This window comes from Afifella sp. IM 167 (genome assembly GCF_020144925.1).
Lineage (GTDB): Bacteria > Pseudomonadota > Alphaproteobacteria > Rhizobiales > Afifellaceae > Afifella.
Window position 1 is genome coordinate 1 of sequence record NZ_NSLC01000004.1, and the last position, 54585, is coordinate 54585.

A 54585-nucleotide genomic window follows, 5' to 3' on the forward strand; every position below is an offset into this window, starting at 1 on the left:
CCGCCGACCACCCTCTCCCCTCCGAGGGAGAGGGTGGTCGGCGGAGCCGACCGGGTGAGGGGGACGCCGCAACAGGCTCGGAGCCGGCGAGCAGCTTCGCCATGGCTACGGAAACGGCTACAATCCAGGCGCGAGGTCCGATGCAAGACACACCGACAGCCCGGCCGAAGACCGACTTCGCCCGCCGCCGCCGCTCCGCCGCGACGCGCATCGAGCGCGACCTCTGGCACCAGCTTCGCGACCGCCGGCTCGCCGGCTTGAAGTTTCGCCGCGAAGCGCCGATCGGTCCCTATGTCGTCGACTTCATCTGCCCGTCGGCCCGCCTCGTCGTGGAGGCCGACGGCCCGCTCCACGCGGACGCCGAGCAGAAGCGCCGGGACGATCGGCGCGCAAGGTGGCTTGAGAGCGCCGGCTATCGCGTCCTGCGCTTCTCGGAGGACGAGATCTTGAGCGACCTCGCCCGCGTCCTGGAGCGGATCGAAACAGCGCTGTTGGAACGCTCCTCCAACATTGGACGCCATCCCGGCTGAGTCCCGATCACCCTCCGGTTCTTCTGCAAGACGAAAGCTCACTCTCACCCGGCGCCTTCTCCCCAGAGGCGATAAGAGGATCCCTGCCGCTCCCGACCTCCCGCTCGCAAGAGCCTTGGCGGGTGAGACCTCACCCTCACCCGGCATTCCCTCGCTTCGCTCGGGACTTGCCGACCTCTCCCTTCAAGGGAGAGGTTTGCGCCTTGCCGTACATCGCCGCCCTGAAAGCTCTCGGCCGCAGCCGACCCCTCAGGCGAGGCCCCAAGCTCCCACCCTCTCCCCTCCGAGGGAGAGGGTGGCTGCCGGAGGCAGCCGGGTGAGGGGGACGCCGCAACAAACACAGAGCCAGCGAGCAGGCAGAGCCGCGCAACAGCCACCCCCCCTCCATGAGAAAGATGGGCCAAAGCGCTGGAATGGAGTGAAAATCAGAAGCCGAAAACAAAAGGGTGGCCGAAGCCACCCTTGCCGAGAACCGGGCCGGAAGAGCGCATCCAGGAGCCTCAGAAGCCCCGGCACCGCCCGCAAATCTCCGACCGTGCCTGAACCCTAGCAAAGCACCGTACGGTCGTCAAGGAATTTTTTCCTATCGCGCGATCCATGGCTTCGTTTGCGCTTGGACGAATCCTGTTTACGGTCTGCCGGGTTGCCGCTGAGCAGATCATGAAAGCGATTTTTACCACCAAGATCGAACCGACCTACGACGATCTGCCGGAGAAGAGGTATCACTTCCCCCGGACCTATCTACGGCAGGCAGAGAATGCGGTCGGCGACTGGATCATCTACTATGAGCCACGGCGCGCCAGCGGGGATCTCGCCAGTCGCGGCGGACGCCAAGCGTATTTCGCCACGGCCCGCGTCACGAGCGTTGCCCCCGATCCCCTCCGACCCGACCACTTCTATGCTTTCGTCGAACACTATCTCGACTTTGCGCGTCCCGTGCCGTTTCGCGAAGGCGAGCACTACTATGAGCAGGCACTTCGCAAGGAAGACGGGTCGACCAACAAAGGCGCCTCGGGCCGCGCGGTCCGAAACCTGCCGGACAGCGAATATGCGCTTATCCTCGGCGCCGCCTTCGCGACCCTTCTGGAGGAACCGGGCGAGACCTTCCCCGCCGCCGATCTACCAGGCGAGCTTCCCCTGTCGCTCCTCGAATTCTCAGACCAACCTCAGGCCGCCTTCGAACCAGAGACGCAAGATCGCCCGTGGGTGCGAACCGTTCACGAGCGCAGATTCCGCGACCGGGCCTTTTCGGCGACCATCAAACGGACTTATCAGGACACCTGCGCCTTCACGGGAATCAAGATCATCAACGGCGGCGGGCGCTCCGAAGTGCAAGCAGCGCATATCCGCCCCGTAGCCGATGACGGGCCGGACAGCGTGCGCAATGGCATCGCCCTGTCGGGCACAGCGCACTGGATGTTCGACCGGGGCCTGATCTCCGTCGACGACGATTACAGCCTCCTCGTGGCCGAATCCTCCGTTCCGGAAAGTGTCGCACGTATGTTGACGCCGGATCGCAGGCTGCTCCTGCCCGAACGCCCGGACCTGCGACCTCACCCGCAGTTTTTGCGCTACCACCGTGAGACGGTCTTCAAGGGCTAAACCCTCTCGCTCGGCATCACCTTCTTGCCGTTCTTGCCCGCCTCGGCGAGCCAGGCCGTCAGCCACATGAAGAACACGCCGATCGCCGTCGTCGCCGTGTCGAGCGCGAAGGAGCCGCCGAGCGAGACGCGGAAGATGAGGCCGATGAGCGAGAGGATCGAGGCGACGCAGAAGACATAGAGCGAGTTGCGCCCGAGCCTGGAGAGGAACGCCACGAGGCGCGGCGCCGCCGGCTCGATGAAGCGGTAGGCGGCGGAGAAGACGGCGATCAGCGCCAGGAACTGGACGATGCGGATCGGCGTCGCATAGGAGCGCTCCAGCGCCAGAAGGAGCGGCAGGCGGTCCGTGCCCGGCCACAGATGAAACCAGGCCATGACGGCGAGGACGACGAGAAGCGGCAGCGCGAGGAGGCGGAGGCGGGCAAGATGGGCCCGGGCGAAGGCGCCTGCCGGATGCGACGGGCAGGCGAGCGTGAAGCCGAGGACGAAGATCAGCTGCCAGGCGAAGGGATTGAAGATCCACGGCACGTCGTGGCGCGGCCAGGTCGGCGGCTGCAGGCCGAAGAGGAGCGTGACGAGATAGAGCGCCAGCGAGGCCGGCAGGAGGAGGTTCGGGCGCGCCCGGTCGATGGCGACGAAGCCGACGGCCATCAGCGTCAGCACGACGTAGAGCGGCAGGATGTCGAAGAGGTTGAGGTGGTAGGTGAGGAGGACGAGGCCGATATGGGCGCGGGCCGGGTCCTCGAAGACGGGGCCGGCGCCGTTCCACTGATAGTAGTTGGCATCGCCCGTCGCCAGCGCGGCCGTCGCCAGGATGGCGATGGCGAGGAAGACGGTGACGAGCTGGGCGGCGTAGATCTTCCACACGCGCGCCAACAGGCGCAGCGCGATCGGGCGGAAGGGGCCGTGCTCGCCGCCGGTCTTCTCGATGACGATGCGCAGCGCCCAGCCGGCGAGGAAGACGAAGAGATCGGCCGAATCGGAGAAGGAGACGTTGCGATGCGTCAGCGCCGCGTAGACGTTGCCCGGGATGTGGTTGACGAAGATGGAGAGGAGCGCGAAGCCGCGCCAGAAATCGACTGCATTCGGCGCCCGCGCCACTTTCTGTCCGATCCGTGCCTGATGGTTGTCACCTCGCCCCCGAGCCACGTGTCATAGCGCCAGCGGGCGGCCTGCCGAAGTGCCGCAATGCCGCGCCAAAGGGGCGGAAAGTGGGCGGAGCAACGCCGCCGGGAAATCAGACGATCTTCAGGCGAGCGCGGTTTCGCGCGTGGCGCGCGGCGCTTCGCTGAGGCCGGCCGCCCCGGCGAGCAGCGTGAAGGAACGGATGCGCGCCTCCTGGCTCCACAGGTTGGTGGCCAACATGGCCTCGTCGGCCCCGGCTTCGCGCGCACGGTCCTCGATCTCGGCGAGAACGGCGGCGGGCGTGCCGGTGATCGACATGCGCCGGTAGGCTTCGACGACGGCGCGGTCCTGCGCCTCATAGGGATAGGAGGCGGCCTCCTCGGGCGAGGCGATCTTGCGCATCTCGCCGCGCCGCAGGCGCAGCCATGAAAGCTCCATGGAGCCGGCGAGGAATCTGGCCTCGTCCTCCTCCTCGGCGGTGATCGCGGCGAGGCAAAGCACCGTGCGCGGCTCGGGAAAATCGCGCGAGGGACGGAACGCGGCGCGATACGCCTCGAAGGCGGGCGCGGCCGGAGAATGGCTGAAATGGCCGGCAAAGCCGTAGCCATAGCCGTTCAGGCCGGCGAATTCGGCGCTCGCTCCACTCGAGCCGAGGATGAAGACCGGCGGCAGGCGAACCTCGTCCGGCACGACGCCGACCGCGGCGAAGGGATGGCCCTCGGGGAACTCGCCATATTCGAAGGCGCGCATTTCGGCGATCTGACGGGCAAACTCGTTGCCGTCGAGCGAGCGCAGCGCCATCAGAGTGCGCTGATCGGAGCCCCCTGCCCTGCCAATGCCGAGATCGATCCTTCCGTCATAGAGCGCGGCGAGCGTGCGGTAGGTCTCCACCACCCGAAGCGGCACATGGTTCGGCAGCATGACGCCGCCGGAGCCGACGCGGATGCGCGTTGTATGGCCAGCGGCGTCGCCGATGAGCACTTCCGGCGAAGCGGAAGCGATACTCGGCATGCCGTGGTGTTCGGCATACCAGAGCCTTGCATATCCAAGCCGATCGGCGGCTTGCGCGAGGCGCCGCGCATCACGCAGGGCGTCTGCGGCCGAGCGACCTTCGGGGACGGGAACAAGGTCGAGCACGGAGAGAGGAAGGGCGTGAGACATGATCCTCAGATGGATCGGCCGAGCGGGCCGTCAAGCGCTGCATGGCAGCGCCGCAAATCGTTCACGGCAAAGCAAATATCCCAGCACGCCGCAGCCGGATTTCTGGTAGAAAAGCCGCCACCCGAACCCTTGGCCCGCGCGCACCGAAATGTTCAATCTCGTCAACTCGGCGTCCTTCATGGCGCACGGATACTGCCTGCTGTGGAATCCATGGCTGGTCGGCCTGCATGCCCTGTCCGATCTTTTTATCTTCCTGTCTTATTCGGCCATTCCCGCGGCAATCGTCATCTTTCTCAGAAGACGGCCGGATATACGCCTCTCCTATATTCCGGTCCTGTTCGCAGCTTTCATTCTGTTGTGCGGCCTGACCCACCTGCTCGGGCTGATTACACTATGGCTGCCGATCTACGAGCTCCAAGGACTGATCAAAGCCCTGACGGCAATCGTCTCCGTCACCACGGCTCTCGTGATCTTCCCCTTAATACCGAAACTCGTCAGCCTGCCGAGCCCGCAGCAGTTGCAGGAGAGCAATGCGCGCCTCGAAGACGAAGTCACGGCGCACCGGCAAACACTTGAGGAACTGCGGCAGGCCCGGGACGAACTGGAAGCGCGCGTCGCCACGCGCACCGCCGAACTGGAAGACGCCAACCACCGCCTCAGCGTCCTGACGCGCGAGATCGTCCATCGCTCCAAGAACATGATGACGGTCGTGCAGAGCCTTGCCTCGCAGACAGCTGCCTCGACGGACGACAAGGGCGAGTTTCTGACCAAGCTCTCCGGCCGCCTTTCCTCGCTCGCCAATGCGCTCGACGCGGTCGTGCGCGGCGACCGCGAAGGGGCCGAGCTCGGCGCCCTCGTGCAAAGCCAGCTCGACCATTATCGCGCGACCTTCGACGAGCGGATCTCCGTAGAGGGTCCGAAGCTGCATATCCGCCCGGAGGCCGCCCAGCAGATCGGCCTTGCCGTGCACGAACTGGCCACCAACGCGGTCAAATATGGCGCCTTGTCCAGGGCCGACGGCAAGATCTCCGTCTCCTGGCAGATCGACGAGGCCGGGGAAGGCAAGCCAGCCGTCAGGCTCGAATGGCGGGAGGAGAGCCGGCCGCCTGCGGAAGGCATCCCGGAGAAAGGCGCACGGCCCTCCGGCACCGACGGCGGCTTCGGCACCAAGCTTCTCGAACGCGCCGTGCCCCAGGCTCTGAGGGCCGAGATGCGCCGGGCAATGACCGATGCGGGCTTTTGCTACTCGCTGACGATCCCCCTTGCCGAGCTGCGCCCGCGGCCGGCCCTTGAAGACGAAAGGGATGTGAGCCGCGCATTTCCGCTCGCAGCCGCAGGCTGAAGGTCGCGGTCAGTCTTTGCGATAGCCTGCCTTCGCAGCGTCGCGGTGAAGGCCTTCCGGGATGCTCCGCCCGGCGATCCGTTCTGCCTCGCGGCTCATCCGACCGGCTCTGCGGGCTCGTCCGTCGGCCAATCGACCAGAAAGTCCTCCCAGTCGTCGACGTCGATATCGCGTTCCGAAACCGTGCGGCCGCGGGTCGAGATGCCGGCGGTATGAACCGTCTCGCGCGAGCCGGAGACGAGGTGATGCCACCAGAAGAGATCGCGCCCCTCGGCGACCAGCCGGTAGGCGCAGGTCGGCGGCAGCCATGCGATCTCGCGCACGGTCTCCGGCGTCAGCGGCAGGCATTCGGGCACGATCTTTATCCGGTTCTCGTAATTGGAGCACCGGCAGGCGCCCTCGTCGTAGAGGCGACAGGCGACACTCGTCCAGGAGATCTCACCGGTATCGTAGTCTTCCAGCTTGTTGAGGCAGCAGCGGCCGCAGCCATCGCACAGCGCCTCCCATTCGCTTTCGCTCAGCTCTTCGAGCGTCTTGTCGCGCCAGAACGGCAGCTTCGTCTCCTTCATTGGTTCGTGCGGCCGGCGGAGCCGCATGGGTCGAGCGGCCCGCCCGGCCAGAGCACGCCACTTATCAAACACACAAATCGTGCTAGAACGGAAGCGAGCAAGGCCGCTGGCGCGGCAGCCCCACGACATTGTTGCTGATGCGCGATCCGTTCTCCACGAAGAAGAAGTCCTGGCGCCTGTTCCGCGCGCTCGAAGTCGATTCGGCGATCGATACGTTCTTCTTCGAGCTCGGCCAGGGCTCCGGCATGGTCTGGGAGCGGGTGACGCTGTTCTTCCGCCGCTTCCACGCGACGGGCTGGAAGCGGCCCCTTTTCGAACTCCTGTCGGAAGGCTTCACGCTCGGCGTTGCCGGCGCCATCGTCATGCTGGCATTCGCCGTGCCGGCCTTCGACGCCGTCACCAAGGACTGGCGCTCGCAGTCGGACTATTCCGTCACCTTCCTCGACCGCTACGGCAACGAGATCGGCAAGCGAGGCGTGCTGCAGGAGGTGCAGTTCGGGCTCGATCAGCTGCCCGACCACCTGATCCAGGCCGTCCTGGCAACCGAAGACCGGCGCTTTTTCGAGCATTTCGGCATCGACGTGATCGGCACGCTGCGCGCCATGGTGGAAAATGCGCGGGCCGGCGGCGTGGTTCAGGGCGGCTCCTCCATCACCCAGCAGCTCGCCAAGAACCTGTTTCTGTCCAACGAGCGGACGCTGGAGCGCAAGATCAAGGAGGCCTATCTGGCCCTGTGGCTGGAGGCGAACCTCACCAAGCGCGAGATCCTGAAGCTCTATCTCGACCGCGCCTATATGGGCGGCGGCGCCTTCGGCGTCGGCGCCGCTTCACAGTTCTATTTCGGCAAGCCCGTCACCGACCTCCGCCTGGAGGAATCGGCGATGCTGGCCGGTCTCTTCAAGGCGCCAACCCGCTACGCCCCGCACATCAACCTGCCGGCGGCCCGCGGCCGTGCCAACGAGGTTCTCACCAACATGGTGCAGGCCGGCTTCATGACGGAAGGCCAGGTCATCGGCGCGCGGCGGCATCCGGCAACGCCGATCTCGCGGGCGGCGACCGCCTCGCCAGACTATTTCCTCGACTGGGCCTTCCAGGAGGTGAAGCGGCTGATGCCCTCGGGCGAGCGCAACCTCGTGGCCCGCACGACCCTCGACATGCGCCTGCAGCGCGCGGCCGAGCTCGCCGTGGAATCCTCGCTGCGGGAATCGGGGGACGCCTACGGCGTCAAGCAGGCGGCGCTCGTCTCGGAGGATATCTCCGGCGCCGTGCGCGCAATGGTCGGGGGCCGTGACTACGGCGTCTCCACCTTCAACCGCGCCACCAACGCGCTGCGCCAGCCGGGCTCGTCCTTCAAGCCATACACTTATGCCACGGCGCTGGAGCACGGCTACACGCCCGACAGCATCGTCGTCGACGCGCCGGTCTCCATCGGCAACTGGTCGCCGCAGAACTATTCGCGCCGCTACCGCGGCCGCATCACCCTGATGACGGCGCTGACCCATTCGATCAACTCCATCCCGGTGCGCCTGTCGAAAAGCTTCGGCCGCGAGCCGATCGCGGAGATGGCGAAGCGTCTCGGCGTGCAGACGCCCATCCGCATCACGCGCTCGCTGCCGCTGGGCACTTCCGAGGTCACCGTGCTCGACCAGGCGACCGGCTATGCGGCCTTCGCTTCCGGCGGCTTCAAGGCCCGCCCGCACGGCATCACCCGCATCCTGACACCCCAGGGCAAGGTGGTCTACGACTTCAACCGCGCAAACGGACCGCCTGAGCGTGTGCTTTCGGAGGAAGTCGCGCGCAACATGGTCAAGATGATGCACAACGTGGCCGAACACGGAACGGGACGGCGCGCGCTCATCCCCGGCATCAGCGTCGCCGGCAAGACGGGCACGACGCAGTCCTACCGCGACGCCTGGTTCGTTGGTTATACGGGCGACTTCTCGACCGCCGTGTGGCTCGGCAACGACGACTTCAAGAGCACCCGGCGCCTCACTGGCGGCAGCCTGCCGGCGATGACATGGCAGAAATACATGCGCGTCGCCGAGGCCAATATCGAGCACCATCCCCTGCCCGGCATCCCGATGCCCGCTCCGCCCACGGAGGAGGTTCCGATCGCCGAGGGCCTGGGCGAGGGAGAGAACCTCATCACAGGTTCCGGTCGCCTCGCGCCCGCCACAGAGAACCTTCTGGGGCGTCTGGAAGATCGGGCCAAGAGCGCGGAAGCGAGCGCGCCCTTCAAGCGCGAGGCGCTCATCCGCTCGCACACTGTCCTTTCCACACAATAGGAAGCGCCCTCCCTTGCGCCTCGCCGCCATCATCCTGGGCGCTTTCCTCGGCGTCGGCCTCGGCATCTACAGCGCCTATCTGACGCTGCGCGACCTCGCCCCCGTCGATACGATCGAAAGCGGCTCCTGGCGGGGCTGGCCACGCGCCGGCACGGACGAGGAGGACCCCTATTCCCGGGCTCGCCTGGCGCGGACGGGCGAACTCGCGCTCGGCTCCAGCGAAGGGCTGAAACTGCTTGCGCGCACGGACGACGCCGGCCGCGACCTTTCGGGCGCGTGCCGCTACGAGGTGACAGGCCAGCTGCCGGCGGCGCGGCTGTGGACGCTGGCGGTGGAGGGGGAAAGCGGCGCCGGCCTGCCCGCGCCGAAACGCGGCGTCAGGGCGATCGGCAGCGACCAGATCGTGCGCAATGCCGACGGCAGCTTCACCGTGACCCTGGCGCCGACACCGCAGCCGGGCAACTGGCTCTCGACGGAGGGCGGCCGGCAGATCCGTCTGGCAGCGCGTCTCTACGACACGACAGCGCGCACCGTGACGGCGCTCACCGACTTCTCCGTGCCTAGCATCGTGGAGGAGAACTGCCCGTGAGCATGGTGGACGAATTCTCCGGGGGGCGGCCGCTCTTTTCCCGGCGAAGGCTCTGGGGATTTCTCGCCTGGGCGCTCGGCGTCGCGCTCCTGGCCGCGGCCGTGCATATCGTGGTGATCTTCATGGTGCCGCGGATGACGACCAGCGACGGCTGGTGGCGGCTCGCCAACGCCTCGGGCAGTGACGGCTTCACCCTGCTTGCGCCCGACGGCGAAGGCCCGGCGATCACCGGGCTCGATCCTCTTTTCGTGCACGGCGCCTGCCGGCTGTCGCTCAAGGAAGCGCCGGCCAGCCTTTCCTTCTCGGGGCCGAACAATTTCTGGTCCCTGGCGCTCTATCTGAAGCGCGGCACCGTTCTATTCTCCGTCAACGACCGGACGGCGGTGGACGGCAAGCTCGACATGCTCGTCGTCGATCCGATCCAGAATGCGATGCTGAAGGAAAGCGCGGGAGCCGAGCTCGACCAGACGATCGTGGTGGAGGCGCCGCAGGATGACCTGATGGCTCTCGTCAGGTTCTACGCCCCGACGCCGCGCGAGCGGCAGATCGCGGCGGAACATCTGGAAGCGGCCGAATGCGCGCCCGCTCCTATCCAGCCGGCAGGCTGAGCGCCGAAGCCGTTCTAGTTGGCGCGGCGCGCAGGACGCCGGCCGCGGCCGGCGCGACGGCCGAGATCGACCTTGTCCGGGCGCTCGCGGTATTCGACCCGCACACCCGTGAAAAGCAGGATCTGGCAGGGGCCCGCGACATCGCGGTTGCGCCCCGAATTGGCTTGCGTCGGAAAGCTCAGGATGTCGGCCATGCCATGTCTCCTCTCGGGGCCATCCGTGGTCCGGTAGGCCCAGTGTCGCCGGAGTATGGTTAACAACCTCTGAACGGGGATAACGTGACGGCGATCACATTAGCACGACCCCTATCCGCTCTCCTGCGCAAGAGAGGCAAAGGGCCGCCCCTTCCGATCCTCGATCTCTACCACCCAAAGATCCGGGTCGAAGCGAATTTCGCTTTCTATCCTTTCCTCGACCTTGCGCCTTTCCGCCGCCCCGAGGAGAAGCGAGAAGAGCCGGTCTGATGGGCGATCCTCGTCGAAGAAGGCCGATTGCGGCGCCGGACCGTAAAGGTCGATTTCGCCCGTCAGCCGGTCGACGAGAAGGAAGATCGTCCCGGCCTCCGCCGCCCCCCTGCGCGCGAGCGTGACATAGGCACCCTCGGCCGAGGCGCGCCGAATCAGCGCCGACACCCAGATGTCGGTGCGCAGACGGGTCACGGATTGGCCGAGATCGCACCGATCGCGGCCAGGCGGTCGAGCGTCTCGCGATCGATCTCGCCGTTCACGGTCAGACCGTGGTCGAGCTGGAAAAGGCGCAGCGCATCCGTGGTCTGGCGACCCTTCAGGCCGTCGACCTCGAGAGGCCCGTAGGCGGCTTCCGCCAGCGCCTTCTGCACGGCAAAGACGACGGGGTCCGGGCCGGAGGAAAACGTATCGTTCGCTGCCGGAGCGGCTACTTCCTGCCGCGCGCTCGCGTTGACGGCCTCTGGCCGGTGTTGCGGGATCCGCTCCACGGATGGCGTGCGCAGCGAGGCCGTGGCCGTCTCCGTCTGGCCTTCGGCATGGCGGGTCTGAAAGAGCGGGGCGGGATGCTCGACCCGTTGCATGAGGAGCGCGTTGACGACGACGGCGACGCCGAGGCAGGCGAAGACGCCCGTCGGGGCATGACGCAGCGCGAGCCGGAAGATCGCCTTCCTGCTCCGGTTTTCAGCGGGCTTGCGGGGGGACCGGCGCGGCATGTCAGTCCCGACCACCCGGCGCGCCCGCCCGGCTCACGCGAGCCGCGGGTTGCGCCGGAGGGCGATCGGTTCCCTCATCAGCTCTCGGTCCTTGCACGTCTGCCTCTTGTGCCGTTCATACGGAAGCCGGCCAGCGCCAGCCTTCCTCAATTTGCAGGCTGGCGCTTAAGGAATCTTGAACCGTCGCCGATCGCCTTCTCGCGCACCGTCTCACGGCAGGGGACGGTTAACCAAGAGCGCAGGCAAGGCGGAACGCGGGCCCCGATCGGGGGTTTGAAAAGCGACTATGCGGAATTGAGTCGAATTTTATCGATCGGATGAACGCGATCTTGGAGCCTCTCATGTCTTGCTACCGATACGGGGCCGAGGACGCCCCAGGGACAGGGCAAAGCTGATGTTCGTGTTTCGCTCAATCTTCTGGTTGACGACGCTCGTGCTGGTTCTGCCGCCATCCGAGGAGGGCGGCCCGCCGCCGCGTGTGAGCCTTCTTCAATCCGCCGCCGCCGTGCGCGTGCTGGCGCAGGATGTGCGCGGTCTGTGCGATCGCCATCCGCAGGCCTGCGAGACGAGTTGGGAAACGCTCACCCTGCTCGGGCGCAAGCTGGAGACCGGCCGCCACGTCGCCGCAGCCGCTTTGGGCTCGGCGCAGCAGGAGGAGGCCGAAAAGGGCACCTTGACCGATGCGGACCTTTCCGTGCCGTGGACCGCGGGCGAATCGGACGTCGCCGCGGCGGTGACGGAGCCCTCCGTTGCCCGGCCGCACGAGGGCACATCGGCCGTCGGCCTGCCGCTGCCGCGCCCCCAGCTTCTGTAAGAGACCGACCTGCCGGGTCGCCGCGCCACAGGCCTTCGGCTTGTGCATGCGGGCCCGATGACTATCTTCGTCGCGAGACGGCGAGCAGGCATCATGAGCATCCAATCGATCATCGACGACTTTGCACTTCTCGACGACTGGGAGGATCGCTACCGCTACGTGATCGAGCTCGGCCGGGCACTGCCGGAGCTGCCCGAGGCGGAGCGCAACGAGGCGACGAAGGTGCGCGGCTGCGCCAGCCAGGTCTGGCTCGTCAGCGACAGCGAGGCGCGTGACGGCAAGACGGTTCTCCTGTTTCGGGGCGACAGTGACGCCCATATCGTCCGCGGCCTGATCGCCATCGTGCTCGCGCTCTATTCGGAGCACAGCCCGCAGGAGATCCTCGGCATCGACGCGGAGGCGATTTTCCAGAAGATCGGGCTGCGCGAGCATCTCACGTCGCAGCGCTCCAACGGGCTTTCGGCGATGCTGGCGCGGATCCGCAGCGACGCCGAGGCGCGGCTCGCCGCCTGAGACTTCAGCCCTCCATGGAGGGCCGGTAGTTCTCGCCGCCCCAATGGCGCATGCGGGAATTCTTCGGCCCCCGGGCCTCGCCTTCCAGCCCGTAATGACGGGCAAGGGCCATCAGGGCGAGCTTGAGGACGAGCTTGCAGGACCGCGCCGGAAAGCCACGTTCACGCTCCACCACCTCCAGGCCCTTCAGGAAGCAGCAGACATCGACCAGAACCCCCTCGAGTTCGGGCCCGACCGCCTTGAGCGCGGCGGCCAGCCGTGACTTCGCGTCAAGCGCCGCCTGGCCGAGATCATCCCGGCCGCCGCGCTCACCGGTGCGCCGCGCCGCCTTCAGGCTTGCCTCCCAATTCGCCGTGACGCGCGGCTGAAGACCGGCGCGCTCGAAGTCTCGCCGGAGCCGCTCGGCGGCCTCGACCAGTGCCGGGCCGAGATAGGGGCGACCATCGGCATCGGAACGGCGGGCGAGCGCCCCGATCGGGCTCTCGTCGAGATCCACGGAAGGACGGGGCGCGCCCGCCGGAAAGGCCCCTTCCGCCTCGCCGAGGCGCTTGTGCTGGGCAAGGAACGGGTCGCCTTCGCCTGCCTCGCGCCGCAGGAACGCACTTGTCGCGGCGTTGGCTGCAAGGCGGCCTCCCTCCGTCTCGGACAAGAGGCCCTCGGCGAGAAGCCGCCGGGCAAGCGGCAGCGACACTTCGCGACGCTGCGGCGCACCCTCCAGCCGATACACCCCGCCATCTGCCTCGACGAGTTGCGCGCCCGGGCTGGCGAGCATCTCCGACAGCAACCTGCAAAGCGGGCGGCTTGCTCCAATCTTCACGGCCGGGCTCCCGCAAAGGCGCCGATCCAGCGCAGCAGTGCGAATTCCAGGCACTCCATCAGCCGGTCGTAGGCCTGCTCGTCGCGGCGTTCCTCCGTCAGCGCACAGCCATGGGCAACGGTCGTCCTGTCCCGGGAGAAATGGGCGCCGACCTCCGTGAGGGTGAGGCCGCGCGTGACATGGATGAGATACATGGCGGCCTGCCGAGCCTGGGCGACGCGGCAAAGACCTCGCCGCGGCAGACGCAAATCCGGCAGACGGACGCCGAAAGTGGCGGCCATCAGCGTCTCGGCGAAGCGGCAGGCGGACACATCGAGCGTCCCGCCGCTTCCGCGCAAAGTGCCCGGCATGCATGACGATCCCATCGCGACCTCCCGTGATCATAGGATTTATTTCCTATAGTCGGCAGGCCCGCAAGCGGGGATAAATCGCATCCATCAATTACGTTAATAAGGGCGCGGCCCGGCCCGCCTGCTCCAGCCTCTTATCCCCGCACCTTGCAGCGCTGCGATCCTGTGCAGAGATGGAGGGAAAGATGACTGACATCTCAGAGAAAGGGCCGGGCGGGGACGCGATCAGCGCGTGCATGAAGAAGATGCGCCAGGCGGCTGCAGCCAGCCTCGACGCGCAAGTCAAAGCGGGCGCCCTCGCCTACCGCCGGGAAAGGCATCTGGAGGGACTTGTCCGGGGCGCCGAAGCGCTGCCCGGGGAAAACGAGGCCGAGCATACGCGGCGGATCATCGGGAGACTGCGCAATGCCCTGAGGGCCGAGCGTGCCAGAGCGCGGGCCGGCCATTGGACCTACGACCTCAACCGGCACATCGCGCTCAAAGCCGCGCTTACGGCCGAATGCGAACGCCTGTCGTCGCATTCGGCTGAAAAGCAAAGCGCCGGCGCGAAGGCCGGCGCCTGACCTAGCGAGCGGAAGCTCGGCTCAGCGGCGGCCGCGCTTCTGGCCGAGGCCCATCTGCTTGGCGAGATCGGAACGCGCCTTGGCATAGTTCGGGGCGACCATCGGGTAGTCGGTCGGAAGTCCCCACTTCTCGCGATACTCTTCCGGCGAGAGATCGTAATGCGTGCGCAGATGACGCTTCAGCGACTTGAACTTCTTTCCGTCCTCGAGACAGACGATGTAGTCCGGCGTGATCGATTTGCGCACGGGAACAGCAGGCTTCTGCGGCTCCGGCTCCGGCTCGATGCCACCGTCGGTGGTCGTCTGCAAAGCCTGATAAATATTGCCGATCAGGCCGGAGAGATCGCCAGCGGCGATGGTGTTGTTGCTGACATAGGCCGATACGATGTCGGCCGTTAGCTCGATGAGATTGTCGTTCTGGATAGCTTCTGACATTGATTCCTCGTCACGTGTCCTTGGTCAACGGTTCGCCCCAAGTTGTATGGGAGCGATAGCTACTGCCGACAAGGCTATGAAACAAGAAAAAACTTCAATATTGCCGTGAAGATGCATGTCGTTTCATCGGATGCAACAAGAAGGTGCGAAACCAGCCCGATTTGAGGCATTTTTCCCGCGCAACTTTATTTCCGGTGCGAAGTTGACTACGCAACCCGCCAAGCGAATCAACACAGCAAAGATTTGTTACGTTACTCGCTTGGGGTCGAATCACTCTTATCGGCGCGCAGTGCGTGAGAATAATCGTCCGGTGTCGTGGTCGAACATGGCTTGACCCCCGCGAGATACGCTGCGCGCGCGAGAAGATGCGCAGATACGGGTGTCGTCAGAAGAAAGAAGACCACGCCTGCAATAGCTCTTGTGAAAATATCCAAATGGGGCGCTTCTAGGGCGAGCGCGATTAACATCAGCCCTGAGCCCAGTGTGCCGGCCTTACTGGCTGCGTGCATGCGGGTATAGAGATCGGGAAAACGCAGCAGCCCGACAGCCGCGACGATGGCAAAAAGACTGCCGATCACCAGCATGATTCCCACGATGACATCGATGAGAGCACTCATGCCTCGTGCTCCCGCGGGTTTTGGGGCGTTTCGTCGTCGCTCACCTCGCCCCGATGCATCACGAAACGGGCGAAGGCGACTGTCGCCAGGAAGCCGACCAGCCCGAGGGCGATCGCGATGTCGATATAGAGGTAAAACTGCGTCTTCACGCCGATCACGGCAATAAAGCCGATGCCCACCGAAACGAGCATGTCGAGCGCCAGCACCCGATCGGCAAAGGTCGGCCCGCGGATGATGCGGATGGCGATCAGGGCGAACGAGACGATGAGGCAGACGAGCGCCGCAACGACGCAGATTTCCAGGAACTCTGCCGAACTCATCGGAAGGCCTCCAGGATCTTGCGTTCGAAACCTTCCGCGATGTCGCGCCTCAGCTGGTCCGGGTCCGGCACATCGACGGCGTGGATATAGAGCGTCTGGCGGTCGTCCGAGACGTCGATGGAGAGGGTGCCGGGCGTCAGGGTAATCAGGTTGGCGAGAAGCGTGATCTCGAAATCGCGGTTCACCCGCAGCGGATAGGCGATGATGCCGGGGCTCAGCGGCATTTTCGGCTGCACGACGAGCCAGGCGACCTTAAAGGCCGACATCACGAGCTCATAGATGAAGAGGAAGAAGAGGTTCACGACGCGCCAGGAACGGCCGAGATAACCGCGCGTGCCGATCTGCTCGCGGATCAGCCAAAGCGCGACGGCGCCGAGGAAGAAGCCGAAGAGGAGGTTGGCGAGGCCGAAGCTCCCGGTGACCGAGGCCCAGGCGAGGGCGAGCAGAACGTTGACCGGAAAGAGAACGGTCATGGCGCACCTCCGAATACCGCGTTGAAATAGGGCGTCGGATCGAGCAGGCCGGCCGCACCGGCCTCAGCGAGCCTCAAGAACGGGGCAGGATATAGGCCGATGACGAGCGTCAGTCCGGCAAGCGCGATGATGGGGCCATAGAGCACCCGCTGGTCGAACGGGCTGAGTTCGCCCGGCACGGCCTTTTCGGCGCCATCGGGCGTGCCGAGGGGTCCGCCACGCCAGAAAGCATGGGCGAAGGCACGGCCGGCGGCGAGCGCGGTGAAGGCGCTTGCCGAAAGGACGACCCCGGCCAGGAGCCAGCGCTGATCGGCCAGAGCGGCCTGGACGACAACCACTTTCGCCCAGAAGCCCGAAAACGGCGGCAGCGCCGCAGCGGAGAAGACGAGCGCCAGCATCAGCCCGGCCAAGAGCGGGCTCGCACCATAAAGCCCGCCGAGATGACGCAGCTCCTGGCTCCCACCGAGATGGGCGGCGATGCCGGCGGCGAAGTAGAGCGCGGTCATCACCAGCATGGAATGGATGGCATAGAGGATGGCGCCGGAAAGGCCCCCCTGCGAGCCGAGGGCTATGCCCGCGAAGATGATGCCGATGCCGGAGATGACGATATAGCCCAGCATGCGGCGCAGATCGGATTCGGCCATGGCCCCGAACGAGCCGAGCAGGATCGTGCCGATCGCAAGCCATGAGAGCATGTCGGCATAGACCTGATGCTCGGCCGGCATCAGCATGATCATGGTGCGCATCAGCGCGTAGGCGCCGACCTTGGTCAGAAGGCCGGCGAAGATGGCGCCGGCCGCCGGAGAAGGCGTGTGGTAGGAGGCCGGCAGCCAGAAGGCGAGCGGAAAGGCGGCCGCCTTCATGCCGAAACCGAGAATGTAGAGCATCGCGATGGTCTTCATCGGCAGATCGCCCGTCGGCTCTCGGAGGCGCAGCGCGATATCGGCCATGTTGAGCGTGCCGAGAGCGCCGTAGAGATAACCGGTGGCGATCAGGAAGAAGCCGGCGGCGAGCAGGTTGAGCAGCGCGTAGCGCACGGCGCCATCGAGCTGCGCCTTGCCGTTGCCGAGGACCATCAGGCCGAAGGATGCGATCAGCATCACCTCGAACCAGACATAAAGGTTGAAGATGTCTCCGGTGAGGAAGGCATTGCAGATGCCCGTCATCATCAGGAGCAGAAACGGAAAGAACCCGTAGCGCCGCCCCAGCCCGTCGATGTCGCGCGTGGCAAAGACACCGACGGTGAGCGCGACGAGCGAGGCGAAGAAGGCAAAGGACGCGCCGAGCACATCGGCGGTGAAGTTGATGCCGAAGGGCGGCAGCCAGCTGCCCATCGCCATGGCGATGGGCCCCGCCGTCAGCACCCGCGCCAGGATTCCTGCACAGGCGACGACCAGCAGGGCGAGAGCGAAGATGCCGATCGGAAACTGCAAGACCGCGCGCTTGCGAAAGAGAAGCAGAACGGCACCGAAGAGAACGGTGATGAGGGTCGGCGCGATGACGAGCGCGTCTGCCGCCGCCACGGGCGCCGTTATCATCGCAGCGGCCAGATCCACCGCTTCGGCAGTTCCCGCCATCCTCAGTATCCCCTGGGCGGAACAGGGCCGCCCTTCGGTTCGGCGACGTGCATCTCGTCGGTCCTGTCGGTGCCGAGGGCCTGATAGGTGCGGAAGATGAGCACGAGCAGGAAGGCGAAGAAGGAGAAAGAGATGACGATCGCAGTCAGGACCAGCGCCTGCGGCAGCGGGTTCGCCGTGTCGATCGGGGGCACCTGCGCCCCTTCGGGGATGATCGGCGGCACTTCCTTGACGATACGGCCCGCCACGAAGATCAGCAGGTTGATCGCATTCGACAGGACCGCCACCCCGAGGATGATGCGGATCAGGGAATCGGACATCAAAAGATAGACGCTCGCGGCGAAGAAGCAGCCGACGAGAAGCGCGAGGGGGGCCTCCATCAGCGCTCCTTCTCTTCCAGCGACAGCGCGATCGAGGAGATCGTGCCGAGGACGACGAGATAGACGCCGATATCGAAGACGAGCGGGGTCGAGACGGCGATCTCCATACCGAAAACGGTCGGGTAGGCCCACATGCCGGTCAGGAACGGCACGGAAGCAAAGAGCGAGGGAATGCCGGCGAGGACCGTGAAGAGGAGGCCCGTTCCGGCGATCTGCATCGGATGGAAGCGCAGCGCTCGGCGTACCGGGGGCACCCCGTAGGCAATGCCGTAGATGGCGAAGGCGGAAGCGGCGATGAGCCCGCCGATGAAGCCGCCGCCCGGATTGTTGTGGCCGCGCAGCAGCACGAAGACGGAAAAGAGCACCATCAGCGCGGTGAGATAGGGCGCGATGGCCCGAAAGATGACGGTACTCATGCTTCCTCCCCAGGGGTCGCCTCGTCACCCCGCCGCCGCCATGGCGTCGGGAAACGCAGGAGCGCCAGGATGGCAAGGCCGGCGATCAGAACGACGGCGCTCTCGCCCAAAGTGTCGAGACCGCGGAAGTCGACGAGGATGACGTTCACGATGTTGCGGCCATGGGCGATGGTTCGCGAGTAATCGGCGAAGAACACCGAGAGCCGATCGTCGAAGGGCTGGTTGGTGACGGACAGAAGCAGCGCGGCCGTGCCGACGCCGCAACCGATGGCGATCGTACCGTCTTTCACGCGCTGGAAGACGTTGCGCCGATCGGAGGGCATCAGCCTCAGGCGCGTCATGACGAGGGCGAGGATGACCACCGACAGCGTTTCCACCATGAACTGGGTGAAGGAAAGGTCGGGCGCGCCGAAGAGCATGAAGATCAGCGCCACGGCAAATCCCTGGATGCCGAGCGAGACGATGGCGATCAACCGGTTGCGCGCGACGAGGACGGCGACGAGACCGGCGACGGCAAGGCCCGCCACCGCCCATTCGTAGAAGGCGAGATGGAACTCGGCCGGCCAGGACGGCCATTCGCCGAAGACGACCAGCGGCACGAGCAGGCAGAGGGCGAAGGCGGCAAAGGTGACGGAGATGTAGCGCTCCAGGTCGCCCGTCTGAATGAAGCGGGTGATGGCCCCGGAAAGGCTGGAGATACCGGAAACGAACTGGTCGAAGCCCTTGTCCGGCCCCCAGCCGATCGCATCGAGCACGGCCGCGATCGCCCGGCGGATGGGCGAGATGGCCAGAAAGGCGACGATGCCGAGAAGCCAGGTCGCGCCGGAGAAGGCGAGCACCTCGTTGAAATGCAGCGCGAAGGAAAGATCGAGCTCCGGCGTTGCACCGGTGACGGCTAGCAGCGTCGGCCCGATGAGATGCGCCTGCGTCCAGCCGGCGAGGGCGATGCCGGCGACACCGCAGAGCGCCAGCGTGACCGGGCCGAGCCAGAGGCCGACCGGCCCCTCATGCACGGCGCCGAGGGTGGGCTTGCGCCGGCGGATGAAGGGAAGGAGCGCCACGGCGAAGGCGGCGGCGAACATGAGCCCATTGCCGACGACCGCCACGCCGAGGAGCAGCGTGCCGCCGGCTCCGGCATGCAAGAGGCCCTCATACATCGCCTCCTTGGCGAAGAAGCCGAGGGTGACGAAAAGGCCGCCCATCGACCAGGCGCAGACGAGGGCGGCGGCGAAGGTGATGGGCATCGCCCGGGCAAGGCCGCCCAGTTCGTTGAGATCGCGGGTTTTCGCCTCGTGATCGACCGTGCCGGCGACCATGAAGAGGCCGCCCTTGAAAAGCGAATGGGCGAGGAGATAGACGAGCGCGCCCAGGATCGCGGTCTCGGTGCTCGTTCCCGCCAGCATGACCAGCAGGCCGAGCGAGGCGACGGTCGTGTAGGCGAGGATGAGCTTCATGTCGGTCTGGCGGAGCGCCAGGAGCGTTCCGGCGATCAGCGTGAGGCCGCCGAAGACCGGCAGGATCGTCGTCCATGCCTCCGTGCCGCCCATGAAGGGATGGACGCGCAGGAGCAGATAGACGCCCGCCTTCACCATCGTCGCCGAATGCAGATAGGCGGAGACCGGCGTCGGCGCCTCCATGGCGTTGGCGAGCCAGGAGTGGAACGGGAACTGGGCCGACTTGGTGAAGGCGCCGAGCAGGATGAGCACCAGCACCGGCATGTAGAGGGCGTGCGTCTTGAAGCTGTCGCCAAGCGCCATCGCCTCCGACATGGAATGGATGCCGAGATAGGCGGCAAGCAGCAGCAGGCCGCCGAGAAGACAGAGCCCGCCCGTGACCGTGATGACGAGCGCCTGCAGCGCCGCCCGCCGCGAGGCCTCGCGCGCATGATCGAAGCCGATGAGCAGGAAGGAGGTGATCGAGGTCAGCTCCCAGAAGACAAACAGGGCGAGGAAATCGTCGGAAAGGACGAGGCCGAGCATGGCGCCCATGAAGAGGAACATGAACGAGAAAAACCGGCCCTGGTGCTCGTGGCTTTTGAGATAGGCGCCGGAATAGATGATGATCAGCGTGCCGATGCCCGAGATCAGGATGGCGAAGAGGAGGCTGAGCCCGTCGATCCGGTAGGAAAAGCGCACGCCGATCTGGGGCACCCAGTCGAAGCCCGCCGTCATCACCTCCCCCGCCGAGATCGGTCCGACCATGGCGAGGAAATGCAGGAACATCGCCGCCGGGACGAGCGCCAGAATCCAGCCGGCGCCCGCGCCGAGGGCCCGCTTTGCGAGAGGCGCCACCAGCGCCGCACCAAAGGGCGCCGCCATGGCGATATAGGTCCAGTCGATCTGCTGTAGTGGCATGCGGGAGGGCCGTTGCGGGAATATGAAGATCGATAGCGGGCGAAGGGAATGGGGGCAAGCCGCAGCGGTCCGATAAGCACCGACGAGAGCCGTCCGCGCCGGGGAGGCTTGTCCGGGCGCGGATGCAAACTAGCTATCGCGACAAGCAACAAGGATCGACGAGATGGACAAGATCGAGAAGACCGAGAGCGAATGGCAGGCTGAGCTGAGCCCGGAAGAATACAAGGTGCTGCGGCGCCACGGCACGGAACGCGCCTTCACCTCGCCGCTCAACGTGGAGAAACGGGACGGCGTCTACCATTGCGCCGGCTGCGGCGAGCCGCTCTTCACCTCCAGCGCCAAGTTCGAGTCCGGCACCGGCTGGCCGAGCTTCTTCCAGCCGATCTCCTCGGAGGCCGTGGAAGAGCACGAGGACCGCTCCTTCCTCATGCGCCGCACGGAAGTGCGCTGCGCCCGGTGCGGCGGACATCTCGGCCATGTCTTCCCGGACGGGCCACAGCCGACCGGCCAGCGCTATTGCATGAACGGCGTGGCACTCGATTTCGAGGAGAAGTAAGGCGCAGTCACCGCATGTGACCGAGCACACATCTTCTTGTTCCCGGGCAATCTATCTCTTCACCATCGAGAGCACAGAGCTACTCGCCGAAACAGAAGAGGGGAACGTCATGTTCAAGAAGATCGCCATCACCGCCCTGACCGTCGTGACCATCACCACCGCCAGCCTCTCCGCTTCCACCAGCGCGCAGGCCAACGGCCGCGGCGTCGCCGCCGGCATCATCGCCGGTGCCGCCATCCTCGGCATGGGAGCGGCGATCGCCAATTCGCGGCCCCGCCCCTATTACGGCCACCGGGTCCGCGGCTACTGCGAAGTGCGCAAGGTCCGCGTGTGGAGCCCGCGCCGCGGCCACTACGTCTGGCGCAACCGCGAATTCTGCTACTGATCTGAGATCAGCAACGCCTTCCAGGAGCCCCCGGCATCGCCGGGGGCTCTTTCGTCGTGCCCGGGCGGGCGTCCTCGCAAGCCGCCCCGTGCCCCGGCGACGCGAGAGAAAAAAGACAAGAGACATCTCGCCTTGTGATGGTGCGCACATCTCGGCTCCCTTCCCTTTTCTAGTCTCCAAGCATCGAGAGCACGCAGCTACTCGCCGAAACACGAAGAGGGGAATGTCATGTTCAAGAAGATCGCCGTCACCGCCCTGGCCGTCGCCACGATCGCCACCGCCACCGTTTCCACTTCCACCAGCGCCCAGGCGGGCGGCGGCGGCATCGCCGCCGGCATCATTGCCGGCGCGGCTATCCTCGGCGTCGGCGCCGCCATCGCCAACTCGCATCCCCGCCCCTATTACGGCCACCGGGTCCGCGGCTATTGCGAGGTCCGCAAGGTCCGCGTGTGGAGCCCGCGCCGCGGCCACTACGTCTGGCGCAACCGCGAATTCTGCTACTGATCCGCGCCCCTTGCGCGAGGAAGGAGCCCCCGGCCCCGCCGGGGGTTTCTTTTGCCCGCAAGGACCCGCGACCCACAGCATCCAATAGATCGCAGCTACTTTTTTCGATTTCTCGCCAGCGCCGAATGAACCTTTCCGGCCTCTCCCGCCACCCACTGTTCGAGAGCCAAGAGCTCCTCACCGACAGATGAAGGAGAAAGCCATGTTCAAGAAGATCGCCGTCACGACGCTGGCTGTCGCCACGCTCGCCACCGCTTCCGTTTCCGCCACCACCGGCTCCGCCCAGGCGGGCGGCAAGGGCCTTGCCCTCGGCATCATCGCCGGCGCCACCGCCCTCGGTGTCGGGGCCGCCATCGCCCACGGCCACGGCCCCTATTACGGCCACCCTGTCTACGGCTACTGCGAGTTCCGCAAGGTGCGCGTGTGGAGCCCCTACAAGGGCCACTACGTCTGGCGCACGCGCAAGATCTGCTACTGATTGCTCCCCTCGGTCAGTGGCAGGAGCCCCCGGCATCGCCGGGGGCTCTTTCCTTTTGAGAAATGCCGCGCCCGCGCCCACCTTGCCCCGCCGGAAAATCCGCACTAACCCGCCGGGCATGAGCACCACGACAAGCAAGAGACCGCCGCGCGCCGAAAAACGGCCCGTCGAGATCACCCATCACGGCCATACGCGTCAGGACCCCTATCACTGGCTGAGGGCCGACAACTGGCAGGAGGTGATGCGCGATCCCTCGAGCCTCGACCCTGAGATCCGCGCCTATCTGGAAGCGGAGAATGCCTGGTTTGAGACCGAGATGGCCGACACGACGGGGCTACAGGAGACGCTCTTTGCCGAGATGAAGGGGCGCATCAAGGAGGACGATTCCTCCGTTCCCGCCCCCGACGGACCCTTTTCCTATTCCGTCCGCTACATTGCGGGCGGCCAGCATCCTCTTTATGTGCGCCGGGCGCGCGAGGGTGGCGAGGAAGAGGTGCTTCTCGATGGCAACGCGCTCGCGGCGGGGCACGCCTACTTCAAGATCGGCGGCGCCTCGCATTCTCCCGACCACAAGCGGCTCGCCTGGGCTTTCGACGATTCCGGCTCGGAATTCTACACCCTGCAGGTGCGCAACCTTGCGACCGGCGAGGACATCGCAGACGTCATTCCCGACACGAGCGGCGGCGCCGTCTGGTCGGCGGACGGCGAGCACCTCTTCTATGTGCGCCTCGACGCCAACCACCGCCCCTCGAAGGTCTTCCGGCATCGGCTCGGCACCGGCGTGTCGCAGGACGTGCTCGTCTACGAAGAGGCGGATCCGGGCTTTTTCGTCGGCCTCGGCATGACGCGCTCCAAGAACTTCATCGTCATCGACTGCCACACCCACGAGACCTCCGAAGCGCGGCTCATCCCGGCGGACGCGCCGGAGAGCGAGCCGATGCTGATCGCGCCGCGCGAGGACGGCATCGAATACTATGTCGACGAGGCGCACGGCATCCTCTTCATCCGCACCAATGCCGGGGGAGCGAAGGATTTCGCGATCCAGACGGCCCCGGTGGAAGCGCCGGACCGCGAAAACTGGCAGGAGCTGGTGCCGCACAAGCCTGGCCGGCTTCTCCTCGCCCATGGCCTCTTCGCCCGCCATCTCGTCCGCCTGGAGCGCGAAAGCGGGTTGCCGCGCATCGTCATCCACCGGCTCGGCGGCGAGGAGCACGAGATCGCCTTCGACGAGGAGGCCTATTCGCTCGGCATCGACCCGGGCTACGAATTCGAGACGACGACGCTGCGCTTTTCCTATTCCTCGCTGACAACACCCTCGCGCGTCGTCGACTACGACATGGAGAGCCGCGAGCGGCGGCTGATGAAGGAGCAGGAGGTGCCGTCCGGCCACGATCCGGAGCGCTACGTGGCGCGGCGGGTGATGGCGAAGGCGGCGGACGGCGAGGAGGTGCCGGTCTCGCTCCTCTACCGGCGCGAGACGAAGCTCGACGGCTCGGCGCCCTGCCTGCTCTACGGCTACGGCTCCTACGGCATCGCCATTCCGGCCGGTTTTTCGGTGACGCGGCTTTCGCTCGTCGACCGCGGCTTCGTCTATGCCATCGCGCATATCCGAGGCGGCAAGGACAAGGGCTTTTCCTGGTACGAGACCGGCAAACGCGGCACCAAGGTGAACACCTTCACCGACTTCATCGCCGCCGGCGAGCATCTGGTGAGGGAGGGTTTCACCTCGAAGGGCCGCATCGTCGCCCATGGCGGCTCGGCCGGCGGCATGCTGATGGGGGCCGTCGCCAACATGGCGCCCGACCTTTTCGGCGGGGTGATCGCCGACGTTCCGTTCGTCGACGTGCTCAACACCATGCTCGACGACACGCTGCCGCTGACGCCGCCGGAATGGCCCGAATGGGGAAACCCGGTCCTCAGCGAGGCCGACTACCAGACGATCCTCGGCTATTCGCCCTACGACAACGTCAGGGCACAGGCCTATCCGCCGCTTCTGGCGATGGCCGGCCTCACCGATCCGCGCGTCACCTACTGGGAGCCGGCGAAGTGGGTGGCGCGCCTCAGGGAACTGAAGACCGACGACAACGTGCTGCTGCTGCGCACCAACATGGATGCTGGCCATGGCGGCGCCTCGGGCCGCTTCGACGCGCTGAAGGAAGTCGCCATCGAATACGCCTTCGCGCTGAAGGTGATGGGACTGACGGAAAGGGTGCCCTTGCCGGCGGCCTGAGGGGGACGCAAAATCCCCTGATGCGGCTTCTCGGTGCTCTTTTCGCTCTCGGCGCGCTCCTCTCAGCGGGCGCGCCGGCGATGGCGCAGCCGGTCGAGGTGGATGTGGAGCTGGTGCTCGCCGCCGACGGCTCGGGCTCCATCGACGACGACGAGCTCGCCTTCCAGCGCGAAGGATATGCCGCCGCCATCGAGAGCCCTGAATTCCTCAACGTGGTGGAGGCCGGCCTCGTCGGTGCCGTCGCCCTCGCCTATGTCGAATGGGGAGGGCCGGCCTCGCAGCACACCATTGTCGAGTGGACGCTCGTTTCCGGAGCGGCAGACGCCGCGCGCTTTGCCGAGGCACTCAGGAACCGGCCGCGCGCCGCGCGTGGCTACAATTCCATCTCCGAGGCGATCGCCTATTCCCACGCGCTCATCAACCAGAACGGCTTCGAAGGGCTGAGGAAGGTGATCGACGTCTCCGGCGATGGACCGAATATCGGCGGGCGACCGCTGGAGCTTTCGCGCCAGGACGCCGTCGCCGACGGCATCACCATCAACGGGCTCGTCATCACGAGGCCCGGCGGCGTCGTGCGCCGGGTGGGCGGTGAGCCACTGATCGAGCATTACCGCCGCGACGTGATCGGCGGACCGGCCGCCTTCGTCATGTCCGTCGACCAGCCAGAGAACTTCGCCGAGGTGGTGCGGCGAAAGCTCGTCCAGGAGATCGCCCGCCGCTGAGGCGGGCCGGCCTAGCCCTTCTGCTCGCGATATCTGCGAAGAGCCGCCTCGGTGCCCCGGCCGAGAACGGCGTCGATGGCGCCGTTGTAGAAGCCGAGTTCCTTCAGCCGCTCCTGCACGGCGCGGCGGAAGTCGGGCGGCTGGTGGCGGCCGCGATGATCGATCAGCACCTGTTCGGCCCGCGGCTCGCCGAGGGCGTAGGCGTCGATCAGATACCGGGCCGCCCGACGCTGGTCGCGCTCAAGGCCGCCGGTGCCCTCGATATACATGAAGGCGAGATTGGCATGGGCGACGGCGTTGCCCTGCGCGGCCGCCTTTTCGAGCCATGCGACCGCCTGCTTGCTGTCCTGGGGCAGGCCGTCGCCGTCACGGTAGAGGACGCCGAGATTGTTCTGCGCCGAATCCTGGCCAGCCGCCGCCGCCTTGCGGTACCAGGCCTCCGCCTTGCCCATGTCTCGTTCCACGCCCTCGCCCCGTTCATAGGCAAGTCCGAGCTCGTTCTGGGCGCTCAGGTTGCTCGCCTCGGCGGCCTTGCGGAACCAGTAGACCGATTCCTGCGGGTCGATCGCCACACCCCGGCCCTCGCGGTATAGAAGCGCCAGCTTGAACTGCGCATCCGTGTCGCCAGCTTCGGCCGAGCGCCGCAGCCAGACGGCGGCCGTACGGGCGTCTTCGGCGACTCCCCTTCCGTTGAGATAGGCAAGGCCGAGATTGTACTGCGCGGTCGAGTTCCCCTTTTCGGCGGCGAGACGATAATACTGCGCCGCCTGGCCCACATCCTGCTGGAAGACGCGGCCCGTCTCGTAGAACCAGCCGATCTCGTTGAGGGCGAACGCCTCGCCCTGCGCCGCGGCCCGCGCATACCAGCGGGCGGCCTCGTCCCAGCTCTGCTCCACGCCGTCGCCGTCGCGATATTTCGTGCCGAGATAGCGCTGGGCGAGCGGATCGTCCGCCTCGGCGGCGCGCGTGTACCAGGAGACGGCCTCGGAATCGTCCTGCGGGACGCCCTCGCCGAAATCGTACATCGTGCCGATCAGCGTCCAGGCGTGCGGATAGCCCGCATCGGCCGCCTTGCGATAGGCCTCAAGCGCCTCGCGGTCCTGCCCAGCCTTGTCGAGGGCATAGCCGAGTTCGAATGTCAGGCGCGGGGTCTGCGGATTGGCCTCGGCCGCGATGCGGCAGGCCTCGATCGCCAGCGGCGCGTCGATATCGTTGAAGGCAACGCCCGGCACGTTCTCCGGCCGCTGCGGATCCTCCGTGGAAGCCGCGAGCGCGTCACAGGCATAGGCGAGATAGGGCGCGCTGCGCGCCTCGATCCGGCTCGCCATGGCATCGGCCTTCTGGCGCCGCGCGGCCTCGTGGCGGGCGACCTCGGCAAGCGGGCATTGGGCGTAGCGGCCGGCGAAGGTGGCGAGAGCCTCGCCGCCGCTCTCGGCGAGCGCGGCGTCGAGCGCCTCCACGGACCCCTCGCACGCGCCGGTCTCCTGTGCCGTCCCCGGCGTAGCTGTCCCGGCTTCGGCGGCATCCTCGGCGGCGCCGGCTGCCGCATCAGGGGCCGCCGAGGCCTCGCCGGACTTTTCCAATTCGTCGGCGGGTGCCTTACCGGAAGCCTCGTCGGGGGCTTTGCCGGAGGGCGGCTCGGCAGTCTCCTGCGCAGGGGCGACGCTCTCGGATGAGGTGCCCGGCTTCTGTTTCGCCTTCAGCGTGGCGGCATCGCTTGCGCCGGACTGGGCGAAGGCCGCAGGCGCACCGCCGACGAGTCCAAAAGCCAGCGCTGAGACGGCGAATGCGGCCGCAAGGCGGGTAGCTGCAATTGCCATGAGATCCCCCGGTTTATGTGCTTTGGAACGAAGCTAGCGAGGCCCTGCCGCTGCGGCAAGCGCCTCCGCCAGGGCGTTGCCAAAGGCGGCCCGGCCCTTATGTTTCGCGGAACCGGCGCCCACGCACCCGTGTTGAATCGGTGACCGGAGCAATTTCAGACAGAGGAGAAACATCCATGGCATTCACCCTGCCGGACCTTCCCTATTCCTACGACGCGCTCAACCCGCACATGTCGGCAGAAACGCTGGAATATCATCACGATAAGCACCACAACGCGTACTGCACGACCATGAACGACATGATCAAGGGTACCGAATACGAGAACATGGACCTTGAGGAGATCGTAAAGAAGAGCCACACGGACAACCCGAAGCTCTTCAACCAAGCCGGGCAGTTCTACAACCACATCCATTTCTGGAAGTGGATGAAGGCAGGCGGCGGCGGCCGTTCCCTTCCGGGCGGGCTCGCCAGCCAGATCGACAGCGATCTCGGCTCGTTCGACGAATTCCGCAGCAAGTTCATCGATGCCGGCAAGGGCCAGTTCGGTTCAGGCTGGGCATGGCTCGCCATGAAGGACGGCAAGCTTTCCGTCATGAACACGCCGAACGGCGAGAACCCGCTCGTGCACGGCGCCACCCCGCTTCTCGGCGTCGATGTGTGGGAGCATTCCTATTACATCGACTACCGCAACGCCCGGCCGAAGTATCTCGAGGCCTGGTTCGACAACCTCGTCAACTGGGACTACGTCGCCGAACTCTACGAAGGCGCGAAGTAGGCTCCGTCGCTGGAAGAGACCGAAGCCCCGGCCATCCGGCCGGGGCTTTTTCATGCCCGCCGGTCCAGCACGTCGGCTCCGATGGCCGGCGCACGTGTCCCTTCTATCGGCCGATCCGCTCGCAGCGCATCAGGCCGGGCAGATCCGCCCAGGTCTGGACCTCGCTCACCCAGCGCCGGCACAGATACTCGCTCGGAAAACAGGCGCGCGCCGAGACCGGCCACACCCAGTCGTTCAAGGGGTCGATGCGCCGGCCGGAAAAGGTGCCCATCCACGGGCCCGCGCCCGCCTCGCAGGGACCTCCCCCGCGCGGCGGCGGCGGATCGCTCAACCCGGCGGCCGCCGTGCCGATGGTCGCCGCCAGCAACGCGGCGGCGCAAAGAATGCCTCTCATCACGCTTCCTCCCCGGAATTCCGCCCATCTCACACCTGCGTGAAGACCTTCTGACGCGGCGATCGGCGGTGGGCGAGCCATCGCGCGCCCCTATAATATGGCGCGCCCGCAATATTTGGAGATTTGCCCGATGATCCGAAGCCTGACGCTTGCCCTTCTCGTTTCCTCCGCCGTCGCTGTCGGCGCCGCCTATGCGCAGGACATGATCTCCGGAGAGGACGCCATCTCGGCACGCCAGTCGATCATGAAATCCTTCGGCGCCTCCGCAAAGGTCGGCGGCGGCATGATGAAGGGGGAAATCCCCTACAATCCGGCGGTCGGGGCCATGGTCATCGCCACGATCAACGCCGGCGCCCATTCGGTCGGCCATTTCTTCCCGGAAGATTCCAAGACCGGTGGCGACACCGAGGCTTCGCCGAAGATCTGGGAGGACATGGCGGGCTTCAACGCCAAGATCGAGGAGCTGCAGTCCTCCACCGAGATGGCGATGGCGAGTCCGCCGGCCGATCTCGACGCCTTCAAGGCCGCCTTCGGCGACATCGCCAAGAACTGCAAGTCCTGCCACGAGGACTACAAGCTCGACAAGAACTGATCCTTGATGGTGAAGAAGCTTGCGGCGGCGGTCGTCGTTCTGGCGGTCCTCGCCGCCGCCACTTTCTGGTTCCTGACGGCGCCGCGGCCGCTTGAGGCGGCGGCGCTGCCCGCCCATGAGGCGGACCTTGAGAACGGCGAGAGGATGTTCATCGTCGGCGGCTGCGCGAACTGCCATGCGGCGCCGAAGGCGAAGGGCGAAGAGCGGCTGAAACTCGGGGGCGGCCTGGAGCTCGCCACGGATTTCGGCACGTTCCGCGTGCCCAACATCTCGCCCGACGAAGCGACCGGCATCGGCGGCTGGAGCGACATCGACTTCGTCAACGCCATGAAGCGGGGGCTCGCTCCGGACGGTTCCTATCTCTATCCGGCCTTTCCCTACATCTCCTACACGCGCATGCATGTGGAGGACATGCTGGACCTCAAGGCCTATCTCGATACGCTGCCGGCCGTCTCGCAGGAGGTCGCCGGTCACGACCTTTCCTTCCCTTTCAATGTCCGGCGCGGCATGGGGCTGTGGAACCGGCTCAACCTGACGCACAAGCCGGTGGTGGAGGTGGCGGAGAGCGACGCAAAGCTCGTCCTCGGCCGCTACCTGGTGGAAGGTCCGGGCCATTGCGGCGAGTGCCATACGCCGCGCGACGCCATCGGCGGCATGCAGCGGTCAGAGTGGCTCGCCGGCGCGCCGAACCCGGAAGGCAAGGGGAAGATCCCCAACATCACGCCTTCCGAGGAAGGGCTCGGCGCGTGGAGCGAGGCGGATATCGCCTACTTCTTCGAAAGCGGCTTCACGCCGGATTTCGATTCCGTCGGCGGCTCGATGGTGGCGGTGCAGGAGGAGCTGGCGAAGCTTCAGCCGGGCGACCGCGAGGCGATCGCCGCCTATCTCAAGGCCGTGCCGCCCCGGCCGTAGCCGCTTCGCTAGCGAATCGCGCGGGCCGGCACGCCCGGCTCGCAGCGCATGCCGATCAGGCGGCCGTCGGCGAAGCTCAGCCCCTCGTTGATGAAGCGCCTGCACTCCGCCTCGGTGCGGAAGCAGCCCTCGGCGTGGAAGGGCATCACGCCGCCGTCGAGGTCGTTCGTGATCGGCCGGCTCTGGGCTGAGACCCAGCCGAACCACAGGCTTGCCGGATCGTAGCGCGCCGTCAGCGCGGCGCAGGTGCCGACCCCCTTGTCGAAACGGAACGGGCTCGCGGCGGCGGGACTTGCGGCAGCGCCGGCAAGAACGAGGCCGGCGAGAGAGACGGCGACGAAGCGGTGCATGGAGAACCTCCAGGTTGTCCGAGAAATCAAGTTGCCCCGAGGGCGGTTCCCCGCAGACCGCAGCGGGTCAGCTATGCGCCCAGTCCCAATACAGCGCGCGGGCGCGTATGCCCAGAGGTCCCGGCTGCAGGTCGCGATCCTCGATCCGGGTGACGGGCACGACCTTGGAATAGTTGCCGGTCGAGAATATCTCGTCGGCAGCCATGAAGTCGGCGATCGTCAGGGCCTGCTCGCGCACCTCGATGCCGGCTTCGCGCAGGATGGCGATGACGCGCTGGCGGGTGATGCCGTTGAGGAAAGTGCCGTTCGGCACGGGCGTGAAGACGACGCCGTCGCGCGCCATGAAGATGTTGGACGTGCCGGTCTCGGCGACGTTGCCGAGCATGTCGCGCACCAGCGCGTTGTCGAAGCCGCGCGATTTGGCCTCCAGGATCGCCCGGCCGTTGTTGGGATAAAGGCAGCCAGCCTTGGCGTTGGTCGGCGCGCATTCGATGGTCGGGCGGCGATAGGGCGAGAGCGTCACCGAAAAGCCCTTCGGCTCCAGCGCCGGCGTCTCGTACATGCACAGGCAGAAGCGCGTCGAGGCGGCGAGAGCCGGCACGGACATGAAGCCGCCCTCCTCCGCCCAGTACATGGGACGGATGTAGAGCGCGGCCGTGTCGTCAAACTTCTTCGCGCCTTCGGCCGCGAGCGCCATCATCGCCTCCACCTCCATGGTCGGCTGTAGACCGAGCGCGAGAGCCGAGGCGTTGAGCCGGGCGCAATGGAGGTCGAGGTCCGGCATGATGCCCTCGAAGCGGCGGGCACCGTCGAAGACGGAGGAGCCGAGCCACATGGCATGGCTGCGCGGGCCGAGGATCGGCACGTTGCCCTCGTGCCATTCGCCTTCGAGCCATGTCCAGGTTTGCGACCACTCAGCCATGATGTCCTCTCTTTCGCACCCCTCCTAGCGCCGCATATGCGGTCAAGGTGAGAGGTGCGCTGATTCCGCCCTTGCGGCCGGTGCGGCCGTGACCCTCCGCGGTAGCCTGAACGGCCGGGCCTTGCTAGACACTACAGCCTGACAAAGGGGCGACAAATGGCGAGGCGACAAATGGCACCTGCGATCTTCGTCTTCGACGCCTATGGCACGCTCTTCGACGTGCATGCGGCCGTGCGCCGGCATGCCGAGGCGGTCGGGCCGGATGCGGACCGGCTCTCCGCCCACTGGCGTGCCAAGCAGCTGGAATATTCCTGGGTGCGCTCCATGATGGGCCGCTACCGCGACTTCTGGAGCCTGACGGAAGAGGCGCTCGACCACGCCTTCCTGACCTTCCCGCAGGCCGATTCCTCGATGAAGCCGGCGCTGCTGGAGGCCTATCGCAGGCTCGACTGCTATCCCGAGGTGCCCAAGGCGCTGAAGCGGCTGAAAGAGGAGGGCAAGGAACTCGCCATCCTCTCCAACGGCTCGCCGGAGATGCTCGCCTCGGCCGTCACCGCCGCCGGGCTCGGCGGCCTTTTCGACGCCGTCCTGTCCGTCGACGAGCTCAGGATCTACAAGACGGACGAGCGGGCCTACGAGCTGGTGACCACGCGATTTCGCGTCTATCCGGAGGCCGTTTCCTTCCAGTCCTCCAATCGCTGGGACATTGCCGGAGCCACCGCCTTCGGCTTCCGCACCGTGTGGATCAACCGCGCCGGCGCAGCAGACGAATACCACGACCTCGCCCCGGCCGCCGTGCTGCCGAGCCTTGAGGGCCTGACGCGGCTCTGAAGCGTCGCGTGAGGAGCGTCAGTCGCGCGCCGTCCCGCCCCGGGTCAGCCCATCGAGAAACATGTCGGCGAGGCGAATGACGTCCTCCTCCCAGCCCGGCTGGCTGCGCACCAGGCTCATGCCGACCAGCGTCAGGAGGATGTCGTCGGCCTTCACGTCGTCCCGGATGCGCCCGGCGGCGACGGCGCGGCCAAGGAGGAGGCCGATCGCGCCCGTCAGCCGGCTGTAGGAATAGGTGTAGACTTCCGAGGACTTGTCGACGGCGAGCGCCAGCGCCGTCAGCATGCCCTGCTTGGTGGCGATCATGCGGATATTGGCGTGCATCCAGGCGCGCAGCGCGGCAACCGGCTCCTCTTCGCGTGCGAGCCTTTCGGAAAGTTCCGCCAGTTGGTCCGCCTCGCGCCGGTAGACGGCTTCGAACAGCGCCTCGCGGGTCGGGAAATGCCGGTAGAGCGTGCCGATGCCGACACCCGCCTCCCGGGCAACGCCTTCCAATGTCGCCTGCCCTCCCCTGGTGCGAAACACCTCGGAGGCGGCCTGAAGCAGGCGGTCGCGATTTCGGACCGAATCGGCGCGCGGCCGGCGCATTGGCTTTGAAGTTTTCCGTTCCATCTATTCTTCTGCAGCACCAACCCTTGAAAACGGAGGGTGCCTCCATATATGCGCCGCCATCCACAGCGAAAAGGTGGCCGCATGAACCTTACTATCAGCCTCACCATCAATGGCGAGCCGCGATCGATCGACCTCGACGATCCGCGCGTCACGCTCCTCGATCTGTTGCGGGAACGCCTTCACCTTACCGGCACCAAGAAGGGTTGCGACAGGGGACAGTGCGGCGCGTGTACGATCCTTGTCGACGGACAGCGCATCAATTCCTGCCTTGCCCTCGCCGTCAGCCATGACGGGGCCGACATCCGCACCATCGAAGGGCTCGCCGAGAACGGCCAGCTGCATCCGGTGCAGGAGGCCTTCATCGCCCATGACGGCTTCCAGTGCGGCTACTGCACGCCCGGGCAGATCATGAGCGCCGTCGGCCTCATCGCCGAAGGCCATGCCGGCGACGATCCGGAGCGGGTGCGCGAGCTGATGAGCGGCAATCTCTGCCGCTGCGGCGCCTACAGGGGCATCACGGAAGCCGTGCTCGAGGCCGAGGCGAAACTTTCCGAGCGCGACAGGAGTGCTGCGGCATGAACCGGTTCGACTATATCCGCCCGAAAAACGTCGCCGAGGCCGTCGCGGCCGCTTCCGAGCCGGGTTCGGCCTATCTTGCCGCCGGCACCAACCTTCTCGACCTGATGAAGGGCGGGGTCAGCCGGCCGGAGCGTCTCGTCGACGTCACCCATCTGCCGGGCCTCGATCGGATCGAGACGCTTGCCGATGGCGCCATGCGCATCGGCGCGCTCGTGAAGAATTCCGAACTCGCCTATGACGAGGCCTTTTCGGCCCGCTTTCCCGCCGTCGCCGAAGCGCTTCTTTCCGGCGCCTCCGCGCAGCTCAGAAACGCCGCGACCGTCGGCGGCAATCTCCTGCAGCGCACGCGCTGCGCCTACTTCTACGACACTGCCAGCGCCTGCAACAAACGCGCGCCGGGCTCCGGCTGCGACGCCATCGGCGGCGAGAACCACGGCCACGCCGTTCTCGGCTGGAGCGAGCATTGCATCGCCACCCATCCGTCGGACTTCTGCGTGCCGCTGACGGCGCTCGGCGCCATCGTCAAGATCGAGGGCAAGGACGGGCGGCGCGACGTGCCGATCACCGACTTCTACCTGCTGCCGGGCGACACGCCGGACAGGGAGAACGTGCTTTCTCCGGGCGAGATGATCGTCGGGGTCCGCCTGCCGGCCGAAGCCGCCGGTTTCGCCGCGAACCAGCGCTACCTGAAAGTCCGCGAGCGGACCTCCTATGCCTTCGCCGTCGTCTCGGCGGCTGCCGCGCTCCGGATAGAGGACGGCACCATCGCCGAAGCGCGTCTGGCGCTCGGCGGCGTCGCCGCCCGGCCGTGGCGCGCCATCGAGGCCGAAGCCGCCCTTGCCGGGGCTCCGGCGAGCCGCGCCTCGTTCGAGAAAGCCGCCGAAGCCGCTTTCGCCGATGCCAGGCCCTCCGGCGACAACGCCTACAAGATCGCGCTCGGCAAGCGCATCGTCACCCGCGCCCTCGCGATGGCCGCCTCGGGCACGCCCGAGGTGATGCCGGCGCTCCCCGCTTCGCCCTTCGCGCCCCTTTCGGAAGGTGTCATCCATGTCTGAGATCGCACAGCTCCAGCCCGGCCCGCGCATGCGCCACGGCTCCAATATCGGCCAGCCGCTGACCCGCAGCGAGGGCCGGCTCAAAGTCACCGGCGGCGCCACCTATGCAGCCGACAACCATCCCGACGGCCTCCTCCATGCCGTCATCGTGCCGGCGAGCATCGCCCGCGGCCGCGTCGTCTCTCTCGACGTCGCGGCGGCCAAGGCCCATCCCGGCGTCGTCGAGGTGATGACGCCGGAAAACCGGCCGCCGCTCGCGATGGATCCATACGAGAAGTCGAATCCGCTGATGTTCCGCATGAATCTCCTCAAGGACGATACGGTCCGCTACGCGGGCGAGCCGATCGCCGTCGTGGTCGCCGAGACGCTGGAGGCGGCAAAGGAAGGCGCCATCCTTCTCGCACCGCGCTACGAGGCGGAGCGCCCCGAGGTCACGCTCGACGGCGACGTCTTCAAGCCCCAGGCTGTCGGCCCCGGCATGCCGGCCGAGGCCACCAAAGGCGATGTCGAAGCCGCTCTCGCTTCGGCTGCAAAGCGCGTCGAAGCGACCTATGAAACGCCGCCGCAGTACCACAACGCCATGGAGCCGCATGCGGTCGTCGCCCGTTTCGACGGCGACAAGCTCCAGCTCGACATGCCGACGCAGGGATTGGCCATGTCGCGGATGCGGATCGCCGGCCTCTTCGGGCTGAAGCCGGAAAACATCCATATCCGCAGCCCCTTCCTCGGCGGCGGCTTCGGCTCCAAGGGCTCCGTTTCGAGCCCGGAGGCACTCGGCATCCTCGCGGCCAAACTCACCGGACGCCCGGTCAAGCTCGTTCTCGCCCGCGAAGAGATGTTCGGGTCGGTCGGCCATCGCGGCCAGACGCGCCAGACGATCAAGCTCGGCCTCGACGAAACCGGGGCCCTCACCGCGTTCGACCACCTCACCCGCGCCGCCACCAGCCGTTTCGACGATTTCGTCGAACCCGCCTCGGGCGTCGGCCAGGCGCTCTACAAGGTGCCGGCGCTCCACACTTCCCATGAGGCGGTGCGGATCGATACCGGCACCCCCTCCTTCATGCGCGCGCCCGGCGAGGCGTCGGGCTCGATCGCCTTCGAAAGCGCCATCGACGAGGCAGCCTTTGCCGCCGGCATGGACCCCCTCGCCTTCCGACTGAAGAACTACGCCGATGTCGAGCCCATTTCCGACAAGCCCTTCTCCTCCAAGGCGCTCAAGGAATGCTACCGGGAGGGTGCCGAACGCTTCGGCTGGCAGGATCGCCCTCTCGAACCACGCCAGATGCGTGACGGATCGGGCCGCCTTCTCGGCTGGGGCATGGGCACGGCGATCTTCCCTGCGCTCATGTTCCAGGGCAATGCCCGCGCCGTCATCCGCCGCGACGGCAGCGGTGTGATGGAGGCCGGCGGCCACGATATGGGACAGGGCGCCTGGACGGCGCTCGCCCAGATCGCCGCCGACGGGCTCGGCCTTCCGATGGAGGCGCTGGAGTTCCGCTCCGGCACTTCCGACCTGCCTGATGCGGGCGTTGCCGGCGGTTCGACGCACACCGCAACGGCCGGAAACGCCATCTACAGCGCCGGTGCGGCCGTCATCGAGAAACTGACGGCGCTCGCGGTCGGCGATGAGCGCTCGCCGCTCTTCGGCGCCGGCAATGTCGGCGTGATCGCGCGTGATGGCAGGCTCATCCGCCAGGACGACGAGGGGGTGGGCGAAAGCTATGCCGACATCCTGGAGCGGGCCGATCTCGACGAGATCGAAGGCAGCGGCCAGGGCGCCGGCGACCCTTCGGCGCAAGAGGCCTATGCTATGTACGCCCATGGCGCCGTCTTCGCTGAGGTCGCCGTAGACCCCGATCTCGGACAGATGCGGGTCAACCGCCTTGTCGGCGCCTTCGCAGCCGGGCGGGTGATCAATCCGCGCATGGTGGAGAGCCAGTATCTCGGCGGCATGATCTGGGGCCTTTCCTTCGCGCTCCACGAAAAGGCCGTTCACGACCGGCGCTCCGGGCGCATCATGAATGCCAATTTCGGCGAATACCATGTGCCGGTGAACGCCGACCTGCAGGGTATGGAGGCGATCCTCGTGGCCGAGGACGACCCGCATGTGAACCCGCTCGGCATCAAGGGGGTCGGCGAGATCGGCATCACCGGCACGGGGGCAGCGATCGCCAACGCCGTCTGGCATGCGACCGGTATCCGCGTGCGCCGCTTCCCGATCGGGCTCGCCGACCTTCTCGGCTGAGCGGCCGCCACCCCGCTCCGCCTGGGGCGGGCCTACCCTTTCCAGGAATAGACCCGGCCGCCGCCCTTCTTGCGGCCGGTGTCTTCCACACCCGGCAGGCGCCCAGCGCGCACGACTTCCAGAAAGTCCCGGCCGAGGCGCACCTTGTCGCCGACATAGAGCCGGTCCCAGTCCTCGCCCCAGATGGCGGGCAGATGGAATTCGCCGGGCGGCAGCTCGCCGATCCGCTTTCTCAGCCTTTCGACCGCTTCATCGTCAAGGCGCATCATCTTCATCGGCCTGATGCCCCCGGTCCTAGTGCGGGGCGGCGCGCGAAAAGAGGTTCACGATCGCCACGCCGGCGACAATGAGGCCAAGGCCGAGGAGCGCCGGCAGGTCGAGCTTCTGCCCCTGCCACAGCCAGGCGACGAGGCTGATGAGAACGATGCCCGCGCCCGACCAGATGGCGTAGACGACACCGGTCGGCATTACCCGCAGCGACAGGGAAAGGAAACCGAAGGCAACCGCATAGCCTGCCACCGTGACGAGGCTCGGCCCCAGCCGCGTGAAGGCATCGCTGCGGGCGAGCGCCGTCGTGGCGATCACCTCGGCGACGATCGCGATGCCCAGGGTGAAATAGGTGAAAGCAGGCGACATCCGCCCTCCTTCGCCATGCCGGAAGCCGGCATGGCATGTTTCACCGCTCCTCGCGGCTGATCCACTTCTGCACGCTCGGCGCCTCGTAGGCCGCGAACCGGTCGATCAGCGCGGCGGGCCCGTCTTCCACCATCAGCATCGCCCGGTGCTCGGGGCGCATGAAGCGTTCCTCGGCCTGATGGTCGAGGAAGCCCACCAGCCCGTCATAGAAGCCGGCGACATTGAGAAGCCCGACGGGCTTTCGATGATGGCCGAGTTGGCCCCAGGTCCAGACCTCGAAGACCTCCTCCAGCGTGCCGGCACCGCCCGGCAGCGCGATGAAGCCATCGGAAAGGTCGCCCATCATCGCCTTGCGCTCATGCATGGAGGCGACCTCGTGAAGCTCGGTGAGGCCGCGATGGGCGACCTCCTTGGCAACGAGGGCCTGCGGCATGACGCCGACCACGCGGCCGCCGGCGGCAAGCGCCGTATCGGCGAGGATGCCCATCAGGCCGACCTTCGCACCGCCATAGACGAGGGTGATGCCTCGCCCGGAGATCTCGGCCGCGAGCGCACGCGCCGCGGCGGCATATTCCGGTCGCGCGCCCTCGTTGGAGCCGCAGAAAACACAGAGCGCGCGCATGGCTTCGGCTCCGTTCCCTATTTGCCGAGGGCGCAGAGGATGCGGGCCCAGGAGCGGGCGCCGCCATGGAAGCTCTTCAGGTTGTACTTCTCGTTCGGCGAATGGATGCGGTCATCGTCGAGCGCGAAGCCGACCAGCACGGTGTCGAGCCCGAGGATGCGCTTGAACTGGGCGACGATGGGGATCGAGCCGCCCATGGCCGTCAGCTTGGCCTCCTTGCCCCATTCCTCGGAAAGCGCCTTGAGGGAGGTCTTCACCCAGTCGCTGTCGGAAGGCTGGGTGATCGCCCCCTCGCCGCCATGGCTCTTGAAGGCGACCTTGCAGTCGGCCGGGATGCGCTCGCGCACGAAGGCGTAAAAGGCCTCGCGGATCTTGTCCGGGTCCTGCTCGCCGACGAGGCGGAAGGAGATCTTCGCCGAGGCCTTGGACGGAATGACCGTCTTGCCGCCCTCGCCCGTATAGCCGCCGATGATGCCGTTCACTTCCGCCGTCGGGCGCGCCCAGGTCTGCTCCAGCGCCGAATAGCCCTTTTCGCCCGCCGGAAGCGAAAGGCCGATCTCGTCCATGAAGGCTTTCTCGTCGAAGCCGAGGCTTTCCCACTCGGCCTTTTCCTCGGCCGTCAGCTCCTTCACCCCGTCGTAGAAGCCGGGGATCTGGATGCGGCCGTCATCGTCGCGCAGATCCGCCAGCAGCTTGGCAAGGACATGGATCGGGTTGCGCGCCGCCGAGCCGTAATGGCCGGAATGCAGGTCGTGCGAGGGGCCCTCGACGAAGAGTTCCTCATAGAGGAGGCCGCGCAGGCGCGTTGCGATCGCCGGGGTGTCGGCGTCCCACATGCCGGTGTCGCAGACGAAGGCGATGTCCGCTTTCAGCTCCTCGGCGTTCTCCTTGAGGAACGGCACCATGGAAGGGCTCGCCGATTCCTCCTCGCCCTCCAGAAGGATGGTCACGTTGACCGGCAGCGCGCCCGTCTCCTCCATCAGCGCGCGGGCGGCCTCGAAGAAGGTCATGAACTGGCCCTTGTCGTCGGACGAGCCGCGACCGAGGATTTTTGCCTTGCCGCCCTCGCCGGCCACCTTCGGCTCGAAGGGCGGGTTGTCCCAGAGCTCCAGCGGATCGACCGGCTGCACGTCGTAATGGCCGTAGAAGAGAATGTGCGGCCTGCCCTCGCCCGCGCCCTTGTAGTGGCCGACCACCATCGGATGGCCGATCGTCTTCCGCACCGAAGCCTCGAAGCCGATCTCGTTGAGCTGGCCGGCGCAATATTCCGCGGCCTTGCGGCAGTCGTCGGCATAGGCCGGATCGGCCGAAATGGACGGGATGCAGACGAGTTCGAAAAGGCGCTCAAGGGCCGGGCCTTCGACGGCGGAATCGATACGGGCGAGGGTGTTGTGAAGCATGTGGGCCTTCATGGATGGGGCGCTGGATGCGCCGCGGAGCGTTTCCGGCTCAGTAGCCGATTGCGGGGCCGGGGCGCAAATGGCCGACGCGCCGCCTCAGCCACCTTCGCTCAGCAATTCGGCGAATTTCTTCGCCATGCTCTGCGCCGTATAGGGCTTTTGCAGGACAAGGCGGCCCCGATGCTCCTCGGGAAGGTCGGTATCCTCGCCATACCCCGTGGCGAAAAGGAAGGGCACACCGGCGGCGGCGAGCTCGTCGGCGAGCGGAAAGCTCGTCTGGTCGCCGAGATTGACGTCGAGAAGCGCCATGTCGATCTGATGGGCGGCGATCACCTGGCGCGCTTCGGCAATCCCCGTGCAGACATGCACCGAAGGCGCGCCGAGATCGGCAAGGATGCTTTCGGCATCAAGGGCGATGATAAGGCTATCTTCCACGAGGAGCACGTTGCGCTCCAGAAGGATCGCCCCGTTCGCCCTGGCGGCGGCGGGCCGCGCCTCCAGGCTTGCCGGTTCCGGCGCCTCGCCTTCGGCAAAGGAGACATAGCGCGAAGGGATGACGAAGTTCGCCTTCAGCCCGGAAAGCTCGAAAACGACTTCCGCCTCGCCCTTCAGGTCGAAGGGGATGGAGCGGTTGATGATCGTCGTGCCGAAGCCCTGGCGCGTCGGCGCCTTGACGGCCGGGCCGCCATGCTCGCGCCAGGCGATGTTCAGGCTGCCGTCCTTGCGCCGATCCCAGGCGATGTCGATGGCGCCGTTGTCGGAAAGGCTGCCGTATTTGGCGCTGTTGGTCAGAAGCTCGTGGAAGACGAGGGCGACGGTGGAAAAGGCCTCCGGCGTCAGCAGCGCTTCCCGGCCGGAGACGGTGACGCGATCGGCCTTCGGCCCGAGATAGGCTGCCGCCTCCGCCTCCAGAAGCGCACGCAGCGGCGCCGGCGCCCAGTGGTCGCGGGTGATCTGGTCGTGCGCCATCGCCAGCGCCTGCAGGCGGCTGTCGAGCTGGCCGACATAGGATTCAATTGTGCGCGAAGAGACCCGCGTCTGGCGTACAAGGCCTCGGATCAGGCTCAGAATGTTGCGGACGCGGTGGTTGAGTTCCGCGATCAAAAGTTCCTGTCGCTCATTTGCCTGCTGGCGGAAGCGGTTAGCTTCCTCGGTCAGGCGCAGCACCGTCTCGATGAGGGCGATGCGGATCGCCTCGCCGACGCGTCTTTCCGCAGACGTAAAAGGACGCGAGCGTCCGCGCACCAGCTCCGACCATTTCTCAAAGCTCTTGCGCGGCGTCAGCCGGTCGCCGTTCGGCCCGGCCTCCACCGGCTTCGTCGGATCGCCGGCCCATTCGACGCTCTGCACGAATTCCTGGCGGAAGAGCACGACATAATCGCGCGGCAGGCGCGAGACGGGAATGGCGAGGAGCCCGGCCACCCTTCCGCCCGCCACCTCGCGCCCGAGAAGGGCCGACAGGCTGTCGGTGGAAAAGACCTCGCCGGAAGCCGCCGCGTTCAGCCTGCCGACGATCGCCTCGAATTCCTCCCGGTCCGGGGCGATGCCGGCAAGGGCGTATTCGCCCTCCAGCCAGACGCCGATGCCGTCGCAGGGAATGGTCTGCGAAATGCTCTCGGCGAGCCATTCGGGGTTTTCCAGGAGCGAGGCGTCGTCGGCCACGGAGGCGACGATGCGGTCGGCGACGCGGCGGCCCTCGATCTCGAACTCGCCGGCGAGCCGGCGCTCGCGGCTTTCAAGCCGGGAGGCGAAGAGCTGGGCGAAGAGCTCGGCGACGGAGCGGCGCTCGAAGGAAGGCAGGAGCGGCTTGTAATGATGGCAGGCGAAGAGGCCCCAGAGCCTTCCCTCCACGACGATGGAGATCGACAGCGAAGCCGCCACCCCCATGTTCTTCAGATATTCGATGTGGATCGAGGAGACGGCCCGCAGGATCGACATGGAAAGGTCGAGCGGGCGCCCCTTGGCGTCGAGCGCCGGGACGACCGGCACCGGCTCGGCGTTCACGTCGGCAATGATGCGAAAGAGGTTCCTCAGATAAAGGATGCGCGCCTGCGCCGGGATATCGGAGGCGGGATAATGCAGGCCGAGGAAGGAGCCGATGCCCGGCCGCACGGCCTCGGCCATCACCTCGCCGGCGCCCTCCTCGTCGAAACGGTAGACCATGACGCGGTCGAAGCCGGTGAGCGCCCGCACCTGGCGCGCGCCCTCGCGCAGGAGCCCGTCGAGGCCGCTCGCCTGTTCCAGCCGGGACATCATGGAGCGCACGGTGCTCGCCGCGGAACTTGCGGCGCCCGCATCGGAAGGCTCGCCCTCGATGACGATCTGGCCGTCCACCATGTGCACGGCGACGTCGAAGGCCTTTTCGGCCGGGCCGAGCGGCAGGGCAAGGAGGCGCTCCACCGCATCGGTGCCGCGCATGACGGTGAGGCCGTTGCGGATGGCGTGCAGCGCCTTCTCGCCGATCAGCTCCACCACCGGGCGGCCGATCGCCTCTTCGGGGGAAAGGCCGAGGAAATCGGCAAGGTTCGCCGAGGCGCGGGCGACGTTCCAGTCGGCGGAGGCGGCGAGCAGAAAGCCGAAAGGCTGGATCGCGCCGAGCTGGTGGATCGGCTCGCGGTCGCAGTTCGTCAGATCGACGGTCGGGCCAGACAAGGTGGGGCCAGACAAGGTGGGGGCAGACAGGATGGGGGCAGGCAAGATGGGGTCAACTCACTTCGGGCTGCTTCTCCGGCGCAGGGCCGGGGCGCCACGCTGAACTCGTTAGATTGCAAACGCTCCAGCGGCAACGCGGTTTCAATAAGCCGCCTTAAACCGCGCAGAAAAGCGGCGTTTCGCCGGACGAAAAGGGCGCAGCGGCGCCTTTTCTTCGGGCGCGCCGGCGGGGTCTTGAACGGTTCGGCAGCGGGGTCTTAGGCGGCGCCGCGGCGGCCTCAGGGGCAGTCGCTATCGCGCACGTAGCGGGCCTTGACGAAGCCGCTTCTCACCCGGTCCCCGTCATAATGGGTGACCGGGCACCAGCGCTGCGCCCAGGGGCGCGAGGCGGGCGCGCAGGGCGCGTCCAGATGAACGATACCGTGCCGGCCGGGGACGAGAATATCGACGATGCCGGCGGCGGCCGAGGGCCCGGCGCGCATGTTGAGCGGATCGCTGGAAGCCACGTTGACGACCACGAGGCAGCCCGGCCCGGAGGTGGCGTGCGCGGGAGCCGCGAGAGCGAGAAGCAGAACCGCGACAGGGCCGAGAAGCTTCAATTTCGCCTCCGGGTGGGCGCCCCCAAGTGTAGCCCGCAAGTGGAGCCCGCAAGGTTAGCAGAAACGCCGCCGCGGGACGAGACGATCTCCCAAAGCCCCGGAAAACCGCGCTCCCGGCGCCTTTCGGCGATTGACGGCAGGCACCCCCCTCCCCATCTGATCGCCGCCCAGAGAGCGGCCGCCAAGCCGGTGCAGTCGAAGCGAACGAGAGAGGGGGGACGGGATGGACAAGAACCAGATCGAGCGCGGGTTCGAGCGGGGGCTCTTCGCCTCGCGCTGGCTGATGGCGCCGATGTATCTCGGCCTCGTCGTCTCGCTGGCGATGCTGGTCATCGTCTTCGCCCGCGAGGTCGCCTATTATGCGCCGCAGACCTTCACCATGTCGTCGGAGGACGCGATCCTCGCCGTCCTGACGCTGGTGGACCTGACGCTCGCCGGCAACCTCCTCCTCATCGTGCTCTTTTCGGGCTATGAGGCCTTCGTCTCCAAGATGGACATCGAGGCGACGAGCGACCGGCCGGAATGGATGGGCAAGGTCGATTTCTCGGGCCTGAAGCTGAAGCTGATCGCCTCCATCGTGGCGATCTCGGGCATCCATCTCCTCAAGCGCTTCATGGAGATCGGCGAGGCGCATGCCGAAACGCCCTTCTCGGAGCCGCAACTGCGCTGGCTCGTCATCATCCACCTCACCTTCGTCGTCTCCGGTGTGCTGCTGGCGGCGATGGACTGGGTCTCGGCGAAGACGAAGAAGGGGTGAGGGGGAAGACTGAGCAAGCGGGCCAGAGCACCGACAGAACGGCGGAGACTCGTCGGTGGTGACTGTCAAACTTGCGAGCAATTACAATATAGGCACCAGTCAGACATATTAATTTTCCTCAGCGACTCGCGTATCAAAGCCGTTGGCTTGTGATTGTGAGGCGCGATGGTCGATGTAGATTTCAGGAGTTTCTCACCCCGCTCGTTTGAACGCTTTGCTCAAGCTATGGCTCAGCATGTCCTAGGCAACGGTCTGCTAATTTTTGGCGATGGCCCTGATGGCGGGCGCGAAGCTGCATTCGACGGCACACTCAACTACCCAAGCGAGGCAGACAAGTGGTCTGGCTACACTATCATGCAGGCAAAGTTCCTGCAGGTACCGGGGGAAGCGCACCAAGACGCCGACTGGCTCGTCGGACAATTGCGTGAGGAGCTGGACAAATTCGCCGGTCCGGAATCGGAGCTTCGCGAACCTGACTATTACATTCTAGTCACGAATGCTCGCCTCTCACCGATGCCCGCGAACAAGCGCAGAGCAGGTGGTCAAGCCAAGATCGACACGGTGTTCAAGGAGTATCAGGGCAAACTTGGCCTGAAAGGTTGGCGCGTCTGGCACCTCGACCAATTGAATAGCCTGCTTGCAAACGCAGATGCCCTGCGGCGCTCCTACGCCGCTTGGCTCACAGGCAGCGACGTCATCGCCAAACTGATTGAGAGTCTGGACCTAAGGTCGCAGGCTTTCAATGGCGCGATGTACCGCTATCTGGCGCGTGAGCTGCGCTCGCATCAGCCACTCCGCCTCCAACAGGCTGGTCACAGCGGCGATGCGCGGACGATGATCGAGGACGTGTTCATTGATTTACCCTTCAAGCCCTTTGGCAAGGCCGTGAGGGAAGATTCTGAGCGCCTGCTCCTTGTCGATCTGCTTGAGTGGTCCCGAGATCGGCTCGACGTAAGCAGCGCCAAGGCACAGCGTACTCAGTCGTTCGGTCGGCCGGAACGCGTGCTGCTGCTCGGTGGGCCTGGCCAGGGGAAGTCCACGGTCACGCAGTTCTTGGCACAAATCTTTCGCGCAAACATGTTGGCGGCCGATCGACAGGACGAGATCAGTTCTGAGATTAGAGCAATCGTCGAGAGCACGCTTAACAAAGCATCGAAGATTGGATTGACAGTTTCGGTGCCACGACGTTTCCCTTTGCGCATCGACCTGCCTAACTTCGCTGACACTTTGTCGAAAGGGAGCGCTGACGGGGCACGGCGAACACTAATCGGCTACTTGGCCGATCATATTGCCGCCGTGGCAGAAACCAGCGTCGATATCGAGGATCTTCGCACTTGGATCCGGGAGTATCCTTGTGCACTTATCCTCGACGGGCTCGACGAGGTGCCAACCAGCGCCGACCGCACCTCGGTTATCCGTGCAATCAATGAATTTTGGGACGACGCGCCAAACGCGGACGCACTGATGGTCGTCACCACACGCCCGCAAGGCTACAATGACGAGCTAGATCCAGCTTACTACGATAAGCTTGAGATGACGCCGCTGGGGCCCTTGCGCGCAGTCGCGTGCGCGGAGAAGCTCGCTGTTAATCGGATCACCGATTTGGTCCATCGCCAGCGTGTATTGGAACGTCTGCGCGAGGCAGCAAAGGCGGCGACCACCGCCCGGCTGATGGTCAGTCCGTTGCAGGTCGCGATCATGCTGGCGCTGATTGACCAGCGCGGCGATGCTCCCACCGATCGCTGGAGCTTGTTTGACAAGTACTTTGGCGTTGTGCTCGAGCGCGAACAGGCGAAGGCCGGACCCACCGGGCACGCAATGCGGCACTGGGGCAGGCAGATCGTCGCGGTCCACCACAAGGTGGGATTTCTACTACACGTCGAGGCAGAGAAGCGAGGCAATTCGGAGGCATATCTTTCATTCGAAGAGTTCGCCAAAGTCATACGCGGACAACTCTCGGATGAAGGCTATGAGGGGGAGGAGCTTGAGCAGAATACCGCACAGCTAGTGTCCGGCTCAACCGAACGTTTGGTTCTGCTCGTTCAACGCGAGGAGGGCCGCTTCAGCTTCGAAGTCCGCTCACTGCAGGAATTTATGGCGGCCGCCTATCTGATGAGCGGACGCGAGGCGACCGTTCAGAAGCGGTTGCGCACCGTCGCCAGTTGTGCCCATTGGCTCCATGTCTTCCAGATCGCCGCTAGCAAATGCTTCGCTATCGCCGATGCTGAACAATATCGCGACACAATCGTCACTCTATGTCGAGACCTCAACGAGAATGGGAGCCCGATCGACCGACTGCTGCGCACAGGCTCGGTTCTCGCACTCGCTTTGCTGGATGATGGCCTCGCATACGACCAGCCCAAATATCGCCGCCTGTTGTTCTTTCTCGCGCTTGAGTTGCTTGATGCGGGACCAGCCGCGCTTCCGGAATCACTGTCCACACACTGCGAGCGCGAGCCTATACGAACGGTTGAGAAGGTTCGGCCTTATTTTGCTTCTACTTTGAAATCTCGACGTCGTGCGGCGTGGGTTTTGGCTATTCGTTGCGCCACGGCCGGACAGAGCTGGGCCGAAACTCTCTTGAAGGACTTCTGGCCGCACGATTCTGACGAGGTGGTTGAGTTATTCGCTCAACGCATCGACGTACCGGAGGACTCTTGGCTCTATGTTCGCATGCGCGCAGCGATGGAAGCCACTTCTCCTCGCGACGCTCGAGAATGCGTGCTCAAGTCTGAGAATGGACGTAGCTGGGTATCTGGAGCGCGCATGATCGAATCTATGCCGGTGCTTCACTTGCTGGACGTCAGCCCCTTCAGGCCTGGGCACACTGCAATCCGTCTTAGCGGAGCAGAGACTCCGCTGCATCTGAGCTTCTGCAAACTCCGCCTCACTTCGAAACAGAGCGAAGCATATGAGGACCTACCACAAACACCCGCCTGGGTGTCGCTTCGGGCAGTCCGAGATTTTCATCACGCTCCCAGCAGAAGCTTGCTTGCAGATTTATTGGAGCAGGCGGTCCAGCAAGACTGGCTGTCACTCTACGAATCTATTACTGACAGGATACCTTGGCCTTTGGCCTCGCTTGTACGTGTTTGCGGCTTGGCCGATGATCCCAGCGCAGTGATTTCTCAGGTGCGGACGGGGCTGTTTGGCGATACTGCGGATTGGCTGCGCGCGGAGGAACGCTGGGAAGAGGTTGGTGTGACCGCCGCAGACCTTGCGGGCTGCGCCTCTGGCAACTTCTTCGATCATCGCATCGGCGAGGTCGGGGTACCGTTGAGCAGATTTAGCATCGCAGCGGGCAACGAGGAGACCGATTGGGTCACCCGTCTGATCGAGTTCGCGCGGAATGCGAAAGGGGCCCCCGCGGAGTGGCTGATTGCCGGAACGCGGTTTGTGCTGTCCGTGTATTCGCCCGGGCAACCGCTAGACGTTGCTGCCATGCTCGACATTCTTGATTTCAAACGGGGCCAGAAGCCAATAGAGGCGTGGCCCCTGCACGCGCTCCAACCGAAGTTGTTGGCTCAACCAGCAATTCTAGATCGCCTGCAGGTATTCGGACTGAAGGGAACATTTTTTTCTCCGTATGAGCACTTTCAGGATGAAGAGATATACTCGGCGTTAATCGAAGCGCTCCCAGACCGACCTGGCCTTCTCGTCCCCCTCGCGAACATGATGGCGACGGACGAGCGGCGAGACCGCTTTCTCGACATACCTGAAGACTTGATTAAAGCGCTTCGCGCACACGAGAGTCCCATCGTCTCGAGCTATGCGTGGGTCATAAGCGTCGCAACAGGGGGAGGTAAATCAATAATGGCAAGTGAAATACTCTCAGAGCTCGAGAAAAAACAAAATATATTCCCGATTTGGCTACTTCGACAATGTCTTAAGAACGCCACCCTCGTCAACACTGCCCCGCGTCTTGCCGATCTTGTCGCCCGGACGATCAACGCAAATCCGGCAGCCCCGCACCAAGTGCTCATGTCGAGAATCCAAGCCATTGCAAATGCACGTGTATCGTCGCTGCATAGCGCGGAGTGCTGGGCTGACCTTGAACTAGGCGATACTTTGTTTGCGCAGGCGATTCAGCGTCGAGAGCGCATGGCTGCGACATAGGGCAACTCGTGAGAGCTGATCTTGTCGCGGGGCCTCTCGGATTTGAACGACTAGGCTGACAGATCCCTTCACCTCCGCTTCACACCCCCCAGCATCCCCCTGACGAGCCGCCGCGAGATATCGGCCGCCACCGTGCGGGCGACCTGTTTCGCCGCCGTTTCCAGCACCCCCTGGCGGCGGCCGTTGCCGCCGAAAAGCCCGTCGAGCCAGCCGCCGCCTTCATCCGATGAGGAGCGGCGCGAGCGGGTGGAGCGGCTGGCGGCGCTTTCGGCTTTCTCGCGCGCCTCTTCTTCCGCCTCGGCTTCGGCGGCTTGCGCCTCCGCCGCGGCGCGCTGTTCGGCGCGTTCCTTCAGGATCTCGAAGGCCGATTCCCGGTCCACCGCCCTGTCGTACTGGCCGTAGACCGGGCTCGCCTCGATCAGCTTCTTGCGCTCCTCAGGCGTGATCGGGCCGAGCTGGCCCGACGGCGGGCGGATCAGCGTCCTTTCCACCATGGAGGGGATGCCCTTTTCGGCGAGCGTGGAGACCAGCGCCTCGCCGACGCCGAGATTGGTGATCGCCTCGGCCGCGTCGAATTCCGGGTTCGGCCGGAACGTCTCGGCGGCCGTCTTCACCGCCTTTGCCTCGCGCGGGGTATAGGCGCGGAGCGCATGCTGGACGCGGTTGCCGAGCTGGGCGAGGACGCCTTCGGGCACATCCAGCGGGTTCTGGGTGACGAAATAGACGCCCACCCCCTTGGAGCGGATGAGCTTGACGACCTGCTCGACCTTGTCGACCAGCGCCTTCGGGGCCTCGTCGAAGAGGAGATGCGCCTCGTCGAAGAAGAAGACGAGGCGCGGGCGGTCCGGATCGCCCACCTCCGGCAGCTCCTCGAAGAGCTCGGAAAGGAGCCAGAGGAGGAAGGTGGCGTACAGGCGCGGCGCCTGCATCAGCCTGTCGGCGGCCAGCACGGAGACGAGGCCGCGCCCGTCGCGGCTGGTGCGCATCAGGTCGCGTATGTCGAGCGCCGGCTCGCCGAAGAAATTCTCGCCCCCCTGCTGCTCCAGGACGAGGAGCTGGCGCTGGATGGCGCCGACGGAGGATTTGGAGACGTTGCCGTACTGGCCGGAGATTTCCTTGGAGCGCTCTGCGATGTTGGCCAGGAGCGACTGCAGGTCCTTCAGGTCGAGGAGGAGGAGGCCCTCCTCGTCGGCGATCTTGAAGGCGATGTTGAGGACGCCCTCCTGCACGTCGGTGAGGTCCATGAGGCGGGCAAGCAGCAGCGGGCCGATCTCGGAGACCGTGGTGCGGACGGGGTGGCCCTCAACGCCGAACAAGTCCCAGAAGATCGCGGGGCTCTCGCGGAATTCGTATTCCTCGGCAAAGCCGATCTTTTCGGCCCGGCCGGCGAGGAATTCCTTGCCTTCGGCCGAGCCCTTGAGGGCGATGCCGGAAAGATCGCCCTTGATATCGGCGGCGAAGACGGGAACGCCGGCGGCGGAAAAGCCCTCGGCAAGGATCTGCAGCGAGACGGTCTTGCCGGTGCCCGTCGCGCCGGTGACGAGGCCGTGGCGGTTGGCATAGCGCAGGGAGAGGTATTCGCCTTCCTTCAGGCTGTCGTCCGGCCTGCGGCTTGCGCCGAGAAAGATCTCCGCGTCCTTGAGTACGCCCACCTTGCCGCTTCCTCCCGTTTGTCCGGCCTCCCGGGGCCGCCCTTCGTGCCGGCAAAGCTTATCGCGGCGGCATCGCCGCCCGCAATCGCCAAGCCCTCGCCGGCAAAGAAGCCTTGCCGGGAGGCGCGCGGCTTTCTAGAGGGGCGGGAAAGGCATTCACCAGGAGCCCCCTTACGATGGAAGAACTCATCCGCCGCGTCGTCGACAAGGTCGGCACCGACGAGCCGACGGCGCGCGCGGCCGTCAAGGTCGTGTTTACCTTCCTGGCAAAGGAGGGGCCGGAAGAGGACGTGCGCGCCCTCGTCGCAGAAATGCCGGAGGTGGCGGAATACATCGACACGCCCGGCGACGACGACGCCGTCACGCTCGGCGGCCTCGGCGGTCTGATGGGCGGCGGGGTCATGGAGATTCTGGGCCAGCTGCAGGAGCTTGGGCTGGACCTCGCGCAGGTGCAGATGCTGGCGCAGGAGGTGATCCGTTTCGGCCGGGAACGCGCCGGCAAGGAGCGGCTCGATGCACTCATTGCGGGTATTCCGGGGCTGTCGCAGTTTGTCTGACGCTGGAAATCGGTCTTCGCTTGCGCCTTAATAGCGGTTTGCTGCGGAGAGAGACGGCATGCCGACATATTCCATCTGCGCCATGGAAAGTATCGGCCCGGCGTATCAGGAAAAACTGAAAAAAGTACGCGTGCGTACCGCAGCAAAGCTTCTGGAGAGGGCGCGCACACCGAAGGGGCGCCGGCAGCTGGCGCAGGATACCGGCATCTGCGAGGCGCTGATCCTGCGCTGGGCGAACATGGCGGATCTGATGCGCGTGCGCGGCGTCGCCGAGGAGTATTCGGAGCTCCTGGAAGCGGCCGGCGTCGATACGGTGAAGGAGCTGAAGCGGCGCAACGTCGCCAATCTGACGAAGCGCATGCAGGAGGTGAATGCCGAACGCTGCCTCGTGCGCCTGCTGCCGAGCGAAAAGCGCGTCGAGGCCTGGGTGCGCCAGGCCAAATCCCTGCCGCCGATGATGACCTACTAAGGCGGCGCCCCGCCCGGGCCTTCTTCTTAGCCCAAAGTCGCCCTTAGCCCAAAGTCTCTGCGGCACCGGCGCGCCGGGAGCGCGCGCAGCCTTGCCGCCCCAGCCCGCCGGAGAGTAAAGACGACGGCAGGGAGGCGCCATGACGAACGAAGCTGCCAGGAGCACCGCGCTCAATCCTTTCGCGCCGGCCTCGCCGGAAGCATGGCGGGCGCTCGCCGAGAAGGCGCTGAAGGGCGCCGATCTCGCCACCCTGCGGACCGTGACGCGCGACGGCATCGCCATCGAGCCGCTTTCGGCCCGCGCCGCGGGCGCCAGCGTTCTGGCGGACCGCTCCGGCGCCTGGAAGATCATGCAGCGGATCGAATATCCGGACCCGGCGGAGGCGAACCGACAGGCGCTCGCCGACCTCGCCGGCGGGGCGGACGGCCTCGTCCTCGTGCTCGATGGTGCCCCCTCGGCCGCCGGTTTCGGCCTGCCGGCGACGGCGGAGGCGCTGAAGGACGCGCTCGACGGCGTGGAGATCGAGGCGATCCGGCTCAGGCTGGAGCCGGGCGCGACCGGAGCGGCCTCCGGCAAGCTGCTGGCGGCGCTCATCGGCGAACGCGAACTCGCACCGGAAAGCCTCGACATTGCCTTCGGCATCGACCCGGTCGGCCATGCGGCGCGCTTCGGCGGCCGGCCCGACCTTTCGGGGATCGGCGAGGCCATCAAAGAGCTTTCAGGGGCGGGCTTTGCCGGCCCGTTCCTCGCCGCGGACGGGCGGGCCTATCACGCCGCAGGCGCCAGCGAGGCACAGGAGCTCGGCGCCGTCCTCGCCACCATCGCAGCGTATCTGCGCGCCCTCGATGCGGAGGGGATTGCTCCTGAGAGCGGGCTCGCCGGCATCTCCGTGACGCTCGCGGCCGGCCACGACCAGTTCCCGACGATCGCCAAGCTGCGCGCGATGCGCCTCCTCTTCCGGCGGCTCGCCGAGCTTTGCGGCGCATCCGGCACCAAGCTTCGCCTCCATGCCGAGACGGCGCGGCGGATGATGATGGCGGCCGACGCGCATACCAACCTGATCCGCACCACCATCGCGGCCTTCGCGGCGGCGGCGGGCGGCGCGGAGAGCATTGCGGTGCTGCCCTATTCGGCGGCGAACGGGCTCGCTGAGGCGCATGCGCGCCGGCTTGCCCGCAACATTCAGCATCTTCTGATGGCCGAATCCGGCGTCCACCATCTCGACGATCCGGCGGCGGGTTCGGGTGCCGTGGAGGCGCTCACCGACGCGCTTGCCGAAAAGGGCTGGGCGGGATTCCAGGCGATCGAGAAAGAAGGCGGCATCGCCGAAAGCCTCGCCTCCGGCGCGCTCGCAGAGCGGATTTCGGCCATGCGCGGTAAGATGCTCGCGCGGGTCACCTCCGGAGAGATGCCCTTCGTCGGGGCGACGCTCTATCCGAACCCGTCCGAGGCGGCGATCGCGGTCGCCGCGCCGGCGCGCTCCGAGGAAGAGGGAGGCCTTGCCCCGCTCGGCCCGGCCGACATCGCAGCGCAGAAGAAGCCCGCGGAGACCAAAGCCAGCGAGGGGGCGAACCGATGAGCCGCATTCCGGATTTTGCCGCCGAGCCCTGGAAGAAGCCCGCCGCAGACGATGCGCGCGCTGGCGAGGACGCCTTCACGACGCCGGAAGGCATAGCGCTCGAGCCCCGCCCCGGCGCCGAGGCGATCTCCGGTCTCGACTTTCTCGACACCTGGCCCGGCATCGCGCCCTATCTGCGCGGCCCCTACCCCACGATGTACGTGCAGAAGCCCTGGACGATCCGGCAATATGCCGGCTTTTCCACGGCCAAGGAATCGAACGCCTTCTACCGCCGCAATCTGGCGGCCGGCCAGAAAGGGCTCTCGGTCGCCTTCGACCTTGCCACGCATCGCGGCTACGACAGCGACCATCCGCGCGTCTCCGGCGATGTCGGCATGGCGGGGGTCGCCATCGATTCCATCCTCGACATGGAAGAGCTCTTCGCCGGCATTCCGCTCGGCGAGATGAGCGTCTCGATGACGATGAACGGTGCCGTGCTGCCGGTGATGGCGCTCTATATCGTGGCGGCGGAGGAACAGGGCGTCGCCCAGAAAGATCTTTCAGGAACGATCCAGAACGACATCCTGAAAGAGTTCATGGTGCGGAATACCTATATCTATCCGCCCGCGCCATCGCTCCGGATCATCTCCGACATCTTCGCCTATACGGCGGAGCACATGCCGCGCTTCAACTCCATCTCGATTTCCGGCTACCACATCCAGGAAGCCGGGGCGACGGCCGACCTTGAGCTCGCCTATACGCTCGCCGACGGCATCGAATATGTGCGCGCGGGCGTGAAAACCGGGCTCGACGTCGACAAGTTCGCGCCGCGGCTCTCCTTCTTCTTCGGCATCGGCATGAACTTCTACATGGAGGTGGCGAAGCTCAGGGCGGCGCGCCTTCTGTGGGCAAAACTCATCAAGGAGCATTTCGACCCGGCCGACGCCCGCTCGCTGTCGCTCAGAACCCATTGCCAAACCTCCGGCTGGTCTCTGACAGCGCAGGACGTCTTCAACAATGTCGGCCGCACGGCAATCGAGGCGATGGCGGCGACGCAGGGCGGCACGCAGAGCCTGCACACCAACTCGCTCGACGAGGCGCTGGCGCTGCCGACCGACTTTTCGGCCCGCATCGCCCGCAACACGCAGCTGGTGCTCTCGCTGGAGTCCGGTACGACGCGGATGATCGACCCCTGGGGCGGCTCCTTCGCCATGGAGAAGCTGACGGACGACCTCGCCCGCCGGGCGCTCGCCCATATCGAAGAGGTCGAGGAGCGCGGCGGCATGACCAAGGCCATCGAGGCCGGCCTGCCGAAGATGCGCATCGAGGAAGCCGCTGCAAAGACGCAGGCGCGGATCGATTCCGGCCGCCAGGCTGTCGTCGGCGTCAACATCTACCCCACCGAGGACGATCAGGAGATCGACGTCCTCAAGGTCGACATCGCCGCTGTCCGGGCCGAGCAGATCGACAAGCTGAAGCGGCTCCGGGCCGAACGCGATCCGGCAAAGCTGGAAGCGGCGCTTGCCGCGCTGACGAAGGCCGCCGAGAGCGGCGAGGGCAACCTCCTCGCCCTTTCCGTCGATGCCGCGCGCGCCAGGGCGACGGTCGGCGAGATTTCCGATGCGATGGAGAAGGCCTTCGGCCGCCATGTCGCCGAGATCAAGACGCTCGCGGGCGTCTACAAGCGGGAGGTCGGCACGATGAACCGCGCTCTGGAGAAGGCGCTCGAAATGAGCGCCGCCTTTGCCGAGGCCGACGGGCGGCGCCCGCGCATCCTCGTCGCCAAGATGGGCCAGGACGGCCACGACCGCGGCCAGAAGGTGATCGCCTCGGCCTTCGCCGATCTCGGCTTCGACGTCGATGTCGGCCCGCTCTTCTCTACCCCCGAGGAAGTCGCCCGCCAGGCCGTGGAGAACGACGTGCATGTCGTCGGCGTTTCCTCGCTCGCGGCAGGCCACCTCTCCCTCGTGCCGGCGCTGCGAAAAGCGCTCGACGCGGCCGGCGCCACCGACATCATGATCGTCGTCGGCGGGGTGATCCCGCCGCAGGATTACGAGGCGCTGAAGGAAGCCGGCGCGGCGGCGATCTTCCCGCCGGGGACGGTGATCGCCGAGGCGGCGACGAAACTCCTTGCCGAGCTTTCCGTGCAGCGCGGCTATCAGGGCCGCCAGGCGGCCGAGTAAGGCCTTTCGAAGCCTGAGCGGATTGCGGAGCTCCTGAGGACGACGCGGACGAGTGCGTCGGCTCTGACATAATCTTCCACGCAGGCGGGCAGCATGCTGACCTGTCCACGATCAGCTCCCTCCATACAAGTCATTTGGTGCCCTCCGACGAACCCGGAACGCCGGCGTTCATGTCGTCCGCGAACCTGCGAAGAAGGCGCACGAGGTCATCGATATCCTGCCGATCCCAACTGGCGAAAATTGCGCGCCCCATCCGTTCTCGCGCGCCGTCGACAAGGTCGATCATGGCCTTACCCTTCGGCGTGACGATCGCCTCGCGAACCCGGCGGTCGGCGGCGCTGCCGCGACGCTCGATCAGCCCAAGACTTTCCAGCTTCGCGACCTGACGGCTCACCGTGGTGTAGTCGCGGCCGACGCGATCGGCCATTTCCACCACGCCGATCGGCCCGAATCTCTCGATGCCCACCAGCAGCGGAAACAGGGCTCGGTCGAGAGAAATACCCGCCTCGCGAACCATTTCCTCATCGCGCTGCGGCCGGTTCATGACGCTGACGATGTCAATCAAGGCGCCGTGAAGCTGGCGAATCTGATCGCCAATATGTGTATTTTGCACTTTATTTCTTGACGCCATGTCGCCCCTCCTATTATGTGCATATTACACATATGGAGATGGAAATGACAGACAAATTTGCGGCAGATGTCCTTATCTGCGGCGCGGGAGCGGCTGGCCTGACACTCGCAATCGAACTAGCCCGCAGGGGTACCTCGTTCCGCCTGATCGAGAAGATGGACGGCCCGTTCC

58 protein-coding genes (1 of these 58 only partly in view) are annotated in these 54585 nt (G+C 66.0%); 29 read left to right on the forward strand and 29 right to left on the reverse strand.

All coding sequences use genetic code 11. The annotated features are described in order from the left end of the window. Positions 1-140 precede the first annotated feature (140 nt). Positions 141-530 (forward strand): endonuclease domain-containing protein, encoded by a 390-nt coding sequence (locus CLD20_RS07455; protein ID WP_224405986.1) that lies wholly within the window; start codon positions 141-143, stop codon positions 528-530. A 597-nt stretch (positions 531-1127) separates the two neighbouring features. Then, a complete protein-coding gene (locus CLD20_RS07460) occupies positions 1128-2132 on the forward strand; it encodes an HNH endonuclease (protein WP_224405987.1) in 1005 nt (334 codons plus the stop codon). Here CLD20_RS07460 and CLD20_RS07465 read toward each other — a convergent pair. Both CLD20_RS07465 and CLD20_RS07470 read right to left on the reverse strand, forming a co-directional pair. After that, positions 2129-3232, reverse strand: coding sequence for an OpgC domain-containing protein (locus CLD20_RS07465; protein ID WP_224405988.1), 1104 nt, complete (start codon positions 3230-3232; stop codon positions 2129-2131). The genes CLD20_RS07460 and CLD20_RS07465 overlap by 4 nt on opposite strands. Positions 3233-3379: 147 nt before the next feature. Continuing rightward, positions 3380-4417 carry an LLM class flavin-dependent oxidoreductase gene (locus CLD20_RS07470; protein WP_224405989.1) on the reverse strand — a complete coding sequence of 346 codons (1038 nt, stop codon included), beginning with the start codon at positions 4415-4417 and terminating at the stop codon, positions 3380-3382. 148 nt (positions 4418-4565) lie between these two features. On the opposite strand from CLD20_RS07470, the gene CLD20_RS07475 reads away from it, so the two are divergent. Further along, the gene (locus CLD20_RS07475; protein ID WP_224405990.1) at positions 4566-5759 is read left to right on the forward strand and encodes a sensor histidine kinase; all 1194 of its coding nucleotides are present in this window, start codon (positions 4566-4568) and stop codon (positions 5757-5759) included. Between the two features lie 95 nt (positions 5760-5854). Here CLD20_RS07475 and CLD20_RS07480 read toward each other — a convergent pair whose 3' ends face one another. Continuing rightward, entirely contained in the window at positions 5855-6328 is a 474-nt protein-coding gene (locus CLD20_RS07480; RefSeq protein ID WP_224405991.1) for a YcgN family cysteine cluster protein, read from the reverse strand. A gap of 137 nt (positions 6329-6465) precedes the next feature. On the opposite strand from CLD20_RS07480, the gene CLD20_RS07485 reads away from it, so the two are divergent. Genes CLD20_RS07485 through CLD20_RS07495 form a run of 3 tightly spaced genes read left to right on the forward strand, consistent with a single transcriptional unit; the run spans position 6466 to position 9810 of the window. Next, positions 6466-8613: a transglycosylase domain-containing protein gene (locus tag CLD20_RS07485; RefSeq protein ID WP_224405992.1), complete on the forward strand. Its 2148-nt coding sequence runs from the start codon at positions 6466-6468 to the stop codon at positions 8611-8613. Between the two features lie 13 nt (positions 8614-8626). Next, on the forward strand, positions 8627-9202 hold the full coding sequence (locus CLD20_RS07490) for a DUF1214 domain-containing protein (RefSeq protein WP_224405993.1): 576 nt from the start codon (positions 8627-8629) through the stop codon (positions 9200-9202). Then, positions 9199-9810: a hypothetical protein gene (locus CLD20_RS07495; RefSeq protein WP_224405994.1), complete on the forward strand. Its 612-nt coding sequence runs from the start codon at positions 9199-9201 to the stop codon at positions 9808-9810. The genes CLD20_RS07490 and CLD20_RS07495 overlap by 4 nt, the downstream gene beginning before the upstream one ends. Before the next feature lie 14 nt (positions 9811-9824). Here CLD20_RS07495 and CLD20_RS07500 read toward each other — a convergent pair whose 3' ends face one another. The 3 genes from CLD20_RS07500 to CLD20_RS07510 form a co-directional block, all read right to left on the reverse strand. After that, a complete protein-coding gene (locus CLD20_RS07500) occupies positions 9825-10004 on the reverse strand; it encodes a hypothetical protein (RefSeq protein ID WP_224405995.1) in 180 nt (59 codons plus the stop codon). Between the two features lie 111 nt (positions 10005-10115). After that, positions 10116-10469, reverse strand: coding sequence for a DUF1491 family protein (locus CLD20_RS07505; RefSeq protein WP_224405996.1), 354 nt, complete (start codon positions 10467-10469; stop codon positions 10116-10118). Continuing rightward, positions 10466-10990 (reverse strand): peptidoglycan-binding domain-containing protein, encoded by a 525-nt coding sequence (locus CLD20_RS07510; protein WP_224405997.1) that lies wholly within the window; start codon positions 10988-10990, stop codon positions 10466-10468. Before CLD20_RS07510 ends, CLD20_RS07505 begins: the two co-directional genes overlap by 4 nt. A gap of 394 nt (positions 10991-11384) precedes the next feature. Here CLD20_RS07510 and CLD20_RS07515 point away from each other — a divergent pair, with 394 nt between their 5' ends. Next, positions 11385-11804, forward strand: coding sequence for a DUF5330 domain-containing protein (locus tag CLD20_RS07515; RefSeq protein WP_224405998.1), 420 nt, complete (start codon positions 11385-11387; stop codon positions 11802-11804). Between the two features lie 93 nt (positions 11805-11897). Next, a complete protein-coding gene (locus CLD20_RS07520) occupies positions 11898-12317 on the forward strand; it encodes a SufE family protein (protein WP_224405999.1) in 420 nt (139 codons plus the stop codon). 4 nt (positions 12318-12321) lie between these two features. On the opposite strand, the gene CLD20_RS07525 is transcribed toward CLD20_RS07520, so the two are convergent. Further along, on the reverse strand, positions 12322-13134 hold the full coding sequence (locus tag CLD20_RS07525) for a DUF6456 domain-containing protein (RefSeq protein WP_224406000.1): 813 nt from the start codon (positions 13132-13134) through the stop codon (positions 12322-12324). Next, a complete protein-coding gene (locus tag CLD20_RS07530; RefSeq protein ID WP_224406001.1) occupies positions 13131-13484 on the reverse strand; it encodes a helix-turn-helix domain-containing protein in 354 nt (117 codons plus the stop codon). Before CLD20_RS07530 ends, CLD20_RS07525 begins: the two co-directional genes overlap by 4 nt. Positions 13485-13720: 236 nt before the next feature. On the opposite strand from CLD20_RS07530, the gene CLD20_RS07535 reads away from it, so the two are divergent. Continuing rightward, on the forward strand, positions 13721-14047 hold the full coding sequence (locus tag CLD20_RS07535) for a DUF6477 family protein (RefSeq protein ID WP_224406002.1): 327 nt from the start codon (positions 13721-13723) through the stop codon (positions 14045-14047). A gap of 21 nt (positions 14048-14068) precedes the next feature. Here the strand turns inward: CLD20_RS07535 and CLD20_RS07540 are convergent, their stop codons facing one another. From CLD20_RS07540 to CLD20_RS07575, 8 genes are all read right to left on the reverse strand, one after another. Beyond that, entirely contained in the window at positions 14069-14482 is a 414-nt protein-coding gene (locus CLD20_RS07540) for a MucR family transcriptional regulator (protein ID WP_224406003.1), read from the reverse strand. Positions 14483-14733: 251 nt separating this feature from the next. Beyond that, positions 14734-15099: a monovalent cation/H(+) antiporter subunit G gene (gene mnhG / locus CLD20_RS07545; RefSeq protein ID WP_224406004.1), complete on the reverse strand. Its 366-nt coding sequence runs from the start codon at positions 15097-15099 to the stop codon at positions 14734-14736. After that, positions 15096-15419, reverse strand: a complete 324-nt coding sequence (locus CLD20_RS07550) for a cation:proton antiporter (RefSeq protein ID WP_224406005.1) — start codon at positions 15417-15419, stop codon at positions 15096-15098. The genes mnhG and CLD20_RS07550 overlap by 4 nt, the downstream gene beginning before the upstream one ends. Beyond that, positions 15416-15892, reverse strand: coding sequence for a Na+/H+ antiporter subunit E (locus tag CLD20_RS07555; RefSeq protein WP_224406006.1), 477 nt, complete (start codon positions 15890-15892; stop codon positions 15416-15418). Before CLD20_RS07555 ends, CLD20_RS07550 begins: the two co-directional genes overlap by 4 nt. Beyond that, complete coding sequence (locus CLD20_RS07560) at positions 15889-17469, reverse strand: Na+/H+ antiporter subunit D (RefSeq protein WP_224406007.1); 1581 nt, start codon at positions 17467-17469, stop codon at positions 15889-15891. Before CLD20_RS07560 ends, CLD20_RS07555 begins: the two co-directional genes overlap by 4 nt. A 2-nt stretch (positions 17470-17471) precedes the next feature. After that, positions 17472-17849 (reverse strand): Na+/H+ antiporter subunit C, encoded by a 378-nt coding sequence (locus tag CLD20_RS07565; RefSeq protein WP_224406008.1) that lies wholly within the window; start codon positions 17847-17849, stop codon positions 17472-17474. Further along, positions 17849-18265 (reverse strand): Na+/H+ antiporter subunit B, encoded by a 417-nt coding sequence (locus CLD20_RS07570; RefSeq protein ID WP_224406009.1) that lies wholly within the window; start codon positions 18263-18265, stop codon positions 17849-17851. Before CLD20_RS07570 ends, CLD20_RS07565 begins: the two co-directional genes overlap by 1 nt. Beyond that, on the reverse strand, positions 18262-20619 hold the full coding sequence (locus CLD20_RS07575; RefSeq protein ID WP_224406010.1) for a putative monovalent cation/H+ antiporter subunit A: 2358 nt from the start codon (positions 20617-20619) through the stop codon (positions 18262-18264). Before CLD20_RS07575 ends, CLD20_RS07570 begins: the two co-directional genes overlap by 4 nt. Before the next feature lie 163 nt (positions 20620-20782). Here CLD20_RS07575 and msrB point away from each other — a divergent pair, with 163 nt between their 5' ends. The 6 genes from msrB to CLD20_RS07605 all read left to right on the forward strand — a co-directional run bounded on the left by msrB (position 20783) and on the right by CLD20_RS07605 (position 25494). Then, positions 20783-21175: a peptide-methionine (R)-S-oxide reductase MsrB gene (msrB, locus tag CLD20_RS07580; RefSeq protein ID WP_224406011.1), complete on the forward strand. Its 393-nt coding sequence runs from the start codon at positions 20783-20785 to the stop codon at positions 21173-21175. A 109-nt stretch (positions 21176-21284) separates the two neighbouring features. After that, on the forward strand, positions 21285-21560 hold the full coding sequence (locus CLD20_RS07585; protein ID WP_224406012.1) for a hypothetical protein: 276 nt from the start codon (positions 21285-21287) through the stop codon (positions 21558-21560). A 228-nt stretch (positions 21561-21788) separates the two neighbouring features. Next, positions 21789-22064 (forward strand): tyrosyl-tRNA synthetase, encoded by a 276-nt coding sequence (locus CLD20_RS07590; RefSeq protein ID WP_224406013.1) that lies wholly within the window; start codon positions 21789-21791, stop codon positions 22062-22064. A 202-nt stretch (positions 22065-22266) separates the two neighbouring features. Beyond that, on the forward strand, positions 22267-22542 hold the full coding sequence (locus tag CLD20_RS07595; protein ID WP_224406014.1) for a tyrosyl-tRNA synthetase: 276 nt from the start codon (positions 22267-22269) through the stop codon (positions 22540-22542). A gap of 118 nt (positions 22543-22660) precedes the next feature. Next, on the forward strand, positions 22661-24772 hold the full coding sequence (locus tag CLD20_RS07600) for a S9 family peptidase (RefSeq protein WP_224406015.1): 2112 nt from the start codon (positions 22661-22663) through the stop codon (positions 24770-24772). Positions 24773-24792: 20 nt separating this feature from the next. Further along, positions 24793-25494 carry a DUF1194 domain-containing protein gene (locus CLD20_RS07605; RefSeq protein ID WP_224406016.1) on the forward strand — a complete coding sequence of 234 codons (702 nt, stop codon included), beginning with the start codon at positions 24793-24795 and terminating at the stop codon, positions 25492-25494. 11 nt (positions 25495-25505) lie between these two features. On the opposite strand, the gene CLD20_RS07610 is transcribed toward CLD20_RS07605, so the two are convergent. Then, entirely contained in the window at positions 25506-27314 is a 1809-nt protein-coding gene (locus CLD20_RS07610) for a peptidoglycan-binding protein (RefSeq protein WP_224406017.1), read from the reverse strand. Between the two features lie 176 nt (positions 27315-27490). On the opposite strand from CLD20_RS07610, the gene CLD20_RS07615 reads away from it, so the two are divergent. Further along, positions 27491-28090 (forward strand): superoxide dismutase, encoded by a 600-nt coding sequence (locus tag CLD20_RS07615; protein ID WP_224406018.1) that lies wholly within the window; start codon positions 27491-27493, stop codon positions 28088-28090. 103 nt (positions 28091-28193) lie between these two features. Here CLD20_RS07615 and CLD20_RS07620 read toward each other — a convergent pair whose 3' ends face one another. Next, positions 28194-28484: a hypothetical protein gene (locus CLD20_RS07620; protein WP_224406019.1), complete on the reverse strand. Its 291-nt coding sequence runs from the start codon at positions 28482-28484 to the stop codon at positions 28194-28196. 130 nt (positions 28485-28614) lie between these two features. Here CLD20_RS07620 and CLD20_RS07625 point away from each other — a divergent pair, with 130 nt between their 5' ends. Both CLD20_RS07625 and CLD20_RS07630 read left to right on the forward strand, forming a co-directional pair. Continuing rightward, positions 28615-29076: a cytochrome c gene (locus CLD20_RS07625; protein WP_224406020.1), complete on the forward strand. Its 462-nt coding sequence runs from the start codon at positions 28615-28617 to the stop codon at positions 29074-29076. Between the two features lie 6 nt (positions 29077-29082). Next, on the forward strand, positions 29083-29988 hold the full coding sequence (locus CLD20_RS07630; protein ID WP_224406021.1) for a cytochrome c: 906 nt from the start codon (positions 29083-29085) through the stop codon (positions 29986-29988). An 8-nt stretch (positions 29989-29996) separates the two neighbouring features. On the opposite strand, the gene CLD20_RS07635 is transcribed toward CLD20_RS07630, so the two are convergent. After that, positions 29997-30338, reverse strand: a complete 342-nt coding sequence (locus CLD20_RS07635; RefSeq protein ID WP_224406022.1) for a hypothetical protein — start codon at positions 30336-30338, stop codon at positions 29997-29999. 67 nt (positions 30339-30405) lie between these two features. Beyond that, positions 30406-31260: a branched-chain amino acid aminotransferase gene (locus tag CLD20_RS07640; protein ID WP_224406023.1), complete on the reverse strand. Its 855-nt coding sequence runs from the start codon at positions 31258-31260 to the stop codon at positions 30406-30408. A gap of 171 nt (positions 31261-31431) precedes the next feature. Between CLD20_RS07640 and CLD20_RS07645 the strand changes: the two genes are divergently transcribed. Then, on the forward strand, positions 31432-32091 hold the full coding sequence (locus CLD20_RS07645; RefSeq protein WP_224406024.1) for a haloacid dehalogenase type II: 660 nt from the start codon (positions 31432-31434) through the stop codon (positions 32089-32091). Between the two features lie 18 nt (positions 32092-32109). Here CLD20_RS07645 and CLD20_RS07650 read toward each other — a convergent pair whose 3' ends face one another. Continuing rightward, the gene (locus CLD20_RS07650) at positions 32110-32679 is read right to left on the reverse strand and encodes a TetR/AcrR family transcriptional regulator (protein WP_224406025.1); all 570 of its coding nucleotides are present in this window, start codon (positions 32677-32679) and stop codon (positions 32110-32112) included. Between the two features lie 105 nt (positions 32680-32784). Between CLD20_RS07650 and CLD20_RS07655 the strand changes: the two genes are divergently transcribed. Genes CLD20_RS07655 through CLD20_RS07665 form a run of 3 tightly spaced genes read left to right on the forward strand, consistent with a single transcriptional unit; the run spans position 32785 to position 36582 of the window. Continuing rightward, positions 32785-33282 carry a (2Fe-2S)-binding protein gene (locus tag CLD20_RS07655; RefSeq protein WP_224406026.1) on the forward strand — a complete coding sequence of 166 codons (498 nt, stop codon included), beginning with the start codon at positions 32785-32787 and terminating at the stop codon, positions 33280-33282. Then, positions 33279-34337 (forward strand): xanthine dehydrogenase family protein subunit M, encoded by a 1059-nt coding sequence (locus CLD20_RS07660; RefSeq protein ID WP_224406027.1) that lies wholly within the window; start codon positions 33279-33281, stop codon positions 34335-34337. Before CLD20_RS07655 ends, CLD20_RS07660 begins: the two co-directional genes overlap by 4 nt. Next, on the forward strand, positions 34330-36582 hold the full coding sequence (locus tag CLD20_RS07665; protein ID WP_224406028.1) for a xanthine dehydrogenase family protein molybdopterin-binding subunit: 2253 nt from the start codon (positions 34330-34332) through the stop codon (positions 36580-36582). Before CLD20_RS07660 ends, CLD20_RS07665 begins: the two co-directional genes overlap by 8 nt. Before the next feature lie 32 nt (positions 36583-36614). On the opposite strand, the gene CLD20_RS07670 is transcribed toward CLD20_RS07665, so the two are convergent. From CLD20_RS07670 to CLD20_RS07695, 6 genes are all read right to left on the reverse strand, one after another. Continuing rightward, entirely contained in the window at positions 36615-36848 is a 234-nt protein-coding gene (locus CLD20_RS07670; protein WP_224406029.1) for a DUF1413 domain-containing protein, read from the reverse strand. A 28-nt stretch (positions 36849-36876) separates the two neighbouring features. Next, on the reverse strand, positions 36877-37218 hold the full coding sequence (locus CLD20_RS07675; protein ID WP_224406030.1) for an SMR family transporter: 342 nt from the start codon (positions 37216-37218) through the stop codon (positions 36877-36879). Between the two features lie 40 nt (positions 37219-37258). Further along, a complete protein-coding gene (locus tag CLD20_RS07680; RefSeq protein WP_224406031.1) occupies positions 37259-37840 on the reverse strand; it encodes a TIGR00730 family Rossman fold protein in 582 nt (193 codons plus the stop codon). 17 nt (positions 37841-37857) lie between these two features. After that, on the reverse strand, positions 37858-39252 hold the full coding sequence (locus CLD20_RS07685) for a dipeptidase (RefSeq protein ID WP_370636841.1): 1395 nt from the start codon (positions 39250-39252) through the stop codon (positions 37858-37860). 84 nt (positions 39253-39336) lie between these two features. Next, positions 39337-41892, reverse strand: coding sequence for an HWE histidine kinase domain-containing protein (locus CLD20_RS07690; protein WP_224406033.1), 2556 nt, complete (start codon positions 41890-41892; stop codon positions 39337-39339). 278 nt (positions 41893-42170) lie between these two features. After that, positions 42171-42491 carry a hypothetical protein gene (locus tag CLD20_RS07695; protein ID WP_224406034.1) on the reverse strand — a complete coding sequence of 107 codons (321 nt, stop codon included), beginning with the start codon at positions 42489-42491 and terminating at the stop codon, positions 42171-42173. Positions 42492-42714: 223 nt separating this feature from the next. Here CLD20_RS07695 and CLD20_RS07700 point away from each other — a divergent pair, with 223 nt between their 5' ends. Both CLD20_RS07700 and CLD20_RS07705 read left to right on the forward strand, forming a co-directional pair. Continuing rightward, positions 42715-43248, forward strand: coding sequence for a TIGR00645 family protein (locus tag CLD20_RS07700; RefSeq protein ID WP_224406035.1), 534 nt, complete (start codon positions 42715-42717; stop codon positions 43246-43248). 165 nt (positions 43249-43413) lie between these two features. Further along, positions 43414-47364 carry an NACHT domain-containing NTPase gene (locus CLD20_RS07705; RefSeq protein ID WP_224406036.1) on the forward strand — a complete coding sequence of 1317 codons (3951 nt, stop codon included), beginning with the start codon at positions 43414-43416 and terminating at the stop codon, positions 47362-47364. A 68-nt stretch (positions 47365-47432) separates the two neighbouring features. Here the strand turns inward: CLD20_RS07705 and CLD20_RS07710 are convergent, their stop codons facing one another. Beyond that, positions 47433-49016, reverse strand: a complete 1584-nt coding sequence (locus tag CLD20_RS07710) for a helicase HerA-like domain-containing protein (protein WP_224406037.1) — start codon at positions 49014-49016, stop codon at positions 47433-47435. 176 nt (positions 49017-49192) lie between these two features. Between CLD20_RS07710 and CLD20_RS07715 the strand changes: the two genes are divergently transcribed. From CLD20_RS07715 to scpA, 4 genes are all read left to right on the forward strand, one after another. After that, positions 49193-49573, forward strand: coding sequence for a DUF2267 domain-containing protein (locus tag CLD20_RS07715; protein WP_224406038.1), 381 nt, complete (start codon positions 49193-49195; stop codon positions 49571-49573). A 58-nt stretch (positions 49574-49631) separates the two neighbouring features. Further along, complete coding sequence (locus CLD20_RS07720; protein ID WP_224406039.1) at positions 49632-50042, forward strand: DUF4332 domain-containing protein; 411 nt, start codon at positions 49632-49634, stop codon at positions 50040-50042. A gap of 139 nt (positions 50043-50181) precedes the next feature. Then, on the forward strand, positions 50182-51621 hold the full coding sequence (locus CLD20_RS07725; protein ID WP_224406040.1) for a methylmalonyl-CoA mutase family protein: 1440 nt from the start codon (positions 50182-50184) through the stop codon (positions 51619-51621). Further along, positions 51618-53783, forward strand: a complete 2166-nt coding sequence (gene scpA / locus CLD20_RS07730) for a methylmalonyl-CoA mutase (RefSeq protein ID WP_224406041.1) — start codon at positions 51618-51620, stop codon at positions 53781-53783. Before CLD20_RS07725 ends, scpA begins: the two co-directional genes overlap by 4 nt. A 130-nt stretch (positions 53784-53913) precedes the next feature. On the opposite strand, the gene CLD20_RS07735 is transcribed toward scpA, so the two are convergent. Next, complete coding sequence (locus CLD20_RS07735) at positions 53914-54414, reverse strand: MarR family winged helix-turn-helix transcriptional regulator (RefSeq protein ID WP_224406042.1); 501 nt, start codon at positions 54412-54414, stop codon at positions 53914-53916. Between the two features lie 44 nt (positions 54415-54458). Between CLD20_RS07735 and CLD20_RS07740 the strand changes: the two genes are divergently transcribed. Further along, a protein-coding gene (locus CLD20_RS07740) for an FAD-dependent oxidoreductase (RefSeq protein ID WP_224406043.1) crosses the window boundary here: on the forward strand, positions 54459-54585 show its 5' portion. It continues 1385 nt past the right edge of the window; 127 of the gene's 1512 nt are visible here — the first part of the coding sequence; its start codon is at positions 54459-54461; its stop codon lies off the right edge, out of view.

What these genes read in the sequence shown, in the direction of transcription:
- CLD20_RS07680 (WP_224406031.1), bottom strand. Translation starts at nt 37,840, where the DNA reads ATGCGCGCGCTCTGTGTTTTCTGCGGCTCCAACGAGGGCGCGCGACCG.
- CLD20_RS07685 (WP_370636841.1), bottom strand. Translation starts at nt 39,252, where the DNA reads ATGAAGGCCCACATGCTTCACAACACCCTCGCCCGTATCGATTCCGCC.
- CLD20_RS07665 (WP_224406028.1), top strand. Translation starts at nt 34,330, where the DNA reads ATGTCTGAGATCGCACAGCTCCAGCCCGGCCCGCGCATGCGCCACGGC.
- CLD20_RS07555 (WP_224406006.1), bottom strand. Translation starts at nt 15,892, where the DNA reads ATGACCGTTCTCTTTCCGGTCAACGTTCTGCTCGCCCTCGCCTGGGCC.
- CLD20_RS07535 (WP_224406002.1), top strand. Translation starts at nt 13,721, where the DNA reads ATGAAGAAGATGCGCCAGGCGGCTGCAGCCAGCCTCGACGCGCAAGTC.
- CLD20_RS07700 (WP_224406035.1), top strand. Translation starts at nt 42,715, where the DNA reads ATGGACAAGAACCAGATCGAGCGCGGGTTCGAGCGGGGGCTCTTCGCC.
- CLD20_RS07620 (WP_224406019.1), bottom strand. Translation starts at nt 28,484, where the DNA reads ATGAGAGGCATTCTTTGCGCCGCCGCGTTGCTGGCGGCGACCATCGGC.
- CLD20_RS07725 (WP_224406040.1), top strand. Translation starts at nt 50,182, where the DNA reads ATGACGAACGAAGCTGCCAGGAGCACCGCGCTCAATCCTTTCGCGCCG.
- CLD20_RS07470 (WP_224405989.1), bottom strand. Translation starts at nt 4,417, where the DNA reads ATGTCTCACGCCCTTCCTCTCTCCGTGCTCGACCTTGTTCCCGTCCCC.
- CLD20_RS07630 (WP_224406021.1), top strand. Translation starts at nt 29,083, where the DNA reads ATGGTGAAGAAGCTTGCGGCGGCGGTCGTCGTTCTGGCGGTCCTCGCC.
- CLD20_RS07460 (WP_224405987.1), top strand. Translation starts at nt 1,128, where the DNA reads ATGGCTTCGTTTGCGCTTGGACGAATCCTGTTTACGGTCTGCCGGGTT.
- CLD20_RS07645 (WP_224406024.1), top strand. Translation starts at nt 31,432, where the DNA reads ATGGCACCTGCGATCTTCGTCTTCGACGCCTATGGCACGCTCTTCGAC.
- CLD20_RS07560 (WP_224406007.1), bottom strand. Translation starts at nt 17,469, where the DNA reads ATGGCGGGAACTGCCGAAGCGGTGGATCTGGCCGCTGCGATGATAACG.
- CLD20_RS07500 (WP_224405995.1), bottom strand. Translation starts at nt 10,004, where the DNA reads ATGGCCGACATCCTGAGCTTTCCGACGCAAGCCAATTCGGGGCGCAAC.
- CLD20_RS07720 (WP_224406039.1), top strand. Translation starts at nt 49,632, where the DNA reads ATGCCGACATATTCCATCTGCGCCATGGAAAGTATCGGCCCGGCGTAT.
- CLD20_RS07715 (WP_224406038.1), top strand. Translation starts at nt 49,193, where the DNA reads ATGGAAGAACTCATCCGCCGCGTCGTCGACAAGGTCGGCACCGACGAG.
- CLD20_RS07515 (WP_224405998.1), top strand. Translation starts at nt 11,385, where the DNA reads ATGTTCGTGTTTCGCTCAATCTTCTGGTTGACGACGCTCGTGCTGGTT.
- CLD20_RS07590 (WP_224406013.1), top strand. Translation starts at nt 21,789, where the DNA reads ATGTTCAAGAAGATCGCCGTCACCGCCCTGGCCGTCGCCACGATCGCC.
- CLD20_RS07735 (WP_224406042.1), bottom strand. Translation starts at nt 54,414, where the DNA reads ATGGCGTCAAGAAATAAAGTGCAAAATACACATATTGGCGATCAGATT.
- CLD20_RS07550 (WP_224406005.1), bottom strand. Translation starts at nt 15,419, where the DNA reads ATGAGTTCGGCAGAGTTCCTGGAAATCTGCGTCGTTGCGGCGCTCGTC.
- CLD20_RS07610 (WP_224406017.1), bottom strand. Translation starts at nt 27,314, where the DNA reads ATGGCAATTGCAGCTACCCGCCTTGCGGCCGCATTCGCCGTCTCAGCG.
- CLD20_RS07640 (WP_224406023.1), bottom strand. Translation starts at nt 31,260, where the DNA reads ATGGCTGAGTGGTCGCAAACCTGGACATGGCTCGAAGGCGAATGGCAC.
- CLD20_RS07510 (WP_224405997.1), bottom strand. Translation starts at nt 10,990, where the DNA reads ATGCCGCGCCGGTCCCCCCGCAAGCCCGCTGAAAACCGGAGCAGGAAG.
- CLD20_RS07480 (WP_224405991.1), bottom strand. Translation starts at nt 6,328, where the DNA reads ATGAAGGAGACGAAGCTGCCGTTCTGGCGCGACAAGACGCTCGAAGAG.
- CLD20_RS07635 (WP_224406022.1), bottom strand. Translation starts at nt 30,338, where the DNA reads ATGCACCGCTTCGTCGCCGTCTCTCTCGCCGGCCTCGTTCTTGCCGGC.
- scpA (WP_224406041.1), top strand. Translation starts at nt 51,618, where the DNA reads ATGAGCCGCATTCCGGATTTTGCCGCCGAGCCCTGGAAGAAGCCCGCC.
- msrB (WP_224406011.1), top strand. Translation starts at nt 20,783, where the DNA reads ATGGACAAGATCGAGAAGACCGAGAGCGAATGGCAGGCTGAGCTGAGC.
- CLD20_RS07600 (WP_224406015.1), top strand. Translation starts at nt 22,661, where the DNA reads ATGAGCACCACGACAAGCAAGAGACCGCCGCGCGCCGAAAAACGGCCC.
- CLD20_RS07575 (WP_224406010.1), bottom strand. Translation starts at nt 20,619, where the DNA reads ATGCCACTACAGCAGATCGACTGGACCTATATCGCCATGGCGGCGCCC.
- CLD20_RS07520 (WP_224405999.1), top strand. Translation starts at nt 11,898, where the DNA reads ATGAGCATCCAATCGATCATCGACGACTTTGCACTTCTCGACGACTGG.
- CLD20_RS07625 (WP_224406020.1), top strand. Translation starts at nt 28,615, where the DNA reads ATGATCCGAAGCCTGACGCTTGCCCTTCTCGTTTCCTCCGCCGTCGCT.
- CLD20_RS07565 (WP_224406008.1), bottom strand. Translation starts at nt 17,849, where the DNA reads ATGGAGGCCCCCCTCGCGCTTCTCGTCGGCTGCTTCTTCGCCGCGAGC.
- CLD20_RS07655 (WP_224406026.1), top strand. Translation starts at nt 32,785, where the DNA reads ATGAACCTTACTATCAGCCTCACCATCAATGGCGAGCCGCGATCGATC.
- CLD20_RS07650 (WP_224406025.1), bottom strand. Translation starts at nt 32,679, where the DNA reads ATGCGCCGGCCGCGCGCCGATTCGGTCCGAAATCGCGACCGCCTGCTT.
- CLD20_RS07485 (WP_224405992.1), top strand. Translation starts at nt 6,466, where the DNA reads ATGCGCGATCCGTTCTCCACGAAGAAGAAGTCCTGGCGCCTGTTCCGC.
- CLD20_RS07540 (WP_224406003.1), bottom strand. Translation starts at nt 14,482, where the DNA reads ATGTCAGAAGCTATCCAGAACGACAATCTCATCGAGCTAACGGCCGAC.
- CLD20_RS07675 (WP_224406030.1), bottom strand. Translation starts at nt 37,218, where the DNA reads ATGTCGCCTGCTTTCACCTATTTCACCCTGGGCATCGCGATCGTCGCC.
- CLD20_RS07615 (WP_224406018.1), top strand. Translation starts at nt 27,491, where the DNA reads ATGGCATTCACCCTGCCGGACCTTCCCTATTCCTACGACGCGCTCAAC.
- CLD20_RS07475 (WP_224405990.1), top strand. Translation starts at nt 4,566, where the DNA reads ATGTTCAATCTCGTCAACTCGGCGTCCTTCATGGCGCACGGATACTGC.
- CLD20_RS07570 (WP_224406009.1), bottom strand. Translation starts at nt 18,265, where the DNA reads ATGAGTACCGTCATCTTTCGGGCCATCGCGCCCTATCTCACCGCGCTG.
- CLD20_RS07670 (WP_224406029.1), bottom strand. Translation starts at nt 36,848, where the DNA reads ATGCGCCTTGACGATGAAGCGGTCGAAAGGCTGAGAAAGCGGATCGGC.
- CLD20_RS07660 (WP_224406027.1), top strand. Translation starts at nt 33,279, where the DNA reads ATGAACCGGTTCGACTATATCCGCCCGAAAAACGTCGCCGAGGCCGTC.
- mnhG (WP_224406004.1), bottom strand. Translation starts at nt 15,099, where the DNA reads ATGAGTGCTCTCATCGATGTCATCGTGGGAATCATGCTGGTGATCGGC.
- CLD20_RS07595 (WP_224406014.1), top strand. Translation starts at nt 22,267, where the DNA reads ATGTTCAAGAAGATCGCCGTCACGACGCTGGCTGTCGCCACGCTCGCC.
- CLD20_RS07705 (WP_224406036.1), top strand. Translation starts at nt 43,414, where the DNA reads ATGGTCGATGTAGATTTCAGGAGTTTCTCACCCCGCTCGTTTGAACGC.
- CLD20_RS07585 (WP_224406012.1), top strand. Translation starts at nt 21,285, where the DNA reads ATGTTCAAGAAGATCGCCATCACCGCCCTGACCGTCGTGACCATCACC.
- CLD20_RS07530 (WP_224406001.1), bottom strand. Translation starts at nt 13,484, where the DNA reads ATGCCGGGCACTTTGCGCGGAAGCGGCGGGACGCTCGATGTGTCCGCC.
- CLD20_RS07455 (WP_224405986.1), top strand. Translation starts at nt 141, where the DNA reads ATGCAAGACACACCGACAGCCCGGCCGAAGACCGACTTCGCCCGCCGC.
- CLD20_RS07605 (WP_224406016.1), top strand. Translation starts at nt 24,793, where the DNA reads ATGCGGCTTCTCGGTGCTCTTTTCGCTCTCGGCGCGCTCCTCTCAGCG.